This is a genomic window from Tardiphaga sp. (assembly GCF_028290785.1).
Taxonomy (GTDB): Bacteria; Pseudomonadota; Alphaproteobacteria; order Rhizobiales; family Xanthobacteraceae; genus Tardiphaga.
In genome coordinates, this window is record NZ_JAQGJD010000381.1 from 1 (window position 1) to 41,563 (window position 41,563).

General features: G+C 64.1%; 31 protein-coding genes and 1 riboswitch. Of the genes, 19 read left to right on the forward strand and 12 right to left on the reverse strand.

From position 1 onward, the window contains the following. The 8 genes from JWR89_RS24085 to JWR89_RS24120 form a co-directional block, all read left to right on the forward strand. A partial coding sequence (locus JWR89_RS24085) for a circularly permuted type 2 ATP-grasp protein (RefSeq protein WP_299720718.1) occupies positions 1-2,213 on the forward strand: 2,213 nt, incomplete at its 5' end. Further along, entirely contained in the window at positions 2,210-3,088 is an 879-nt protein-coding gene (locus JWR89_RS24090) for a transglutaminase family protein (RefSeq protein WP_299720719.1), read from the forward strand. The genes JWR89_RS24085 and JWR89_RS24090, both read left to right, overlap by 4 nt. After that, positions 3,085-4,278, forward strand: a complete 1,194-nt coding sequence (locus tag JWR89_RS24095) for an NAD(P)/FAD-dependent oxidoreductase (protein WP_299720720.1) — start codon at positions 3,085-3,087, stop codon at positions 4,276-4,278. Before JWR89_RS24090 ends, JWR89_RS24095 begins: the two co-directional genes overlap by 4 nt. A gap of 142 nt (positions 4,279-4,420) precedes the next feature. Next, positions 4,421-5,767: a globin-coupled sensor protein gene (locus JWR89_RS24100; protein WP_299720721.1), complete on the forward strand. Its 1,347-nt coding sequence runs from the start codon at positions 4,421-4,423 to the stop codon at positions 5,765-5,767. A gap of 69 nt (positions 5,768-5,836) precedes the next feature. Beyond that, positions 5,837-7,219, forward strand: coding sequence for an ethanolamine ammonia-lyase subunit EutB (locus JWR89_RS24105; RefSeq protein ID WP_299720722.1), 1,383 nt, complete (start codon positions 5,837-5,839; stop codon positions 7,217-7,219). Between the two features lie 229 nt (positions 7,220-7,448). Next, complete coding sequence (locus JWR89_RS24110) at positions 7,449-9,029, forward strand: DUF4070 domain-containing protein (RefSeq protein WP_299720723.1); 1,581 nt, start codon at positions 7,449-7,451, stop codon at positions 9,027-9,029. 19 nt (positions 9,030-9,048) lie between these two features. Continuing rightward, positions 9,049-9,822: an ethanolamine ammonia-lyase subunit EutC gene (gene eutC, locus JWR89_RS24115; RefSeq protein ID WP_299720724.1), complete on the forward strand. Its 774-nt coding sequence runs from the start codon at positions 9,049-9,051 to the stop codon at positions 9,820-9,822. Positions 9,823-10,159: 337 nt separating this feature from the next. Next, on the forward strand, positions 10,160-12,529 hold the full coding sequence (locus JWR89_RS24120) for an MMPL family transporter (protein ID WP_299720725.1): 2,370 nt from the start codon (positions 10,160-10,162) through the stop codon (positions 12,527-12,529). Between the two features lie 36 nt (positions 12,530-12,565). On the opposite strand, the gene JWR89_RS24125 is transcribed toward JWR89_RS24120, so the two are convergent. Beyond that, positions 12,566-13,063: a hypothetical protein gene (locus JWR89_RS24125; RefSeq protein WP_299720726.1), complete on the reverse strand. Its 498-nt coding sequence runs from the start codon at positions 13,061-13,063 to the stop codon at positions 12,566-12,568. 445 nt (positions 13,064-13,508) lie between these two features. Between JWR89_RS24125 and JWR89_RS24130 the strand changes: the two genes are divergently transcribed. The 6 genes from JWR89_RS24130 to JWR89_RS24155 all read left to right on the forward strand — a co-directional run bounded on the left by JWR89_RS24130 (position 13,509) and on the right by JWR89_RS24155 (position 19,661). Beyond that, a complete protein-coding gene (locus JWR89_RS24130; protein WP_299720727.1) occupies positions 13,509-13,742 on the forward strand; it encodes a hypothetical protein in 234 nt (77 codons plus the stop codon). Positions 13,743-13,949: 207 nt separating this feature from the next. Continuing rightward, positions 13,950-14,828 (forward strand): squalene synthase HpnC, encoded by an 879-nt coding sequence (gene hpnC, locus JWR89_RS24135; protein WP_299720728.1) that lies wholly within the window; start codon positions 13,950-13,952, stop codon positions 14,826-14,828. Continuing rightward, the gene (gene hpnD / locus JWR89_RS24140) at positions 14,825-15,667 is read left to right on the forward strand and encodes a presqualene diphosphate synthase HpnD (protein ID WP_299720729.1); all 843 of its coding nucleotides are present in this window, start codon (positions 14,825-14,827) and stop codon (positions 15,665-15,667) included. The genes hpnC and hpnD overlap by 4 nt, the downstream gene beginning before the upstream one ends. Next, positions 15,667-16,923, forward strand: coding sequence for a hydroxysqualene dehydroxylase HpnE (gene hpnE, locus JWR89_RS24145; protein ID WP_299720730.1), 1,257 nt, complete (start codon positions 15,667-15,669; stop codon positions 16,921-16,923). The genes hpnD and hpnE overlap by 1 nt, the downstream gene beginning before the upstream one ends. 33 nt (positions 16,924-16,956) lie before the next feature. Next, a complete protein-coding gene (gene shc, locus JWR89_RS24150) occupies positions 16,957-18,930 on the forward strand; it encodes a squalene--hopene cyclase (RefSeq protein ID WP_299720731.1) in 1,974 nt (657 codons plus the stop codon). A gap of 38 nt (positions 18,931-18,968) precedes the next feature. Next, a complete protein-coding gene (locus tag JWR89_RS24155; RefSeq protein ID WP_299720746.1) occupies positions 18,969-19,661 on the forward strand; it encodes a phosphorylase in 693 nt (230 codons plus the stop codon). A gap of 137 nt (positions 19,662-19,798) precedes the next feature. Here the strand turns inward: JWR89_RS24155 and hpnH are convergent, their stop codons facing one another. Together hpnH and ispH are read right to left on the reverse strand one after the other, a co-directional pair. Further along, positions 19,799-20,959, reverse strand: coding sequence for an adenosyl-hopene transferase HpnH (gene hpnH / locus JWR89_RS24160; protein WP_299720732.1), 1,161 nt, complete (start codon positions 20,957-20,959; stop codon positions 19,799-19,801). 39 nt (positions 20,960-20,998) lie between these two features. Beyond that, positions 20,999-21,952 carry a 4-hydroxy-3-methylbut-2-enyl diphosphate reductase gene (gene ispH, locus JWR89_RS24165; protein WP_299720747.1) on the reverse strand — a complete coding sequence of 318 codons (954 nt, stop codon included), beginning with the start codon at positions 21,950-21,952 and terminating at the stop codon, positions 20,999-21,001. A gap of 389 nt (positions 21,953-22,341) precedes the next feature. On the opposite strand from ispH, the gene JWR89_RS24170 reads away from it, so the two are divergent. After that, positions 22,342-24,930, forward strand: a complete 2,589-nt coding sequence (locus JWR89_RS24170; RefSeq protein ID WP_299720733.1) for an MMPL family transporter — start codon at positions 22,342-22,344, stop codon at positions 24,928-24,930. 33 nt (positions 24,931-24,963) lie between these two features. On the opposite strand, the gene JWR89_RS24175 is transcribed toward JWR89_RS24170, so the two are convergent. Then, positions 24,964-25,722 carry a DUF2147 domain-containing protein gene (locus JWR89_RS24175; RefSeq protein WP_299720734.1) on the reverse strand — a complete coding sequence of 253 codons (759 nt, stop codon included), beginning with the start codon at positions 25,720-25,722 and terminating at the stop codon, positions 24,964-24,966. Between the two features lie 100 nt (positions 25,723-25,822). Between JWR89_RS24175 and hpnO the strand changes: the two genes are divergently transcribed. Beyond that, entirely contained in the window at positions 25,823-27,214 is a 1,392-nt protein-coding gene (gene hpnO, locus JWR89_RS24180) for an aminobacteriohopanetriol synthase HpnO (protein WP_299720735.1), read from the forward strand. Between the two features lie 4 nt (positions 27,215-27,218). Here the strand turns inward: hpnO and JWR89_RS24185 are convergent, their stop codons facing one another. From JWR89_RS24185 to JWR89_RS24205, 5 genes are all read right to left on the reverse strand, one after another. Beyond that, positions 27,219-27,971, reverse strand: a complete 753-nt coding sequence (locus JWR89_RS24185) for an anti-sigma factor (protein ID WP_299720736.1) — start codon at positions 27,969-27,971, stop codon at positions 27,219-27,221. Further along, entirely contained in the window at positions 27,968-28,531 is a 564-nt protein-coding gene (locus JWR89_RS24190; protein ID WP_299720748.1) for a sigma-70 family RNA polymerase sigma factor, read from the reverse strand. The genes JWR89_RS24185 and JWR89_RS24190 overlap by 4 nt, the downstream gene beginning before the upstream one ends. A gap of 79 nt (positions 28,532-28,610) precedes the next feature. Further along, a complete protein-coding gene (locus JWR89_RS24195) occupies positions 28,611-28,940 on the reverse strand; it encodes a cupredoxin family copper-binding protein (RefSeq protein ID WP_299720737.1) in 330 nt (109 codons plus the stop codon). An 11-nt stretch (positions 28,941-28,951) separates the two neighbouring features. Continuing rightward, on the reverse strand, positions 28,952-29,902 hold the full coding sequence (locus JWR89_RS24200; protein ID WP_299720738.1) for a metallophosphoesterase: 951 nt from the start codon (positions 29,900-29,902) through the stop codon (positions 28,952-28,954). Positions 29,903-29,979: 77 nt separating this feature from the next. Continuing rightward, entirely contained in the window at positions 29,980-31,599 is a 1,620-nt protein-coding gene (locus tag JWR89_RS24205; RefSeq protein ID WP_299720739.1) for a GMC family oxidoreductase N-terminal domain-containing protein, read from the reverse strand. A 161-nt stretch (positions 31,600-31,760) separates the two neighbouring features. On the opposite strand from JWR89_RS24205, the gene JWR89_RS24210 reads away from it, so the two are divergent. Both JWR89_RS24210 and JWR89_RS24215 read left to right on the forward strand, forming a co-directional pair. Next, a complete protein-coding gene (locus JWR89_RS24210) occupies positions 31,761-32,930 on the forward strand; it encodes a M20 aminoacylase family protein (protein ID WP_299720740.1) in 1,170 nt (389 codons plus the stop codon). Positions 32,931-33,063: 133 nt separating this feature from the next. Continuing rightward, on the forward strand, positions 33,064-33,561 hold the full coding sequence (locus tag JWR89_RS24215) for a ferritin-like domain-containing protein (protein ID WP_299720741.1): 498 nt from the start codon (positions 33,064-33,066) through the stop codon (positions 33,559-33,561). A 201-nt stretch (positions 33,562-33,762) separates the two neighbouring features. Here the strand turns inward: JWR89_RS24215 and gcvP are convergent, their stop codons facing one another. From gcvP to gcvT, 3 genes are all read right to left on the reverse strand, one after another. Further along, the gene (gene gcvP, locus JWR89_RS24220; protein WP_299720742.1) at positions 33,763-36,630 is read right to left on the reverse strand and encodes an aminomethyl-transferring glycine dehydrogenase; all 2,868 of its coding nucleotides are present in this window, start codon (positions 36,628-36,630) and stop codon (positions 33,763-33,765) included. Positions 36,631-36,747: 117 nt separating this feature from the next. Further along, positions 36,748-37,113, reverse strand: a complete 366-nt coding sequence (gene gcvH / locus JWR89_RS24225) for a glycine cleavage system protein GcvH (protein WP_299720743.1) — start codon at positions 37,111-37,113, stop codon at positions 36,748-36,750. Positions 37,114-37,122: 9 nt separating this feature from the next. Next, complete coding sequence (gene gcvT / locus JWR89_RS24230) at positions 37,123-38,268, reverse strand: glycine cleavage system aminomethyltransferase GcvT (RefSeq protein WP_299720744.1); 1,146 nt, start codon at positions 38,266-38,268, stop codon at positions 37,123-37,125. A 138-nt stretch (positions 38,269-38,406) separates the two neighbouring features. Next, positions 38,407-38,511: riboswitch (glycine riboswitch) on the reverse strand. A 227-nt stretch (positions 38,512-38,738) separates the two neighbouring features. Between gcvT and alaS the strand changes: the two genes are divergently transcribed. After that, positions 38,739-41,414: an alanine--tRNA ligase gene (gene alaS, locus JWR89_RS24235; RefSeq protein ID WP_299720745.1), complete on the forward strand. Its 2,676-nt coding sequence runs from the start codon at positions 38,739-38,741 to the stop codon at positions 41,412-41,414. Positions 41,415-41,563 lie beyond the last annotated feature (149 nt).

Sequence of the window (41,563 nt, forward strand, 5' to 3'; positions counted from 1 at the left end):
TGATCGACGAGACCGAGTGGAAGCAGATCTCCGTCGCGATAACCCAGCGCGCGCAATTGCTCGAACGGGTGCTGGGCGATCTCTATGGCGACGGCAAGCTGGTCGCATCGGGCGCGGTGCCTGCTGCGGCGATTGCCGGCAGCCCGGAATATCTGCGCTCGGTGTGCGGCATCAAGCCGCCCGGCGGCAACTATCTGAATGTCTACGCCGCCGATCTCGGCCGCGGTCCTGACGGGCGCTGGTGGCTGCTGGGCGATCGTACCCAGGCGCCGTCCGGCATGGGCTACGCGCTGGAAAACCGCCTGGTGCTGTCGCGCGCCTTCACCGATCTCTACAAGTCGATGAACGTCGAGCGCGTCGCGCCGTTCTTCGAAGCGTTTCGCGATTCGCTGCGCGCCTCCGCCGATCGCGACGAGCCGCGGATCGGACTGCTGACGCCGGGGCCGTTCAGCGAGACCTATTTCGAACACGCCACGCTGGCGCGCTATCTCGGCTTCCTGCTGGTCGAAGGCGATGATCTCACGGTGTCCGGCGATCGCATTCACATCCGCACCGTGGCCGGCCTGAAACGGCTCGACGTGCTGCTGCGCCGCGTCGATTCCAACTCCCTGGATCCGCTCGAACTCGACGCCTCGTCGCAACTCGGCGTGCCCGGTTTGATCGACGTGCTCAGAAAAAACGGCGTCGTCGTCGCCAACATGCCGGGCACCGGGGTGATGGAAGCCCGCGCGTTGCTCGGCTTCCTGCCCAGCCTGTGCGAGCGGCTGCTCGGCGAAAAACTCAAGATGCCGCACATCGCCACCTGGTGGTGCGGCCAGAAGGATGCGCGCGAGGAAGTGCTGGATAGGCTCGATCATTTCGTCATCGAAGGCGCCTATGGCCCGACGGTGCCGGGCTTTCCCGGCGGGCCAGTGCTGCCGTCGCAATTGTCGCCCGCCGAGCGCGAGCGGCTGAAGAAGGCGATCTGCAACCGCGGCATCGATTTTGTCGGCCAGGAACAGGTCAAGCTCTCCACCACGCCGGTGTGGGACAATGGCCGGCTCGCGCCGCGCCCTTTCGTGCTGCGTGTGTTCGCCGCCGCCACGCCGGACGGCTGGACCGTGATGCCCGGCGGCTTCTGCCGCATCGCCGATCAGCCCGACGCCCGCGCGGTGTCGATGGGCGCCGGCGCGCGGGCGGCCGATGTGTGGGTCGTCGCCGACAAGGCGGTGCCGGCCACCACGCTGTTGCCGGCGGTCGAAACCGTTCGGATCCGTCGCATTGCCGGCTGGGTGCCGAGCCGCGCCGCCGACAACCTGTTCTGGCTCGGGCGCTATCTCGAACGTGCGGAGTCGACGCTGCGGCTGGTGCGCGCGCTCAGCGTGCCGCAACGCGATCCCGGCAAGGGCGGCGCGACGGCGCAGCAGTCGGTCGAACGCATCCAGCGGCTGCTCGTGACCTGGGGCGCGACCTCGCTGACTGCGCGCTCACAGCCGGCGAAAATCGCCGCGCAGGCGCTGCAGGGCGAGGACAAGTTCGGCTCAGCGCTGTCTCTGGTGCGCGCGGCGCAGCGCACCGCGACCTCGTTGCGCGAACGGCTGTCGCCGGACGCCTGGCAGGTGATCAACGAGATGACCGAGCGTCTCGCGCACGAGGTCGAGGACGACGACGGCGTCGTCAGCGCCGCCGAACTGACATTGCAGGAACTGGCGAGCTTCGCCGGACTGGCGCAGGAAAACATGAACCGCGCCGCCGGCTGGCGCTTCCTCGAAATGGGCCGCCGCGCCGAACGCGCCATCAACACCACGCGCTTTGCGCGGCAGTTCGCCTATGACGAAGCTTCGAGCGACGACCTCGACATCCTCTTGACGCTGGTGGATTGCCAGATCACCTATCGCTCGCGTTATCTGGTCGGACCGTTGCTGGCGCCGGTGCGCGACCTCGTGGTGCTCGATCCCTACAACCCGCGCTCGGTGGCGTTCCAGGTCTCGGCGCTGAACGATCACATCGCCAACCTGCCGACGCTGAAAGAGAACGGCCTGATGGAGCGCCCGCAACGGCTGGCCATTGCGCTGCAGTCATCCTTGACCACCGGCGAGGCCTCGGAGTTGCATACCAAGTCGCTGTTCGCGCTGGAGCAGGACCTGCTCGATCTCTCCGGTTCGATCGGCTCGCATTATTTTCCGCACGGCAGCAGCGCGACGCGGCCGGAAAAACTGACGGGGCTGGCGTGATCTACGATATTCGCCATGTCACGACCTACACTTACGAGAGCGCGGTGAGCTTCGCGCGCTGCTCGCTGCGGCTTGAGCCCGTGAGCAGCCCGGGCCAGCAACTGGTGTCGCACAGTGTCGAGATCAGGCCGAGCCCGGCGAGCCGCACGACGCGGACGGACTTCTTCGGGACACCGACCGAAAGCGTGCTGATCGAGAATCCGCACCGCCTGCTGCGCATCGACAGCAAATCGCGCGTCTATGTGGAGCGCAGCGCACCCGGCCGTGGCGACGACAGCCCGGCGTGGGAGAGCGTCCGCGAGGCCTCGTTCGATTCCAGCGATCTCAGTTCGGCGTCGCCGATCGGCTACGTCTTTGCGAGTCCGCTGGTGCCGATCCTCGATTCCGTCACGGCCTACGCGGCGACGAGTTTTTCCGACGGCCGCGGCATTCTCGAAGGCGCCGTCGACCTGATGCATCGCATCCGCACCGAGTTCAAATACGATCCGAAGGCCACGGTGATCTCGACGCCGCTTCAGGAAGTCCTGGAAAAACGTCACGGCGTCTGCCAGGACTTTGCCCACATCATGATTTCCGGCATGCGCGGGCTCGGGCTTCCGGCTGCCTATGTCAGCGGTTATCTGCGCACCATTCCGCCGCCCGGCAAGGCGCGTTTGCAGGGCGCCGACGCGACCCATGCCTGGGTCTCCGTCTGGTGCGGCAAGCGACTGGGCTGGATCGGCTTCGATCCCACCAACGATATTCTCGTGGAGAACGACCATATCATCCTCGCCGTCGGTCGCGACTTTTCCGATGTCTCGCCGGTGGACGGCGTGATCGTCGGTTCGCGCAAGCAGAAGCTGGCGGTCGCCGTCGATGTATTGCTGGTCGAATGAGCGTCCGCCCGCATAACAGCTATGACGTCATCATTCTCGGCGCAGGTGCGGCCGGCCTGATGTGCGCCGGCGTCGCCGGCCAGCGCGGCCGTTCGGTGCTGCTGCTCGAGCAGGCGAGGGCGCCCGGCGAGAAAATTCGCATCTCCGGCGGCGGGCGCTGCAACTTCACCAACCTGCACACCACGCCGGCGAATTTCCTGTCGGAGAATCCGCAGTTCTGCAAATCGGCGCTGAAGAGCTTCACGCAGCAGGACTTCATCGCGCTGGTCGATAAATATCGCATCGACTATCACGAGAAGACCCGCGGGCAATTGTTCTGCGACGGTTCCTCGCAGCAGATCATCGACATGCTGCTGGCGGAAACCCGTAAGGGCGACGCGCAGATGCGGCTAGGCGTCAGCATCCTCAGCGTGAACAAAAACGAATCCGGTTTCGTCGTCGCCACCGACCAGGGCGAGTATCGCGGCCAGTCGCTGGTGGTCGCCACCGGCGGGCCGTCGATCCCGAAAATGGGCGCCAGCGCGTTCGGCTACAAGACCGCGCAGCATTTCGGACTGAAGATGGTCGCGCCGCGCGCCGGCCTGGTGCCGTTGACCTTCGATGTCGGCATGCTCGCGCAGTTCAAGGATCTCGCCGGCCTCGCCGTCGATGTTGCAGTCAGCGTCGGCAAGACGAAGTTCGAGGAGGCGCTGCTGTTCACCCATCGCGGCCTGAGCGGGCCCGCGGTGCTGCAGATCTCGTCCTATTGGCGTGATGGCCAGGACGTCGTCATCGACATGGCGCCGGATGTCGATGTGCTCGCCGGCCTGAAACAGGCGCGCCGCGAACGTCCGCGCCAGGAACTCGCGACCGTCCTGACCGAACTGCTGCCGAAGCGGCTGGCCCACATGGCGGCTGACCGCGTCGCCGGCCCGCCGCGGCTGGCGGATTTTTCCGACAAGGTGCTGGCGACGGCGGTCGCCGCCGTGAAGGAATGGCGGGTCCGTCCGAACGGCACCGAAGGCTACCGCACGGCCGAAGTTACGCTGGGCGGCGTCGATACCACCGAACTGTCATCGAAGACATTTGAAGCGAAATCGGTGCCGGGGCTGTATTTCATCGGCGAAGTCGTCGATGTCACCGGCCATCTCGGCGGCTTCAATTTCCAGTGGGCGTGGTCGTCGGGCGTGGCGGCGGGACGTTTTGCATAATCCGTCGCAGCGCCAATCAGGGATTTGTTGCATCCGCTGCGACGTTGAGAGGTAAGATCGTAGGCTTAGGATGTTGCGCCAGGTCAATGTGCGGTATCCCATCGCGTGTTAGAATCGCTCAGGTCTCGCACTGGGGGTTTTTATGACTAACGCGAATATTTCTGAACGATTGAAGTTCAATCTGATTGATCAAGAAGCCGTTGCGACTCTGCGTGCCGGAAAATCGTTCGTGCTGGGCGAACTGCCGCAGATCATGGATCAATTTTACAGCCACATCTCCAAATTTGCAGAGACCAACGCGTTCTTCAAAAGCCGCGATCAGATGATGCATGCCAAGAAGATGCAGATCCAGCATTGGACGGTGATCCTCGACGGGCGTTTCGATGACACCTATCAGGCGTCGGTCACGAAGATCGGCCAGGTGCACAACAAGCTAGGCCTGGAGCCGCGCTGGTACATCGGCGGCTACAACGCCTTGGTTTCCGGGCTGGTCGAAGCGGTCGCGCATCGGATGCCGTTCGGCCGATTCGATTTCAGTGCAAAGAAGAAGCGTGCCGAGTTGCAGACGGCCATCATCAAGGTGGCGCTGCTCGACATGGATCTAGCGATCTCGGTCTATATTGAAGAAGGCCGCCGCGATCGCCGTGCGACGCTGGACAAACTGGCCGCAGATTTCGAGAGGACCGTCGGCGGCGTGGTCCGAATCGTCGCTTCGGCTTCCAATGAACTGCAGACTGCGGCGCAGAACATGACGGCGTCGGCATGCAGCTCCGTGTCCCAATCGCAGATCGTCGATAAGGCCGCCCGCGACGCAACGCAGGGTGTTCAGTCTGTCGCCGTGGCCACCGAGCAACTCACCAGTTCCATCAGCGAGATATCCCGACAGGTCAACGAGTCTTCGCGGATCGCCGGCAATGCCGTGCGGGACGCCGACGAGACCGCGGTGAAAATGAACCGCTTGGCCGAGGGCGCTCAGAAAATCGGAACGGTGGTCGAGTTGATCAACAACATTGCCGCGCAGACCAACCTTCTGGCCCTTAATGCCACCATCGAGGCGGCACGTGCTGGCGAGGCCGGCCGCGGCTTTGCGGTGGTGGCGCAGGAGGTCAAGTCGCTGGCCGAACAAACCGCCAAAGCAACCGCTGAGATTGCCGAGCAGATTGGCGACATCCAGAGCTCGACTACCGAATCTGTGGCGGCGATCGGTACCATCACCAAGGTTATCAATTCGCTCAACGAGATCGCGACGGCAATTTCCGCCGCGGTCGAGGAGCAAGGGGCGGCGACCAACGAGATCTCCCGCAGCGTCCAGGAGGTTGCCAGGGGCACCGGCGAAGTGTCCTCCAATATCTCCGGCATTACGGCGTCCGCGGGCGAAACCGGGGCCGCAGCGGCCCAGGTGCTGTCGTCGGCGTCGGAACTGTCGCGTCAGTCAGAGCAACTGCGAAACGAAGTCGATAAATTCCTCGCCACGGTCAAGGCTGCGTAACCGTCGCTTCGGTGCTAGCCTGGTCCAAAGCAGGGCGCAGAATCGTTCGGCGCCGGCTTTGGGGCTGTCATGATCTATCGCCACGCCATTGGAACGCAAACCCACGTCTTTGCCGACCTGCGCGACCTCATGGCCAAGGCGACGCCGCCGCGCTCCGGCGACCGGTTGGCGGGTCTCGCCGCCGAGACCGCCGAGCAGATGATTGCCGCACGGATGGCGCTGGCCGACGTGCCGCTGAAGCAATTTTTGTCGGAAACCGTGATTCCCTATGAGGATGACGAAGTCACCCGCCTGATCGTCGATAGCCATGATGCCGCGGCCTTCGCCACCATCTCGTCGCTCACCGTCGGCGGCTTCCGCGACTGGCTGCTGTCCGATGCCGCCACGCCGGCCGTGCTGCACGAACTCGCCTCGGGCATCACGCCGGAAATGGCCGCCGCGGTGTCGAAGCTGATGCGCAATCAGGACCTGATCCTGGTGGCCAAGAAGTGCGAGATCATCACGCGCTTCCGCAACACCATCGGGCTGCGCGGCCGCATGAGCGTACGGCTGCAGCCCAACCATCCGTTCGACGACGTCAGGGGCATCACTGCCTCGGTGCTCGACGGGCTGATGCTCGGCGCCGGCGACGCCTGCATCGGCATCAACCCGGCGAGCGACGATCCCGCCGTGCTGGGCGGGCTGGTGCGGCTGCTCGACGAGGTGATCACCAAACTGCAGATTCCCACGCAAAGCTGCGTGCTGACCCATGTCACCACCACCCTCGACCTGATCAACCAGGGATTTCCGGTCGATCTCGTATTCCAGTCGATCGCCGGCACCGAGGAAGCCAACCGCAGCTTCGGCATCGATCTCGTGATCTTGGAGGAGGCCTATGAAGCCGGGTTGTCGCTGAAGCGGGGGACGGTCGGCAAGAACGTGATGTATTTCGAAACCGGCCAGGGTTCTGCGCTGTCGGCCAATGCCCACCATGGCGTCGATCAGCAGACGGTGGAGGCGCGGGCCTATGGGGTCGCGCGGGCCTTTGCGCCGCTGCTGGTCAACAGCGTGGTCGGTTTCATCGGCCCGGAATATCTCTACGACGGCAAGGAAATCATCCGCGCCGGGCTGGAGGATCACTTCTGCGGCAAACTGCTCGGCCTGCCGCTCGGCGTGGACGTCTGTTACACCAACCACGCCGAGGCCGACCAGGACGACATGGACAACCTGCTGACGCTGCTGGCTGCGGCCGGCGTCAATTTCATCATGGGCGTGCCGGGCGCCGACGACGTGATGCTGAACTACCAGTCCACCTCGTTTCACGACGCGCTGTATGTCCGCGACCTGTTCGGCCTGAAGCGGGCGCCGGAATTTGACGACTGGCTGCTGCGAGCGGGGCTGGCCGGGCCGGATTTCCGGGTTAAAGCTCACGACGGCTGGCTGCCGGAGCTGGCATCGCGCCTGATCGCCTGACGCAAGCCCCGTGTCACATGGTGATGACGACCGACATGTTATGGTCGAGGGCCGTTCACGTGATCGTCACCGTCGCCACAATCTTGAAGAATTTGTAGCCCAGCCTTGAACGCCATGATTAGATTGCGTGTCACATCAAGGGAGTGGAACCGCTTTATCGCCAGCACGTTAGCCCGAGCGTCGAGATTCACCCACACGGGTCTTCCGGCGAATCCACAGAGGAAAATTGATGAGAGCTGAGGGCAGGCAGACGGCACGGCGCATCTTGTGCGTGTTTCCGCGATACACGTCTTCGTTTGGCACGTTCGAATACGCCTATCCTCTCACCGACGGCGTGCAGGCCTTCATGCCGCCGCAAGGGTTGCTGCTGATCGCGGCGTACATGCCGGCGGACTGGGAAGTGCGTTTCATCGACGAGAATATCCGCGCCGCCACGGCGGAAGATTTCCTGTGGGCCGAGGCCGTGTTCGTTAGCGGCATGCACATCCAGCGCACCCAGATGAACGACATCTGCCACCGCGCCCACGCCTACGACCTGGCGGTGGCGATCGGCGGTCCGTCGGTCAGTTCGTGCCCGGAATACTATCCCGCGTTCGACTATCTGCACTGCGGCGAACTCGGCGACGCCACCGACCGGCTGATCGACATTTTGGCCGCGAATACGGCGCGGCCGGAGCGGCAGGTGGTGCTGAAGACCGCCGATCGTCTCGACATGACCAAGTTTCCGATTCCCGCCTATGAGCTGGCGGAAATTCCGCGCTATTTCCTGGGCTCGATCCAGTATTCCTCAGGCTGTCCGTATCAGTGCGAGTTCTGCGACATCCCCGGCCTGTACGGCCGCAATCCGCGCCTGAAGTCGCCGGAGCAGATCACCGCCGAACTCGACAAGCTGCTCGAATGCGGCATCATGGGCTCGGTGTATTTCGTCGATGACAATTTCATCGGTAACCGCAAGGCCGCGCTCGACCTGCTGCCGCATCTGGTGGAATGGCAGAAGAAGACCGGCTACGTGCTGCGGCTGTCCTGCGAGGCTACGCTGAACATCGCCAAGCGCCCGGAAATCCTGGCCTTGATGCGCGATTCGCTGTTCGGCACGATCTTCTGCGGCATCGAGACCCCCGATCCCGTCGCGCTCAAGGCGATGAAAAAGGACCACAACATGGTCCTGCCGATCATGGAGTCGATCGAGGTGCTGAACTCGTTCGGCATGGAGGTGGTGTCCGGGATTATTCTGGGCCTCGACACCGACAGGCCGGAGACCGGGCAGGCGCTGCTCGATTTCGTCGATGCGTCGAAGATCCCGCTGCTCACGATCAACCTGCTACAGGCGCTGCCGCAGACGCCGCTGTGGGACCGCCTGAAGAAGGCCGACCGTCTCAACGAGGAGGAGGGCCGCGATTCCAACGTCGATTTCCTGCTGCCCTACGACGACGTGGTGCGATCGTGGCGGGCCTGCATGGGCAGTGCCTACCAGCCGCAAAAACTGCTCGACCGCTACGAGTACCAGATTACGCACACCTATCCGAACCGCATCATGCCGCGGACCAAGGAGCAGATGTCCTGGAAGAACATCCGGATGGGCCTGATCATGCTGCGCAACATCTTCTGGAAGGTCGGCGTGCTCGGCGATTACAAGGCCGCATTCTGGAAGTTCGCGCTGCGCCGCCTGATGCGCGGCGAGATCGAATATCTGATCTCGTCGATCATGGTCGCGCAGCACCTGATCATGTTCTCGCGCGACGCCTCGCAGGGCACCACCAGCGCGTCGTACTATTCGATGAAGATGCCGGACGCCGTTCCGGCGGAATAGCGCGGGCAAAGGCGCCGTCATGACCGACCATAACGACATGACGGCGCCGCGCCGATCCATAGCCGAATTGCGCGCGCTGACGCCGGCGCGCGTCGGGCTCGGCCGCAGCGGCGCCAGCCTGACCACGGGAGCGTTGCTAGATTTCACCCTCGACCATGCCCGGGCGCGGGACGCCGTGCATTCGCCGTTCGACGCAGCGCTGGTCGCGGCCGGACTTGCAGGACTTGGGCTGGAAACCATCGTGGTATCGAGTCAGGCACATGATCGAAGCGAATATCTGAAACGGCCCGATCTCGGCCGCAAGCTCGATCCCGAATCGCAACATCTGCTGGCGCGTGCGGACGTCGCCCCGTGCGACGTTGCCATCGTGATTGGCGACGGCCTGTCGCCCGCCGCGGTCAATGCCCATGCCGCCGACCTCGTCCAGGCGCTGCTGCCGAAACTCGCAGGTCTCACCATCGGTCCTGCCGTGATCGCCTGCGGCGCACGGGTGGCGCTCGGCGACGAGATCGGCGCGCTGCTGCAGGCGCGAATGACCATCCTGTTGATCGGCGAACGGCCCGGCCTGTCCGCGCCGCACAGCCTCGGCGCCTACATCACCGCCGATCCGAAGCCGGGCCTGACCGACGCCGACCGCAACTGCGTCTCCAACATTCAGGCTGCCGGGCTCAGCTATGAGGAGGGCGCCGTCAAGATCGCCTGGCTGGCGCGCGAGGGCCTGTCCCGCGGGATCACTGGCGTGGCGCTGAAGGACGAGAGCGGGTTGAAGCCGGCAGTCATTGCTCCGCTTTAGGGTTCGTCATTGCGAGGAGCCCTTGCGACGAAGCAATCCAGTTCTTCTACGTATGCGGCTTTCTGGATTGCTTCGCTCAGCGAAATTCGCCTTCGGCGATTTTCGCTGGCTCGCAATGACGGCTGCGAGGGCACTGTTCCCAGCGGATTTATGGCGCCAAAGCAGCCTGTACCCGGCACCCCCGGCTTGCGAGGGGTCATACAGACCTGTTAAACATACCCGCCAAATTTACTGCATGTTTTCAAGGGTTAGTGCTGTTCGGTCCGGCCGATTCCAGCCTCATTGATGCCCCGGATGCTTGCTAGGCGACGATGCCTTCGACAGGACTGGATAGCTGATGCACGATATCAATTCGCACGACGCCGACCTCAGGAAATTGGGGAAACGGCCCGTCAGCATCGCGTTCGGTCTGGAGCGTATCGGCCTGATCGCCGTCAAGGCGCCGGTAGTGTCGTGCCTGATCCTGCTGGCGCTGGTGATCGCCGCGATCTTCGGCATCCAGCGCATCAAGATCGACGATTCCCTCAGCCAGCTGTTCCGCTCAAATTCCAAGGAATACCGCCAGTACGAGGAGGTCACCAAACGCTTCCCGTCGAGCGAGTTCGACGTGCTGGTGGTGGTCGAAGGCAAGACGCTGCTGGAACGCCAGAACCTCGAAAAGGTCCGCGACCTCGTCACCGACCTGCAACTGGTGGATGGCGTGCGCGGCCTGATCTCGCTGTTTTCGGCGCGCCAGGCGCCGGCGCCCGGCAAGTTGCCGGCGGCGTTGTTTCCCTCCGAACTGCCGGAAGGCGCGGCCTATGACAGCTTCATCCAGACGGTAAAGAGCAACGAGATCATCCGCGGCAAGCTTCTGTCCGACGACGGCACGCTGGCGCTGATCGTGCTGTCGCTCGATCCCGCCGTGGTCAGCAACAACAAGCTGACCAAGGCGGTCGGCGATATCCGCAAGATCATGAACGACGATCTCGCCGACTCCAACCTGACCAAGCAGTTGTCCGGCGTGCCGGTGATGCAGCTCGAGATCCGCAACGCGGTGGAAAGGGACGGGCTGATCTACAACGTGGCGGGCATTCTCGCCGGCTGCCTGATCGCGATCATCTTCTTCCGCAAGGTCTCGTTCATGATCGTCGCGGCGTTTCCGCCGCTGCTGGCGATCCTGTTGGCGCTCGGCGCGCTCGGCTGGGCCGGCTTCAGCCTCAACATGTTCCTCAACGTGATGACGCCGCTGATCATGGTGATCAGCTTCTCGGACTCGATGCAGCTCACCTTCGCCGCGCGCGACCGGCTGATCGCCGGGGAGGACAAGTACTCGGCATTCAAGAATGCCGTCCTGGTTGTCGGCCCGGCCTGCGTGCTGACTCACGCGACCGCGGGCATTTCGTTCCTGGCGCTGCAGTTCTCCGACTCCGACCTGATCCGCGCCTTCGGCGAGGCCGGTCTCGCTGCGACCGCCATTGCGCTAGTTGCGGTGTTGTCGCTGGTACCGGTGTTCGGCGTGCTGCTGGTGCGCAACGAGAAGGCATTCTCCGCCAAATTCCAGGCGGCCGACTCCGGCGTCACCGCGCTGCGCGCGTTCTGCTACTGGATCGCCGTGCGCATGGTCGGCCGTCCCGGGCTGTTCAGCCTGATCTCTGTCATTCTCGTCGGCGGCCTTGCGGTGGTCTACGCCAACCTGGAGCCGCGCTATCGTCTGGCCGATCAGGTGCCGGACAAGGAGCAGGCGGTGGCCGCCTCGGGTCGCCTTGACGCCAAGCTGACCGGTGCCAATCCGATCGACGTGCTGATCGAATTCCCCAAGGGGCAGGACCTGTATTCGCCGGAAACGCTCGCGACTATCGCCGACGTGCATTCGCTGGTCGAGAAGTCGGCCGGCGTCGGCAATGTCTGGTCGCTGGAGACGCTGCGCCGCTGGCTCGCCGAGAAGGCGGGCAGTAACGACGTCGCGACGCTGAAGGAATATGTCAGCGTGATCCCCGAACATCTGGTGCGCCGCTTCATATCGGCCGACCAGATGGCGGTGGTGGTGTCCGGTCGCGTGCCGGATCTCGATTCCAGCGCGATCCTGCCGGTGGTCGACAAGCTCGATGGCCTGCTCAACGAAGTCCGCACCAAGCATCCCGGCTATGAAATCGCGGTGACCGGCCTGTCGGCCATCGCTGCGCGTAACTCCGCCGGCATGATCGAAAAGCTCAACCACGGCCTGACCATCGAATTCGGCCTGGTGGCGATCTTCATCGGCCTCGCCTTCCGCTCCTGGGTGGTGATGTTGGCCTGCATTCTGCCGGGCATCTTTCCGGTGGTGCTGTCAGGCTTCGTGCTGTGGCTGCTCGGCGAGGGCCTGCAATTCGCCAGCGTGGTCGCGCTGACGGTGTCGTTCGGCCTCGGCCTCAGCGCCACCATTCACTTCCTCAACCGCCTGCGGCTGGAAGATACGCCGGGCACCGATCCCGCCATCGCGGTGGAACGCGCCACGGTGCTGGTCGGTCCGGCGCTGATCCTGACCACGGTGGTGCTGGCCTGCGGTCTCGTCGTGACCGTATTCTCCGACCTGCCGTCGCTGCGGCTGTTCGGATGGCTCAGCGCCTTCGCCATGGTGGCGGCGCTGTTCGCCGATCTGTTCATCCTGCGCCCGACCGCGATGTGGCTGATCAACCTGCAGCAGAAGATCAGCGGCAGCTCGGTGCTGGCCAAGCCGGCTGAGTAGGGCTCGTTGCCCCGGGGAAACGAGGACGCAAGGCTCTCAGCCCCTGACCATGCTGATCTGCACGGCGCGGATTTCGCCCTTGGAATTGATCGACACCGACTGCTTGTTGCCGCGGGTCGTCAGGGAGATGGTGGCGGCGAAGCCGGCGGCTTCGACGAAGACGTCGATCTGGCCGCCCCCGGCGCGGCCGTTCAGGTTGCCGTAAATGCCGCGGCTGGCTTCGCTCCAGCTACCGGAGACGTTGTTGCCATTGCTGGTGACGTTGCTGCTGAGATCGAATTTGTAGCTGTCGCTGGCGCAGCGCAGCGTCTGCGCCAGGGCATTGCTGCCATCCACCTTGTAGGTGGCGCGGCAACGGATGCGCTCGGACGAGCCGTCCGACAGCGAGACCGTTCCGGTGCCGTTCCACGAGCCGTCAAATCCCGCGAACGGGCCGGATTGGGCGTGGCTGGCGGATACCGAAAGCATCAAAATTGCGCCCACGCCGGCGGCTTTGATCGCGTGACCCAATACATTCGCACCGAGCAAATTCATGTGACTTTTCCCGCAAATGGCGCCGTTAGATCGGTGCGCCGCATCGAAGTTTAAGTGTCGCTGCATGACTTTAGGTTCATCAGAATTAAGCATCTCCCGGCGGATTTGAAGTACCCCGCAACCGGCGCCGGCCAGTAAAGTTCCATGATCACCCGGCGGCCCTTCGAAGCAATGCGAATTCGGCGGGGGCAGGTGCACTGACCGGCATAGCTATTTAAAATCAGCATCTTCCCGGAACGCTTTGAGCTCTCGGGGATTTTCCGACTGGCGCGATCTGGCCGAATATGGGTGCTCTTGAAGCCGGTGAATTGCTGTGTCTGGTTTGCATCCCTCGACGCTAATCCGCTGAATACCCTCAAGATAACGGCTGATCGGCGATGCGAACGTTTCTGTTTATGCTATGCAGCATCCGGGCTGAACTCTGTCACCACACTGAAGGAAGACAATGCGTAAATTTTTCTTGGTACTGTCCGTGCTCTCCGTTTCGGCCTCCACGGGCGCGTTGGCCCAGCAGCGCGGCGGCACCGATGCGGAGCAGAAGGCCTGCACCCGCGACGTTCAGAAGTTTTGCCGGCCGCTGATGGACCAGGGCGATCTCGTCATCCTGTCCTGCCTCAAGGAAAATCGCCCCAAGCTGTCGAAGCCCTGCAACGAAGTGCTGGTCAGCCACGGTCAGTAAGCTTCGTCCGAAGCAATACGGATTGCCCGTTGGGGTGCGCCAAACGGCGATCCGGCCTGATTTGGCCGGACCGATAAATCGACATATTGGCATTGGTTTAGCGCGAGGATTTCCCCTATATGGGGGCTCGCGACCGACCCGCCGCCGGTATTCCGGCACATGGCGAGGTTCGGACCCATATGTTCCAACCCAACGTAGCCAGTCCTGATGACCCCTGCGAGCGACTTGCGATCTGGCAAGACCCACAAGGACGAGAACTTCCCGGTTGCGTCGTGGGTCATTCACCCACGCCACCGGGCGTTGATCCTTGCCTTCTATAATTTCGTCCGTACCGCCGACGACATCGCCGACCATGCCTCGCTGGATGACGCCGCGAAACTTGCACTGCTCGACGAGCTGGAGGCCGATCTGCTGGGGCAGGGCAACGGCCAGCCCGAGGCGGTGGCGCTGCGTTCCGCGCTCGCCGCGCGCGCGATGCCGCCGCGCCATGCGCTCGATGTGCTCACCGCGTTCCGCATGGACGTCACCAAGCGGCGCTATGCGGACTGGGACGAACTCATCCATTACTGTTCATTCTCCGCGATGCCGGTGGGACGCTTCATGCTTGACGTGCACGGCGAGAGCCAAGCCACCTGGCCGGCCTCGGACGCACTCTGCGCGGCGCTGCAGATCAACAACCACCTGCAGGATTGCGGCGACGACTACCGCGCCCTCGACCGCGTCTACATCCCCAGCGAAACGCTGGCGCGGCACGGCGCCTCCATCGAGGACATCAAACTGTCCACGTCCACGCCTGCGCTGCGCGCCTGTTTCCGCGAGTTGGCTGCCAAAACCGAGACGCTGATGGTCGAAAGTGAATCCCTGGTGGGCCATGTCGCCGACGTCCGGCTCGGCTGCGAGATTTCGGTGATCCAGACCTTTTCCTGGCAGATCCTCAAGCTGTTGAAAGCCCGCGATCCACTCAGTGAAAACGTGCATCTGTCGAAGCCGGCAATGGCTGGCTTTGCACTGGTCGGCCTGGCCGGCGGCCTGTGGCGTCGTGCCACCGGCAGCGCGCCGCTGTCCCGTTCGACGCCGGGCGCATGAACCAGATGAACACCGAACCGCACACCAGCGAGGCTCAGGGCATCGCAGTCGGCAGCTCGTTCTACGCGGCGATGCGGATCCTGCCGCGCGCCCAGCGCGACGCCATGTTCCAGATCTATAGCTTCTGCCGCCAAGTCGATGACATCGCCGATTCCGACGGCCCGCGTGACGTCAGGCTCGCCGCGTTGCAGCAGTGGCGCGTGGACATCGACGCGCTCTATGCCGGCCATCCGCCGGCGCGGGTGCGCGACTATGTGGCGCCGATCGCGCAGTTCGGCATGCGCCGCGAGGATTTCATCGCCGTTATCGATGGCATGGAAATGGATGTGCCCGCCGACATCCGCGCGCCCGACGACGCGACGCTTGATCTGTATTGCGATCGCGTCGCCAGCGCCGTGGGCCGGCTGTCAGTAAAAGTGTTCGGCCTGCCGGACGACGACGGCATCCTGCTGGCGCATCATCTCGGCCGCGCGCTGCAGCTCACCAACATCCTGCGCGATATCGACGAAGACGCCGGCATCGGCCGTCTCTATCTGCCGCGCGAAATGCTGTTTCATGCCGGCATCACCTCCAGCGATCCGGACGTGGTGATCGCCAGCCCGGCGCTGCCGAAGGTCTGCGCGCCGCTGGTGCTGCGGGCGCGGGCGCATTTCAAGAAGTCCGACGAGATCATGAAGCGCAACAAGCGTCGCAACGTGCGCGCGCCGCGCATCATGTCGAAATACTACGGCAGGATTCTCGAACTGCTGGTCAAGCGCGGCTTTGCGCTGCCGCGCGATCCGGTTCGTCTCGGCAAGGCGTCGAAGATGGCCATCCTGCTGCGATACGCGATCATCTGATGCAGAACACAGCCCACATCATCGGTGCCGGAATTTCCGGCCTCGCCGCCGCGGTACGGCTCGCCAATGCCGGTTTCCAGGTCCACGTCCACGAGGCCACGCAGCAGGCCGGCGGCCGCTGCAGGTCCTATTTCGACGCGCAGACTCAACTGGTCATCGACAACGGCAACCATCTGCTGCTGTCCGGCAATCGCCACGCGATCGCCTACGCCAAATCGATCGGCACCGAAGCCGGCCTCGTCGGTCCGGCGCGCGCGCAGTTTCCGTTCGTTGATATCAAGACCGGCAAGCGCTGGCAGCTCGATCTCGGCAACGGCCGCATTCCGACCTGGCTGTTCGACAAGAATCGCCGCGTCCCCGACACGTCCGTCAGCGACTACCTCGCGCTGGCGCCGCTGATCTGGTCGTCGCCCAACCGGCTGGTCGGCGATGCCATCCCCTGCGAGGGCGTACTCTACGACCGGCTGGTGCAGCCGCTGCTGCTGGCCGCTCTCAACGTCGATCCGCCGGAAGGCTCCGCGGGCCTCGCCGGCGCGATCGTGCGCGAGACTCTGCTCGCCGGCGGCCATGCCTGCCGCCCGCTGATCGCGCGCGACGGCCTCAGCGCCGTGCTGGTCGAGCCCGCCATCGAGCTGTTGCGCGCGAAGGGCGCCGGCATTCATTTCGGCCACGAACTGCGCAGCTACACCATGGCCGGCGATCGCGTCGGCACGCTGCACTTCGGCGCCGAGGACACCATTGCGCTTGGCGCGGAAGACGTAGTGGTGATGGCGGTGCCGCCGCGCGCGGCCACGTCGATGCTGCCCGGCCTGAAAGCACCGACGAAATTCCGTGCCATCGTCAATGCGCATTTTCGTTTCGATCCGCCTGCGGGTTTGCCCGACCTGACGGGCGTGGTCGGCGGTTTGATCGAATGGCTGTTTGCGTTTCCGCAGCGACTCTCGATCACCATCAGCGGCGCCGATCGCCTGATCGACGTGCCGCGCGAACAATTGGCGCAGCAGATCTGGGACGACATTTGCAAAGTCGCTGATATCACTGCCGAGTTGCCGCCGTGGCAGATCGTGCGCGAACGCCGCGCCACCTTCGAGGCTACGCCGGGACAGAACGCGCTGCGGCCTGGCCCGGTCACCAAGTTCAAGAACCTGTTCCTGGCCGGCGACTGGACGGATACCGGATTGCCCGCCACCATCGAAGGCTCGGTGCGCTCCGGCGACCGCGCCGCGGATCTCGTGCTGGCGATGCGGCCGGCGTGACGGCGAGATGTTTTTGACGACGAGTACATCAACATGTCCAACGCGACGCTACTAGACACTGCCGAGGCCACCGTCGACAAAGCGGCGCTCGAAAAGAGCATCGGCTCGGCGCGCAACAGCTTGCTCGGATTCCGGCAGTCGGACGGCCACTGGGTGTTCGAACTTGAGGCCGATGGCACCATTCCGTCCGAATATGTCCTGCTGCGGCACTACCTCGGCGAGCCCGTCGATGCGGTGTTGGAAGGCAAGATCACCGCCTATCTGCTGCGCACCCAGGGCAGCCATGGCGGCTGGGCGCTGGTCCAGGATGGTGCGTTCGACATGAGCGCCAGCGTGAAGGCGTATTTTGCGCTGAAGATGATGGGCGCCTCTGTCGATGCTCCGCACATGGTGCGCGCCCGCGAGGCGATCCGCTCGCGCGGTGGCGCCATCCACAGCAACGTCTTCACGCGGTTCATGCTGTCGATGTTTGGCGTGCTGACCTGGAACAGCGTGCCGGTGCTGCCGGTCGAGATCATGCTGCTGCCGCTGTGGTTTCCGTTCCATCTCAACAAGATGTCGTATTGGGCGCGCACCACCATCGTGCCACTGATGGTACTGGCGGCGCTCAAGCCGCGCGCGCAGAATCCAAGCGGCGTCGGCATCGACGAACTGTTCCTGCAGGATCCGCGCAGCATCGGCCGCACCGCCCGCGCGCCGCATCAGAGCCGCGCGATGTTTGCGTTCTTCACCGGCATCGACATGCTGCTGCGCGTCGCCGAGCCGTATTTTCCGAAGCGCCTGCGGGCGCACGCGATCGCCAAGGCGGTGGCCTTTGTCGAGGAGCGCCTGAACGGCGAAGATGGTCTCGGCGCGATCTATCCGCCAATGGCCAATACCGTGATGATGTACGAGGTGCTCGGGTTTCCCGCCGACTACCCGCCGCGCGCGATCACCCGCCGGGGAATCGACAAGCTTCTGGTGATCGGCGAGGTCGAAGCCTACTGCCAGCCTTGCGTGTCGCCGGTGTGGGACACCGCGCTGACGGCGCATGCGCTGCTCGAGACCGGCGGCGACGAGGCGTTCGGTCCGGCCAAGCAGGGGCTGGACTGGCTGCTGACCAAGCAGGTGCTGGACGTCAAGGGCGACTGGGCGGTGAAGCGGCCCGACCTGCGGCCCGGCGGCTGGGCGTTCCAATACAACAACGCGTACTATCCCGATCTCGACGACACCGCGGTGGTGGTGATGGCGATGGACCGGGCGCGGCGCCAGACCGGCGGCAAGGAATACGACGTCGCCATCGACCGCGGCCGCGAGTGGATCGAGGGCATGCAAAGCCGCGACGGCGGCTTCGCGGCGTTCGACGTCGATAATCTCGAATATTACCTCAACAACATCCCGTTCTCGGACCACGGTGCGCTGCTCGATCCGCCGACCGAGGATGTCACGGCGCGCTGTGTGTCGATGCTGGCGCAGCTTGGCGAGACCATCCAGACCAGCAAGCCGATGGCCGACGGCGTCGAATACCTGCGCCGCACTCAGCTTGCCGAAGGCTCCTGGTACGGCCGCTGGGGCCTGAATTACATCTACGGCACATGGTCGGTGCTCTGCGCCCTCAACGCCGCCGGGATCGATCACCAGGACCCGATGATGCGCAAGGCCGTGGCCTGGCTGGAATCGGTGCAGAATGCCGACGGCGGCTGGGGCGAGGATGCGGTCAGCTACCGACTCGATTACAAGGGTTATCAGGCAGCTCCCACCACGGCCTCGCAAACGGCATGGGCCTTGCTTGCCTTGATGGCGGCGGGCGAGGTCGATAATCCCGCTGTCGCTCGCGGAATGCGGTACCTGATGGACACACAGACCGAAAAAGGGTTGTGGGATGAGGCCCGTTACACGGCCACCGGCTTTCCCCGGGTGTTTTATTTGCGTTATCATGGCTATGCGAAGTTCTTCCCGCTCTGGGCGATGGCCCGGTTCCGCAATTTGAAGAGCACGAACAGCAAGACGGTAGGGGTCGGGATGTGATTTTGGGGGCTGGTGGGATTGAGACCGTGGGCGCTTCGATGGACCCGCGGCCGGTACTGATCGTGACCGGATTGGTTCAGGAAGCAAAGATTGCCGCCGGACCCGGAATGACCGTCATCTGCAGCTCCAGCGATCCCGCGCAACTGCGCGTGCTGCTGGCCAGCTTCGATCCCTCTACCATCCGCGGCGTCGTCAGCTTCGGCGTCGCCGGCGGCCTCGATCCCCAGTTGAAATCAGGCGACGTCGTGGTCGCCACCGAAGTGATGTCCGGCGACACCTGCTGGCGGGCTGCCGAAGCCCTGAGCGAAGAGCTGATCGCCGGCGCGGGCGTCGGGCGCCGCCAGGTGTTTCGCGGCGGCATCGCCGGCGTGGAGAAGGTCGTCACCGGGCAAGTCGGCAAGGCCGCGCTGCGCTCCGGGACGGGTGCTGCCGCCGTCGATATGGAAAGCCACATCGCCGCTGCGTTTGCTGCCGAGGCCGGCCTTCCGTTCGCCGCGCTGCGCGTGGTCAGCGATCCGGCCAGCCGTGCGCTGCCGGAACTGGCAACCTCCGCCATCAAGCCGAACGGCGATATCGATTTGCGCAAGGTGATGCGCGGCATCGCCCGCAATCCGCTGGTGATCCGCGCGTTGGTGTCCACCGGCCGCGACTTCAACCGCGCGCTGCGCAGCCTGCGCGACTGCCGCAGCTTCTTTCTCGGCCAGACCAGCATCGTCGCCGCGGAAGTCTGAGTCGGAGCCGGCGAGCTCCCGTTTCTCACAACACACGACGTTCTTGTCCCGGACGCCGGGGCAAATTCTGAGGGCGCCATCTAATAAAAAAGGGCGCGACTTGCATCGCGCCCTTTCGCATTCGTATCCGACGCAGCTTAGGCCGCGGTCGAGGCCTTCTGTGCCAGCTTGGCCTTGGCGGCTTCGGCTTCGTCCTTGCGGATGTCGGACAGGCGCTTCTGGACTTCCGCCGAGAAGATGTACTGAGCCGGGCGCTGCTGGGTGAGGTCGATTTCCGGCGCCATCGGACCGGTCGTCTTGACGCCGCGCATCGCGACCCACATCGCCTTGAACGGGTTGCTGATCGCGGCATCCGCCGCAGTCGGCTCGTAACCGCAATGCGCCATGCAGTCGGCGCACTTCTCGTACTTGCCGGTGCCGTAGGTCTCCCAATCGGTGGTGTCCATCAACTCCTTGAAGGTCTTGGTGTAGCCTTCCCCGAGCAGGTAGCAGGGCTTCTGCCAGCCGAAGATGTTGCGCGCCGGCATGCCCCACGGCTTGCACTCGTATTCCTGGTTGCCGGCGAGGAAGTCCAGGAACAGGCCGGAATGCATGATGTTCCACTTCTTGCCCTTGCCGAGGGCGAAGACGTCGCGGAACAGCTTCTTGGTCTTGGTGCGGTTCAGGAAGTGCTCCTGATCGGGCGCGCGCTCATAGGCATAGCCGGGCGACATCGAGACACCGACGCCGAGCTCCACGGTGTAATCCAGGAACTTGGCGATGTCCTCGGCGGCATGGCCGTCGAAGATCGTCGCGTTGACGTTGACGGCAAAGCCCTTGGCCTTGGCAGCCTTGATGGCGGAGATGGCGCGGTCGAACACGCCTTCCTGCGACACCGCTTTGTCGTGGTGCTCCTTGAGGCCGTCGAGATGCACCGAGAAGAACAGGTAGGGCGACGGGGTGAACAGATCGAGCTTCTTCTCCAGCAGCAGCGCGTTGGTGCAGAGTGAGACGAACTTCTTGCGCTCGACCAGGCCGCGCACGATCTCGCCGATCTCCTTGTGGATCAGCGGCTCGCCGCCGGGGATCGCCACCATCGGCGCGCCGCACTCGTCGGCCGCATCCCAGCACTCCTGCGCCGACATGCGGCGGTTGAGGATGGCGTTGGGGTAATCGATCTTGCCGCAGCCGACGCAGGCCAGGTTGCAGCGAAACAGCGGTTCCAGCATGAGCACCAGCGGATAACGCTTCCGGCCCAGCAGCTTCTGCTTCACCAGGTATCCGCCGATCTTCATCTCTTTAAAAAACGGAATTGCCATTTCAAGTTTCTTTCTGCGTATTGTCGTCAAGAAGTTGGATCAAACCGCGGACAGTTCTGTCAGTTCGGCGGGTAGCCTGAATTCAATATTCTCTTCGCGCCCGGGCAAAACCGAAACCGCAACCGGTCCGATCCGCCGCAAGGCCTCAATGACGTCGTCAACGAGCACTTCCGGCGCGGATGCACCAGCCGTGACCCCGACCGCTCTGGCATCCTTCAGCCATTCCGGATTTAGCTCGCTGCCGTCGGCGATCAGGTAACTGGGAACACCGACCTCGGTGCCGATCTCGCGCAACCTATTGGAGTTCGAACTGTTGGTCGCTCCGACCACCAGGATGACATCCACGAGCTTGCTCATGTCTCTTACCGCAGATTGGCGGTTTTGTGTCGCATAGCAGATATCCCGGATGTCCGGACCCTGAATATCGTTAAATCGCCGTTCCAGGGCCAGAATGATGTCCCGTGTGTCATCCACGCTCAGGGTCGTCTGGGTGATGTAGGCGACCGGTACGTCGGCGGACAGGGTCAGCCGGGCCACATCGGCCACGTTCTGGACCAGATGCACCGGTCCCGGCACCTGTCCCATGGTACCGACCACCTCGGGATGGCCGGCGTGGCCGATCAGGATCAGGGTGCGGCCCCGGGCCATGTAGCGCTTGCCCTGGTTATGCACCTTGGTGACCAGCGGGCAGGTGGCGTTGAGCACCGGCAGGCCGCGGCCGGCGGCCTCGTCCTCGATGATTTTGGCGACGCCATGGGCGCTGAAGACCGTGATGGCATCGGGCGGCACTTCGGAAAGTTCCTCGACGAAAATCGCGCCCTTGGCTTTCAGGGTTTCGACAACGTACTTGTTGTGCACGATCTCGTGCCGCACATAGACCGGCGCGCCGTATTTATCGAGCGCGCGCTCAACGATCTCGATGGCGCGGACCACGCCGGCGCAGAAGCCGCGCGGCTGGGCCAGAAGCACTTCCAGGGGACGCTGACTAGGCACGGTGCACTGAGTCCTGTTCAATAAGTCCTCTACGATTCCGACTAGTCATTAAATCTGTACCATTGTCAGGGACATATCCAGCCCGCTGCGGTATTTGGCCGGTTCTGTGTGACAAAAATCACTCAGTGTGCAATCAAGCGCGTATGAGCGCTTTGCGACGTGGAATGCCAAGGTCAATACAATTTACGGTATATTGAAACTGGGCCAAACAACGCCGAGAAACCTCACCTGTTCGTCACTTTAACGCCCCTCGAACCACGTATATCAGGCTCTACGGAGCATGTTTTATGCCATTTCTTCGCAGTTTTGAAGAAGACATGATTCGACTGAAATAGAATGGGTGGGGAACCACCGTCTTCGCGCGCCCCGTCTGAATAGAAAGAAAAAGTGTGCTGACCAGTTTCGTCGTTTCCATTGTGAAAGCTTGCACCCGGTTTCCGTATCAGACGGTCGTGATTGCGCTGCTGCTGGCGATCGGATCGGGCTATTACACCGCCAAGAATTTCGGCATCAACACCGACATCAACAAGCTGATCTCGCCGGATCTGGACTGGCGCAAGCGCGACATCGCCTTTGACAAGGCGTTCGACCAGGAACGCTTGATCCTGGCCGTGGTGGAGGCGCCGACGCCGGAATTCGCGAATGCCGCGGCCAACGCGCTGGAAGCCAAATTGGCGCCCAACAAGAAGGACTTCGACTCGGTTCGCCGGCTTGGCGCGGGCGAGTTCTTCGAGAAGAACGGCCTGCTGTTCCTGCCGACTGCCGAAGTCGCGCAGATGACCGGCCAGTTCCAGGCGGGAGCGCCCCTGATTGAGATCATGGCCGGCGATCCCAGCCTGCGCGGCCTGACCGGCGCGCTCGAAACCGGCCTGACCGGCGTCCGCCGCGGCCAGTTGCCGCTCGACAGCACCGCCAAGACCTTCGGCACGGTCGCCGAGACCATCGAAAACGTGCTCAAGACCGGCACCGGAACATTCTCCTGGCGCGGGCTGGTTGGCGACACCCCGCTGACCGATACCGACCGACGCGGCTTCCTCGAGATCAAGCCGATCCTCGACTTCCAGGCGCTGGAACCCGGCAAGACCGCCACCGACGCGATCCGCCAGGCGGCCGTCGATCTGAACATCGCCGGCGAATATGGCGCCCGGGTCCGGCTCACCGGACCGGTGCCGATCGCCAACGAGGAGTTCGCCACGGTAGCGGATGGGGCAGCGGTCAACGGCATCGTGACGGTCCTGATCGTGCTGCTGATCCTGTGGATGGCGCTGCACTCCGCCAAGATCATCTTCGCGGTCTTCGTCACCCTGTTCGTAGGTCTGATCATCACGACGGCGGTCGGCCTGATGATGGTGGGGTCGATGAACCTGCTGTCGATCGCCTTCGCGGTACTGTTCGTCGGCCTCGGCGTCGATTTCGGCATTCAGTTCAGCGTGCGTTATCGCTCGGAGCGCTACAAGAGCGGCGACCTGCGGGCCTCGCTGATCAAGGCCGCCGAATATTCGGCAATCCCGCTGTCGCTGGCCGCGCTGGCCACCGCAGCCGGCTTCTTGTCGTTCTTGCCCACCGATTACAAGGGGGTCTCCGAACTGGGCAAGATCGCCGGCGCCGGCATGATGATCGCGTTCTTCACCAGCATCACCGTGCTGCCGGCGCTGCTCGACCTGCTCAATCCCGCCGGCGAGAAGGAAGCACTGGGCTATGCCTTCCTGGCACCGCTGGATCACTTCCTCGAGGATCAGCGCTACTGGATCATCGGCGGAACGTTGGCGCTGACCATCGCCGGTCTGCCGCTGCTGTATTTCCTCAAATTCGATTTCAATCCGATCAACCTGCGCAATCCGAAGGTGGAGTCGATCGCGACCTTCCTGGATCTGCGCAAGGATCCCAACACCGGCGCCAACGCCGTCAATGTGATGGCGCCCAACGAAGCCGCCGCCAAACAGGTCGAAGAGCGCCTGGCCAAGGTTCCGGAAGTCGCGCGCACGATCTCGCTCGACAGCTTCGTGCCCGAGGATCAGCCGGCCAAATTGAAGCTGATCCAGGATGGCGCGAAAATTCTCGGACCCGCGCTCAACCCCGATTCGGTCGATCAGGCACCGACCGATGCGGAGAACGTGACCTCGTTGAAGGACTCCGCTGCGAGCCTGCGCAAGATCGCCGGGACTCAGACGGGGCCAGGCGCGGTCTCTGCCAAGCGTCTCGCCGACGCGCTGCAGAAGACCGCCGAGGCCAGTCAGCCGGTACGCGACAAGGTGCAGGCGACCTTCGTGGTGCCGCTGCAGATCGCCTTTGCCCAGCTGCGTAACCTGCTGCAGGCGGCGCCGGTCAGCCTGCAGACGTTGCCGCCGGATATGGTCAATTCGTGGAAGACCAAGGACGGCCAGATTCGCGTCGAAGTGCAGCCGAAGGGCGACCCGAACGACAACGATACGCTGCGCAAGTTCGCCGGCGCCGTGCTGGCGTCGGAGCCGCTGGCGGTGGGTGGGCCGATCTCGATCCTGAAGTCGGGCGACACCATCGTCACCGCCTTCATCCATGCCGGAATCTGGGCACTGCTGTCGATCTCGCTGCTGCTGTGGCTGGCCTTGCGCCGCGTCAGCGACGTGCTGCTGACCATCGTCCCCTTGCTGGTTGCGGGCACGGTGACGCTGGAGATCTGCGTGCTGATCGGTCTGCCGCTGAACTTTGCCAACATCATCGCGCTGCCGCTGCTGCTCGGCGTCGGCGTGGCGTTCAAGATCTATTATGTGACGGCGTGGCGCGCCGGCCATACCAACCTGCTGCAGTCGGCGCTGACCCGGGCGATCTTCTTCAGCGCGCTGACCACCGCCACCGCCTTCGGCAGCCTGTGGCTGTCGAACCACCCGGGCACCGCGAGCATGGGCAAGTTGCTCGCGTTGTCCTTCGTGGTGACGCTGGCGGCGGTGCTGCTGTTCCAGCCCGCTTTGATGGGCAAACCGCGCGAGGCCGGGGAGTAGACCGGCGTCGCGTTGCCGAGGGCGTCCTTCGATTTAGTGCGCGGGGACGGGGCGCGCGATCTCAGGGAGCAGGCAGATATCGCCGACCGGATCGGCGGCGGGCTGTGCGCCGGCTGCCATCTTCTGACCGCCCGGGGCGGGCGCCTTGGGAGCTGCGGCAGCCTTAGGCGCGCCTGCAGGAGGGGCGGGCGCCGGGGCAGCAACCGGAGCCGACGTCTGCGTCGGAGCGCTGCCGGGAGCGGTCTTCGGCGCTGTCCCGGTGAGGCGTGCGACAATACCGGGTTTTGCCGGTACCGCCGCAGGGCCCTTGGCGAGGCTGTTGGACGGGCTTGATGGAATCGGCGGCCCGACCCGGGTCCAGGTCTCGCCGCCGCACAGGAAGCCGAGCACGCAGCCCTGGATTTCCAACTCGTCCGGCGTATCGCCAAGCGCGATGGTCGATTTGTACATCTTGCCGTCCTTGGCGTTGTAGACCTGACCGGCCCACTTCTCGCCCTTGGCATCCTTCTTCATATCGATCAGAATCGGCATGCCCAGGGTGGGCCGGGTCCGCTTCGAGACGTCGGGATTGTTCTTGTCGAGGCCGCCCGGGGTCTTCTCCCACACCACGGCACCCCACATGCTGCCGTTGCATTCGGCGACGCGGATATTAGCTACTGCATCGGCGACCTTCCAGTCGCCCGTCGGGTCTGCCGCAAAAGCGGGCGTCGCGCCTCCCAAAATTGCTCCTGCCGAAACGACAATTCCGCAATAAATAAGATTTCGCGTGGTAATGCTTGCGCGCTGCAACATGCTTAGGACCTATGCTCAAGTAGTGATATGCGGCAATGTCAAATCGCCGCATTGAAGGTTTCCAGTTGACGAAGCGACCATCAACCGACGTAAGTATCTCATGCTATATCCGAATCTAGACGTTTCCGAGATGTTTGTTGAACGGCAGGCGCAGCGCGGTGCGATGCATACCCGTCATCTCAACGAACAACTCGTTCGAGTTCTCAAGACCATTGGTTACGACGTGGGCTTCCAGCGCGGTGTCGGACAGTATCTGTTCGACCGCGACGGCGCCCGCTACCTCGATCTACTAAGCGGATTTGGCGTTTTTGCGATTGGCCGGAACCATCCGGTATTGCGGACCGCGCTGAAGAGCGTCCTCGACGCCGACATGGCCAATCTGGTGCAGATGGATGTGTCCACGCTCGCCGGCATTTTGGCCGAGCGGCTGTTGGAGCACGTTCCCTATCTGGACAAGGTGTTTTTTGCCAATTCCGGTGCCGAAACCGTCGAAGCGGCGATGAAATTTGCCCGCAATGCCACCGGGCGCAACGAGATCCTGTATTGCGACCACGCCTATCATGGCCTGTCGTACGGCGCGCTGTCGCTGACCGACGATTCGAATTTCCGCGGCGGCTTCGGCTCGCTGCTGCCGGGCTGCAACTCGGTTCCGTTCGACGACCTCGCGGCGCTCGAAAAGGCGCTTTCCACCCGGCAGGTCGCCGCCTTCATCGTCGAGCCGATCCAGGGCAAGGGCGTCAATATTCCCTCCGACGACTTCCTGCCGGGCGCGGCGGCGTTGTGCCGCAAATACGGCACGCTGTTCATTGCCGACGAAATCCAGACCGGCCTTGGCCGCACCGGGAAGTTCCTGGCGGTTGAACACTGGAATGTCGAGCCGGACATGGTGCTGATCGCCAAGGCGCTGTCCGGCGGCCACGTGCCGGTCGGCGCGCTGCTGACCCGCAAGAGCATCTTCGACAAGATTTTCAACCGCATGGATCGCTCGCTGGTGCATGGATCGACGTTCGGCAAGAACGATCTGGCCATGGCCGCGGGAATCGCCACGCTCGAGGTAATGAAGCACGAGAAGCTGGTGGAGAATTCCGCCAGGCGCGGCGCGGAGATTCAGCTTGCGCTGAAGAGCATGATTCCCGGCTTCGAGCTGCTCAAGGAAGTCCGCGGCAAGGGCCTGATGATCGGCATCGAATTCGGCCCGCCGAAATCGCTGCGCCTGAAGGCCTCCTGGAACATTCTGGAATCGGCCAACAAGGGTCTGTTCTGCCAGCTGATCACCGTGCCGCTGTTCAAGGAACAGAAGATCCTGACCCAGGTTTCGGGCCACGGCAGCCACACCATCAAGCTGCTGCCGCCGCTGACGATCACCGAAGAAGACGGCAAGTGGATCGAGAACTCGTTCCGCACCGTGATCGCCGACAGCCACCGCGTCCCCGGCGCGATCTGGTCGCTCGGCAAGACGCTGGTCGATAACGCCGTTCGGAAATCGGCCTGAGGCGTCAGCCCACCCGCATCGCGGTCTCGAATTTGTTGCCGAAGTCGGCGAGCTCGTCCGCGCTGAGATCGCTGACCGCCCAGTAGCTCAGCCCGCGCGCGCTCCAGCGCCGGATGTTGAAGCCCTGCACCGTCTCGATGGTGGCTGTACGTGGCTCGACATTGGCCGTCTGGGCGACGAACAGATTGATCACGTGGGTGCGGCGCCGGTAGACGATGGCGCCGATGGCGCGCCCATCGATGGTGTCGAGCCGCCCGCCGATCAGCGTGAAGCCCTGCGCCGTCAGATCGACCACCGGCGGCGCCACGTCGAGCCGGCCGTTGAACCACGGCTTTACCGTGTGCTGATCGGTCGACAGCACGTCGGTCAGGTGTCCCGCCTGCAGCGAGCGCAGGTGCGCCGAGACGACGTCAGACATGATGCGCTGCTCATCGGCACGACGCAGCACGATCGCGACAACGCCAGTGGCGGCCAGCGCCGAAACCGCCGACCCCATCGCGAAACCTTTCAACACGGCACGCCGGCTGGGCGTATGGGTGGACGGCAAAGCCGCCTCGACACGCTGCCGCAGATGCGCCGGCGCGGTGAAGTGAAGGTCGCTGTCGGCCATCGCCTGGCCCATTGCGCGATAGTCCTTCAGCAGCGCGGCGCAGCGCGGGCAGCCCGCGATATGCTCCTCGACCTCGCGGGCATGGCCGGCGTCGAGTTCGCCGTCGAGCAACGCGTGCAGCAGGATTTCCGCCTCGTCGCAGGTCATTTCGAATGCTCCTCTTCGGCCATCCACGCGGCCCGCAGCATGGCCCGCGCCCGCGCCAGGCGCGACATCACGGTGCCTACGGGCGCACCGACGATCTCGGCGATCTCGCGGTAGGACAGGTTCTGGATTTCACGCAGCACGAGGGTTTCCCGGAACGGCTCGGCGAGGGCATCGACCAGGCGCCGGATCGCCGTGGCATCGCGTCGCTGCAGCAACTGGGCCTCGGGCGACGCCTGGGTCTCGTGCCAGATCGGAGCAACGTCATCCGCCTGGCCTGCGGAATCGTCGATTGTTGAAACGGGTGAATTCACACGACGTGCAAACTCGGCGTGGCAGACATTGCGCAGAATCGAAAACAGCCATGGCTTCATCGCCGCGCCGCGGTAGCTGTCGAAATGCTTCAGCGCGCGCAGGTAGCATTCCTGTACGGCGTCCTCGGCATCGCTTTGGTCGCGCAGCAGGTAGCGCGCCAGCGTGTAGACGTCATCGAGATAGGGCAGCGCGGCGTCGCGAAACCGCCGCGTCCTCTCGGGATCTTCGTCTGGCGCATGCGACGGCATCGACGAGCCTCTGGTGACCGACGTCCGGCGGCTGGCGGGCCAACTGCCGGACATCGCTGTGATGCCTTGGTTTCGGTCGCTACTCAACCTTGATCATCCCCGTCATGTGCGGATGCAGCGAGCAAAAATATTTGTAGTCGCCCGCTGCCGTGAAGGTGAACGCAAAGCTGTCGTCGGTATCGAGCGCCTTTGACTTGAACTTGCCGGCCGAGACCACGGTATGCGGGATGTCGTCCTGGTTTTTCCAGGTCACGGTGGTGCCCACCTTGACCTTCAGTTCGGCCGGCGAGAACGTGAAATTGTCGATCGTCACGGTGACGTCTTCGCAGCGCGCCGCCGTGATCTGTGACGCCATCACTGCCGCCATGGCGAGCCGGACGCCGATCGTGCGCAGGGAGTTCAACATCATGAGTGGTGTCCTCAGCCCTGCAACGGGGTGTCGATGATGGCGAGGCTCTCGGTACCTGGCTTGAACACGATGCTGGCGGTGCCGAGCAGCGTGCGCAACTTGTCGTCCGCGACCTTCATCGGGCCGGGTGAGGGCGCGGTGCCCGGCGCTGGCTGCGGAAACGCGGTGGAGCGCGCGGTGTGAAAGGTGACGTTGCCCTCGACCTTCTGCATCACCTGGTGGATATGACCGTTCAGCACGGTGACCGAACCAAATCCCTTCATCATATCCAGTGCGCGGGCGCCATCTTCGGTGCCCCAGCCCCAGGTCGGATACACCGACCACAGCGGGATATGCGCGAACACCACGATCGGCATCGATTTCGAGCGGCCGCGCAGATCGTCCTCCAGCCAGGCCAACTGTTCGGCGCCGAGATTGCCGAGTCCACCGGCCTTGAGGTCGACCACGTTGACGAGGCCGATGAAGTGCACGCCGCTGGCGTCGAAGGAGTACCAGCCGGCGCCCTTGCTGCCGCGGCCGTAGCGCTCCCTGTAGAGCTTCACTTCCTCGTCGATCATGTCGTGTTCGCCGGGCACATAATGCACGTCGAGCCGGGCCTGCGAGATGATGCGGTCGGCATCGTCGAATTCGGAGGCCTTCGAGAGATGGCTGATATCGCCGGTATGGATCATGAAGGACGGCTTGACCGGGATCGCCTTGATGCGGCCGATCGCCTCTTCCAGCGTCCCCAGCGCATTGGGATTGGCGGGCTTGTCGAAGCCGACATGGCTGTCGCTGATCTGCAGGAAGGTCAGCCCGGCGGGCTCTGCCGCCTGGGCCGAACCGACCAGGCCCAGCGAACGCGGCACGCCGCCGGAAATGGTCCACAGCACGCCGGTGCCGGCCCAGGTCATGCACTCCAGCACCTTGCGGCGGCTCAGGCGGGGGTCGTCGTCATGATGGTCGTGATCGAATGCACTCATCGCAATCTCCCTGCACCCTGCATTGGGTGACGGGGACTGGATCGGGCCAAGCGGCGGTTTATTCCCGGATTTGGCGCTTATCGCGAATCCGTGATGATCATCGATGCGCCCTTTTCCGCGATCATCGCGGTGGGCGTGTTGGTATTGCCCGACGTGATGGTCGGCATCACCGAGGCATCGACGACGCGTAGCCCGGCAATTCCGTAAAATCGCAGCCGCTCATCGACCACCGCCATCGGGTCGGAGGCCGTGCCCATCTTGGCCGTACCGACCGGATGGAAAATCGTGGTGCCGATATCGCCGGCCGCCTTCGCGAGCGACACCGCGTCGTCGCCGACCGATGGCCCCGGCAAATATTCCTCCGGGTGATAGGCGGCCAGCGCCTGCTGCTGCATCAGTTTTCGCGTGGTGCGGATCGCATCGGCGGCAACCTGGCGGTCCTCATCGGTGGATAGATAATGCGGCGCGATTTCGGGGGCTTCCTCCGGCTTTCCTGAGCGTGTGCGGATCGTGCCGCGCGAGGTCGGCTGCAGGTTGCAGGCGCTGACGGTGATGGCCGGGAAGCGGTGCAGCGGATCGCCGAACTTGTCGAGCGACAGCGGCTGCACGTGAAACTGGATGTTGGCGCGTTCGCGATGCGGGTCCGAGCGGGTGAAGATGCCCAGTTGCGACGGCGCCATGGTCAGCGGCCCCCTGCGGCGCAATGCGTAGTCGATTCCCATCCAGCCCCGCCGCAGTAGCGAGTGATAGGTCTCGTTCAGCGTGCGCACGCCGGACACCTTATAGATCGCGCGCTGCTGCAGGTGGTCCTGCAGGTTGCGGCCGACGCCCGGGCGGTCCAGCGTGACGTCGATGCCGGCCTGCGCCAGCCACTCCGCCGGACCGATGCCGGAACGCTGCAGCAGATGCGGCGAGCCGATGGCGCCGGCGCACAGCACGACTTCCCCCCTAGCGCGCGCTTCGACAACCTCACCGTTCTGCGAAAAGCGCACGCCGACGGCGCGGCCTTGCTCGATGATCAGGCGATCGACCATCACGTTGGTTTCGAGCCGCAGGTTGGCGCGGTGCAGCACCGGCTTCAGAAAGCCGCGCGCGGACGACCAGCGCCGGCCGCGCTTCTGGTTGACGTGGAAATAGCCGATGCCCTCGTTGTCGCCGGTGTTGAAATCATCGGTCCGGCGGATGCCCATTTCGGCGGCGGCATCGCCGACCGCGTCGAGCACCGGCCACGACAGCCGTGGCGCCTCGATGCGCCAGCCGCCGCTGCTGCCGTGATGCTCGCTGGCGCCGAGGAAATGATCTTCCAGGTTCTTGAAGGCCGGCAGCACGTCGTCATAGCCCCAGCCGGCTAGGCCGAGCTGGCGCCAGTGGTCGTAGTCGGCGGCCTGGCCGCGCATCGAGATCATGGCGTTGATGGCCGAGGAGCCGCCGATCACCTTGCCGCGCGGGTAGGCCAGTGAACGACCGTTGAGGCCGGGCTCCGGTTCGGTGCGGAACATCCAGTCGGAACGCGGATTGCCGATCGCGAACAGGTAGCCGACCGGGATGTGAAACCAGATCCAGTTGTCATTGCCGCCGGCTTCCAGCAGCAGTACGCGCTTGCCGGAATCGGCAGACAACCGGTTGGCGACGATGCAGCCCGCAGTGCCGGCGCCCACCACGATATAGTCGAAATCCCCCTCGAGCCGTGTCGCCATCGTTCCACCGCCTTATTCGCGGTCTCAACGCCGCGCCGCAACGCTCTAGCGGCGCGGCGGCGCGCTGTACAGCCATGGCCGCCCGGTTGGGCGGCTGGCACGCGGCGTGCTAGACAGAAGCCACCATCCATCCACCATTCCCCACCATTCGAGACTGATCCATGCCCATCATCAATCGCGTCGCCGATCTGCAACCGGACATTCAGGCCTGGCGCCGGGACCTGCATGCCCATCCGGAGGTGATGTATGACGTGCACCGCACCGCGGCCTTCGTGGCGGAACAGTTGCGCGCGTTCGGTTGCGACGAGGTTGCGACAGGGCTGGGGCAGACCGGCGTGGTCGGCGTCATCAAGGGCCGCAAGCCGGGCGGCAACGGCGGCGTGATCGGCCTGCGCGCCGACATGGACGCGCTGCCCATCGAAGAGGCGACCAACCTGCCATATGCCTCGAAAACCCCCGGTAAGATGCACGCCTGCGGCCATGACGGCCACACCGCGATGCTGCTCGGCGCCGCGCAATATCTCGCCGAGACCCGCAATTTCGCTGGCGACGCCGTGGTGATTTTCCAGCCGGCCGAGGAGGGCGGCGCCGGCGCGCTCGCCATGATCAATGACGGCCTGATGGATCGCTTCAAGATCGAGCAGGTCTACGGCATGCACAACGGCCCCGGCATCCCGGTCGGCTCGTTCGCGATCCGGCAGGGCCCGATCATGGCGGCGATGGACCGCATCAGCATCCAGATCGAAGGCGTCGGCGGCCACGCCGCTTATCCGCACAAAACCATCGATCCGGTCCTGGCCGGGTCGCAACTGGTGGTGGCGCTGCAGGGAATCGTGTCGCGCTCCGTCAATCCGCTGGAATCCGCGGTGCTGTCGATGTGCGAGTTCCATGCCGGCCACGCCAGCAATGTCATCCCGGCCTCCGCCGAATTGAAGGGCACCGTACGCTCGCTGAAGGCCGAGGTGCGCGACCTGATGGAGAAGCGCATGAACGAGGTCTGCGCCGGTGTCGCCCAGCAGACCGGCGCCAAGATCACGCTCGATTACGACCGCGGCTACCCGGTCGTGGTCAACCACCCCGCGCAGACCGAACTGGCGGTACGCGTCGCCGGCGAGATCGCAGGCGCGACCAACGTCAACACCGACATGATCCCGATCATGGGGGCCGAGGATTTTGCCTATATGCTGGAAGCGCGTCCCGGCGCTTTCATTTTCTGCGGCAACGGCGACAGCGCCGGACTGCATCACCCCGCCTATAACTTCAACGACGACGCCATCGTGTTCGGCACGTCCTACTGGGTGAAGCTCGTGGAGACCACGCTGGCGGCCTGAGAACCAGCGCATCTGTCCGTGCGGCGACTCTGCGGAGTCGATATTTCCGGTTGCTATCACAAGACCGGGAACAAGGTTTGGCACATCACGTTGGAGGAGCGGGAAACAACCCCTACCTTCAACGGAGTGTGTCATGGCTACCAAGGATAAAGACCTCAACGACCTCTTTCTCGATACGCTCAAGGACATCTACTTCGCCGAGAAGCAGATCCTGAAGGCGCTGCCGAAGATGGCGAAGGCCGCCACTTCCGACAAGCTGCGCGCCGCGTTCGAGAAGCATGGAGGCGAAACCGAAGGTCAGGTCGAACGCCTCGAGCAGATTTTCGAATTGCTCGGCAAGCCGGCGCGCGGCAAGACCTGCGATGCCATCATGGGCATCCTCGACGAGGGCAAGGAAATCATGGACGAGTACAAGGGCACCAACGCGCTGGACGCCGGACTGCTCGCCGCGGCGCAGGCCGTGGAACACTATGAGATCTCGCGCTACGGCACGCTGAAGACCTGGGCCAACGAACTCGGCATGAAGGACGCGGTGCGCTTGCTTGACGAGACGCTGAAGCAGGAAAAGACCACCGACGAGTCGCTGACGAAACTGGCGGAGACCGCCGTTAATCTGGCCGCGGCGGCCTAAGGCTGAAGTCGGGATATGGCGTCGCTGATTCGAAGTCAGCGGCACGGCTCCGATCTCTCCGCGTCGTCCCCGCGAAAGCGGGGACCCATAACCGCTGTAGATTCTAAAAGAACGCTGTGGATTCCACAGCGTTCTTTCCTCTGAGACGGAGGGTATGGGTCCCCGCGTTCGCGGGGATGACTCGGGGAGAGGCCTGCGCTACTACTCCGCAGCCTCCGCGTAATCTTCCATCGGCGGACACGAGCACACCAGGTTGCGGTCACCGTAAACGTTATCGACGCGGCCGACCGGGCACCAGTACTTGTCGGTGCGCGATGTCCCGGCCGGGAAACAGCCTTCCGCGCGGGTGTATGCCCGCGCCCAACTGTCATCCGCGATGTCGTGTACCGTATGCGGCGCGTGGCGCAGCGGCGAGGCTTCCACCTTCCACCGGCCGCTCTCGATCTCCGCGATCTCTTTCCGGATCGCGATCATCGCATCGCAGAAGCGATCGATCTCGTCTTTGGATTCCGATTCCGTCGGCTCGATCATCAGCGTGCCCACCACCGGGAAACTCATGGTCGGCGCGTGGAAGCCATAGTCGATCAGCCGCTTGGCGATATCATCCACCGTCACGCCCGCAGACGTCTTCAGCGCGCGGGGATCGACGATGCACTCATGGGCGACGCGGCCCTTTTCATTGCGATACAGCACCGGGAAATGCGGATGCAGCCGCGTGGCAATGTAATTCGCATTGAGGATCGCGATCTCGGTGGCCGAAGTCAGGCCGGCGCCGCCCATCATCAGGATGTAGATGTAGGAGATCGTCAGGATCGACGCCGAGCCATAGGGCGCTGCCGATACCGGACCGACCGCCGCGTGGCCATCGGCCGCAGGATGGCCGGGCAGGAAGGAGGCGAGATGCGCCTTGACGCCGATCGGTCCCATGCCCGGTCCGCCGCCGCCATGCGGAATGCAGAACGTCTTGTGCAGGTTGAGATGGCTGACATCGGCGCCGTAGTCGCCGGGGCGCGACAGCCCGACCTGCGCATTCATGTTGGCGCCGTCGAGATAGACCTGGCCGCCATGGCCATGGACGATCTCGCAGATATCGCGAATGTGCTCCTCGAACACGCCATGGGTCGAGGGATAGGTGATCATGATGGCGGCGAGGTTGGCCGAATGCTTCTCGGCCTTGGCGCGAAGGTCGTTCACATCGACGTCGCCGCGCTTGTCGCAGGCGACCACCACCACATCCATGCCGACCATGCTGGCCGAGGCCGGATTGGTGCCGTGCGCGGAAGAGGGGATCAGGCAGATGGTGCGGTGGCTTTCACCGCGCGCGGCGTGATAGCCGCGGATCGCCAGGAGACCGGCATATTCGCCCTGCGCGCCGGAATTCGGCTGCAGCGACACCGCATCATAGCCGGTGATGTCGCACAGCCATTTTTCCAGCGTCTTGAATAGCTGATGATAGCCGGCGGCCTGTTCAGCAGGCACGAACGGGTGCAGGCTGCCGAAGCCCGGCCAGGTCAGCGGGATCATCTCGGTGGTGGCATTAAGCTTCATGGTGCAGGAGCCCAGCGGAATCATCGCGCGGTCGAGCGCCAGATCGCGGTCGCTGAGCTTGCGCATGTAGCGCAGCAGTTCGGTTTCGGAGCGGTGGGCGTGGAACACCGCGTTGGTGAGAAACGGCGTCTTGCGTTTCAGCGCCGCGGGCAGGGCGTCATTCACGCCGTGCGCGATGTCAGCGTAAGCGAGCGTGCCGCCGAAGGCGCGCCACAGCGCTTCCACCGTCGCATCCGTGGTGGTCTCGTCGAGGGCGATCCCCAATTCGCCATTACCGATCCGCAGGTTAATCTTCTCGTTCAGCGCGCGGGCGACAATGTCGTTCTGCTTGTCGCCGACGTTCAGCGTGATGGTATCGAAGAACGTGTCGCTGGTGGGCGCGAAGCCGAGCTTCTTCAGGCCGGCTGCCAGCACCAGCGCGCGCCGATGCGTGGTGCGCGCGATGTGCGTGAGGCCTTCGGGGCCGTGATACACCGCATACATCGAGGCGATCACTGCCAGCAGCACCTGCGCGGTGCAGATGTTCGAGGTCGCCTTTTCGCGGCGGATGTGCTGTTCGCGGGTCTGCAGCGCCAGGCGATAGGCGGGCTCGCCGCGGGAATCGATGGAGAGGCCGACGAGCCGGCCGGGCATCAGGCGCTTCACCGCATCGCGCACCGCCATGTAGGCGGCGTGCGGGCCGCCATAGCCCATCGGCACGCCAAAGCGCTGGGCCGAACCGATGGCGATATCGGCGCCGAGTTCGCCGGGCGAGGCCAGCAGCGTCAGCGCCAGCAGGTCGGCGGCGACGATCGCCAGCCCGCCCTTGGCATGCAGCGAGGCGGCAGCCGCGCGGAAATCGCGCACCACGCCGGTCGTGCCGGGATATTGCAGCAGCGCACCGAACACGTCGGCGCCTTCGAGTTCGGTGAGCGGGTCACCGACCACCAGCGTCCAGCCCAGCGGCTCGCCGCGGGTGCGCAGCACCGCCAGCGTCTGCGGATGCACTTCATGATCGACGAAGAAGGATTTGGTTTTCGCTGTCGAGGCGCGCTCGGCCAGCGCCATCGCTTCCGCGGCGGCGGTGGCCTCATCGAGCAACGAGGCATTGGCGACGTCGAGCCCGGTGAGATCGCAGATCATGGTCTGGAAGTTGAACAAGGCCTCCAGCCGGCCCTGGCTGATCTCGGGCTGGTACGGCGTGTAGGCCGTGTACCACGCCGGATTCTCCAGGATGTTGCGCTGGATCACCGCGGGCAGGATGGTGCCGGAATAGCCCTGGCCGATCAGCGAGGTGAACACCTGGTTCTGCGCCGCCATCTCGGTCATGTGCGCCAGCGCTTCGGTCTCGCTCAGCGGGCGGCCGAGATCGAGCGGCGCGCTCTGCCGGATCGAGGCGGGCAGCGTCTCGCCCATCAGTGCCGACAGCGATTTTGCGCCCACGGTCTCCAGCATCGCGGCGATGTCGGACGGCGAGGGCCCGATGTGGCGGCGGACGAAATCGGTGGCGACGTCGGCGGCGGGCTTGCTGCTCAGGGTCATTTGTTGTTCCTCGAACGATAATTTAGAAGCTCGTCATGGCCGGCCCTGTGCCGGGCCATCCACGTTCTCGCGCGCCATCGTGGATGGCCGGGACAAGCCCGGCCATGACGGCGAGAACTACGCCGTATGGGTCTTGTACGCTTCAGCATCCATCAACCCGTCGAGCTCGCTCTTGTCGGCTATCTTGATCTTGAAGAACCAGGCTTTGCTTTCGGCATCGGAATTCACCAGCGCCGGCTCGGCGGCCAGCGCCTCGTTGATCTCCACGACTTCGCCGGTGATGGGCGCGTAGACGTCGGACGCCGCCTTGACGGATTCCACCACGGCGGCGGCTTCGGCCTTCTTCAGCGCGCGGCCGACCTTCGGCAGTTCGACGAACACGACGTCGCCGAGCTGCGACTGCGCGTAGTCGGTGATCCCCACGGTGACGACGTCGCCGTCGATATCAAGCCATTCGTGGTCTTCGGTGAACAAGGTGGTCATATCAATTCCTCAACGCTTGTAGCTGTGGGGGACGAAGGGCATGGGCGAGACGCGCATCGGCAGGCGCTGGCCGCGCAATTCGGCGAAAACGATGGTGCCATCGGCGGCGTGATCAGTGGGCAGGTAGCCCATCGCCAGCGGTCCGCCGAGGCTGGGACCGAACCCGCCGGAGGTGACGCTGCCGATCGAGTTGGTGGAGGTGGTGTCCGTAAACAGCAACGCGCCTTCGCGCACCGGCGCGCGGCCTTCCGGCTGCAGTCCGATGCGCTTGCGCGGCGCGCCATGATCGAGCTGCGCGAGGATTTTCTCGGCACCGAGGAAGCCACCGGCGCGGGCCCCGCCGCTGCGGCGGCTCTTCTGGATCGACCAGCTCAGCCCGGCTTCCACCGGCGTGGTGGTGGTGTCGATATCGTGGCCGTAGAGACAAAGTCCGGCTTCGAGCCGCAGGCTATCGCGCGCGCCGAGCCCGATAGCGCCGACGCCGGCTTCGAGCAGCGCACCGGCCAGTGCCTCGGCCCGATCGGCCGGCACCGAAATCTCATAGCCGTCCTCGCCGGTATAGCCGGAGCGCGACACGAAGCAGGCGATGCCATGCACCTGATGCGATCCGGCATCCATGAAGCGCATCTCGGGCGCCTCGGGGCAGAACGCCGCCAGGATTTCGGCCGCCTTCGGCCCCTGCAGCGCGATCAGCGCGCGGTCGGGCAGGGTCTCGATAACGCAGGTGTCGGACAGATACGCGCGCAGATGCGCCTCGTCGGCGTCCTTGCAGGCGGCGTTGACCACCAGGAACAAATGGTCGCCGAAATTTGCCACCATCAGGTCGTCGAGAATGCCGCCGGCCGCGCTGGTGAACTGGGCGTAGCGCTGCCGGCCCGGCGGCAACGCGAGGATGTCCTGCGGCACCAGTCTCTCAAGCGCCAGCGCGGCGTCCTCGACCTTGCCGGACTTTGCCCGCAACGTCATCTGGCCCATATGCGAGACGTCGAACAGGCCGGCACCGGTGCGGGTCTGCAGGTGCTCCTTGAGCACACCGGCGGCGTATTGCACCGGCATGTCGTAGCCGGCGAATGGCACCATCTTGCCACCTCGGGCAAGGTGCAGGGCATGCAGCGGGGTTTTTTTCAAAGTTGAAGCGATATCGGGCGCAAGCATGCTGACGGGTCCTCGCGGTTCCCCGGGACCATCCCGAAAAACCAGCCAAAGCCCCATCTGTCGCTGTGCCTGAGAGTATTATCCCGTCGGCGGACGCCACGGCCCGTTCGGGCTCAGCGCGTCTCTTTCCAGATGCTAACGCGTCACGCGGTCCGTTTGCCTGAGAGTTTCCGGGGCGGTTGCTCCTTCGGCGCCGGCCTCGCTCAAAGATGAACTTGGCCGATCTCTCCCGACGTGACGTCACTCAACGAGCCAGAGGAAACCACGCCCGCCCCAAATCTGTCAACGTGGCCACGACCGCCATCCACGGCCCTGTGCTGCCGCGGCAAGCCCATGATCTGGCTACATGTTCTCCCTGCACGCTTTCTGGACAGCGCCAGCCCCCTTGTCTAAAAGCGTTCGGCTGGGAAATGGCGTTCCGGGCGCGCTTTGGGGCGCTGGTGGACGATTTTGGTGCGATTGGGACTGATATGAGCGGCGTCAACGAGATCAGGTCGGCATTTCTGAATTACTTTGCGGCCAACGGCCACGAGATCGTGTCGTCGTCGCCGCTGGTGCCGCGCAACGACCCGACGCTGATGTTTACCAACGCCGGCATGGTGCAGTTCAAGAACGTTTTCACCGGACTGGAAAAGCGTCCCTACCAGCGCGCCACCACCTCGCAAAAATGCGTCCGCGCCGGCGGCAAGCACAACGACCTCGACAACGTCGGCTACACCGCGCGGCACCACACCTTCTTCGAGATGCTCGGCAATTTTTCGTTCGGCGATTACTTCAAGGAACGCGCCATCGAGCTGGCCTGGAACCTGATCACCAAGGAATACGGCCTCGCCAAGGACCGCCTGCTGGTCACCGTCTATTCCGAGGACGACGAAGCGTTCAACCTGTGGAAGAAGATCGGCCTGCCGGATTCCAAGATTATTCGGATCCCGACCTCCGACAATTTCTGGCAGATGGGCGACACCGGCCCGTGCGGCCCGTGTTCGGAAATCTTCTTCGACCATGGCGACAAGATTCCCGGCGGCCCTCCCGGCTCGCTTGATGAAGACGGCGACCGCTTCATCGAGATCTGGAATCTCGTTTTCATGCAGTTCGACCAGCTCGCGCCGGGCAACCGCATCTCGCTGCCGAAGCCGTCGATCGACACCGGCATGGGGTTGGAACGCGTCGCCGCGGTGCTGCAGGGCAAGCACGACAATTACGACATCGACCTGTTCGTCTCGCTGATCCGCGCCATCGCCGAACTGACCGGCGCCGACCCGCACGGCCCGATGAAGGCGTCGCTGCGCGTCATCGCCGACCACCTGCGCGCATCCTCATTCCTGATTGCGGACGGCGTGCTGCCGTCGAATGAAGGCCGCGGCTACGTGCTGCGCCGGATCATGCGCCGCGCCATGCGCCACGGGCAGTTGCTCGGCGCCAAGGAGCCGCTGATGTGGCGGCTGGTTTGGGCTCTGGTCCGCGAGATGGGCCAGGCCTATCCCGAACTGGTGCGCGCGGAATCGCTCATCGAAGAGACGCTGCGTCTGGAAGAAACCCGCTTCCGCAAGACGCTGGACCGCGGCCTCGGCATTCTCGACGACAAGAGCGCGACCCTTAAAAAGGGCGACATGTTCGACGGTGAGACGGCGTTCACGCTGTATGATACTTTCGGCTTCCCGCTTGATCTGACGCAGGATGCGCTGCGCAACCGCGGCATCTCGGTGGACATCGCGTCGTTCACCGACGCGATGGAGAAGCAGAAGGCCAAGGCGCGCGCGGCGCGCTTCTCGTCCGGCGAGACCGCGACTGAGGCGGTCTGGTTCGAGCTGCGCGAAAAGCTCGGTGCCACGGAATTCCTCGGCTACGAGACCGAGACCGCCGAAGGCGTGGTCGGCGCGCTGGTCAAGGACGGCGCCGAAGTATCCGTGCTGAAGACCGGCGAGTCCGGCGCTATCGTCTTCAACCAGACGCCGTTCTATGCGGAGTCCGGTGGCCAGGTCGGCGATACCGGCGTGATCACCGGCGACGGCGTGACTTTCCGCGTCACCGAAACCCAGAAGCGCGCCGGCGACCTGTTCGTGCATATCGGCACGGTGGAAGAGGGCACGCTGAAGCTCGGCGCACCGCTGGCGCTGAACGTCGATCACGCCAGGCGCTCGTCGATCCGCGCGCATCACTCTGCGACCCATCTGCTGCACGAGGCGCTGCGCCAGGTGCTCGGCGATCACATCGCCCAACGCGGCTCGTTGGTCGCGCCGGATCGCCTGCGCTTCGACTTCGTGCATCAGAAGCCGATCACCGCGGACGAACTGCGCCGCGTCGAGGACATCGCCAACGACATCGTGCTGGAGAACGACGAAGTCACCACCCGGCTGATGGGCGTCGATGACGCCCGCGATGCCGGTGCGCGTGCGCTGTTCGGCGAGAAGTACGGCGACGAGGTTCGCGTCGTGTCGATGGGCAAGACGGCGCGCGAGAGCGGCAGTAACGCGCTTGGCTGGTCGGTCGAACTGTGCGGCGGCACCCATGTGCGCCGCACCGGCGACATCGGTATGATCTCGGTCACATCGGAAAGCGCGGTGTCGTCCGGCGTGCGCCGTATCGAGGCGCTGACCGGCAACCACGCCCGCCATCATGCCAACGAGACGATGCAGCTCGCCAAGACCGCGGCCGGTGAACTCCGCACCACGCTGGAAGACATGCCGGCGCGCATCGCGGCGTTGATGGAAGAGCGCAAGAAGCTCGAGCGCGATCTCTCGGAAGCGCGCAAGCGTCTCGCGATGGGCGGCGGTGCTGCGGCAGGCGCGGCCGATGCGGGTCCGGTCGGCGTGCGCGAGGTCTCCGGCGTCAAGCTGATGGCGCGCGCGGTGGAGGGGATCGAGATCAAGGATCTCAAGAGCCTGGTCGATCAGGGTAAGAAGGAACTTGGCTCCGGCGTGGTGGCGCTGATCGCCACCAGCGAGGATGGCAAGGCCAGTGTCGTGGTCGGCGTGACGTCGGATCTGGTGACGCGTTTCTCGGCGGTTGACCTCGTGCGAAAAGCCTCCGAAGTGCTCGGCGGCAAGGGCGGCGGCGGCAAGCCCGACATGGCGCAGGCCGGTGGTCCGGACGGCGCGAAGGCGGGCGAGGCGCTGGCGGCGATCGAAGCAGCGATGGGCGGCTGATCGTTCTCCGTCATTGCGAGCGAAGCGAAGCAATCCAGAAATCCCAAGCTCCGAAAAACTGGATTGCTTCGTCGCAACGGCTCCTCGCAATGACGAAGCGTGTACCTTAGCTCTTGCGTAAGAACACGTAGTCCGCCGAGTAGGGCTCG

What these genes read in the sequence shown, in the direction of transcription:
- JWR89_RS24100 (WP_299720721.1), top strand. Translation starts at nt 4,421, where the DNA reads ATGACTAACGCGAATATTTCTGAACGATTGAAGTTCAATCTGATTGAT.
- shc (WP_299720731.1), top strand. Translation starts at nt 16,957, where the DNA reads ATGTCCAACGCGACGCTACTAGACACTGCCGAGGCCACCGTCGACAAA.
- alaS (WP_299720745.1), top strand. Translation starts at nt 38,739, where the DNA reads ATGAGCGGCGTCAACGAGATCAGGTCGGCATTTCTGAATTACTTTGCG.
- JWR89_RS24130 (WP_299720727.1), top strand. Translation starts at nt 13,509, where the DNA reads ATGCGTAAATTTTTCTTGGTACTGTCCGTGCTCTCCGTTTCGGCCTCC.
- gcvP (WP_299720742.1), bottom strand. Translation starts at nt 36,630, where the DNA reads ATGACCCTGAGCAGCAAGCCCGCCGCCGACGTCGCCACCGATTTCGTC.
- JWR89_RS24110 (WP_299720723.1), top strand. Translation starts at nt 7,449, where the DNA reads ATGAGAGCTGAGGGCAGGCAGACGGCACGGCGCATCTTGTGCGTGTTT.
- hpnE (WP_299720730.1), top strand. Translation starts at nt 15,667, where the DNA reads ATGCAGAACACAGCCCACATCATCGGTGCCGGAATTTCCGGCCTCGCC.
- JWR89_RS24210 (WP_299720740.1), top strand. Translation starts at nt 31,761, where the DNA reads ATGCCCATCATCAATCGCGTCGCCGATCTGCAACCGGACATTCAGGCC.
- JWR89_RS24215 (WP_299720741.1), top strand. Translation starts at nt 33,064, where the DNA reads ATGGCTACCAAGGATAAAGACCTCAACGACCTCTTTCTCGATACGCTC.
- JWR89_RS24120 (WP_299720725.1), top strand. Translation starts at nt 10,160, where the DNA reads ATGCACGATATCAATTCGCACGACGCCGACCTCAGGAAATTGGGGAAA.
- JWR89_RS24175 (WP_299720734.1), bottom strand. Translation starts at nt 25,722, where the DNA reads ATGTTGCAGCGCGCAAGCATTACCACGCGAAATCTTATTTATTGCGGA.
- JWR89_RS24185 (WP_299720736.1), bottom strand. Translation starts at nt 27,971, where the DNA reads ATGACCTGCGACGAGGCGGAAATCCTGCTGCACGCGTTGCTCGACGGC.
- JWR89_RS24105 (WP_299720722.1), top strand. Translation starts at nt 5,837, where the DNA reads ATGATCTATCGCCACGCCATTGGAACGCAAACCCACGTCTTTGCCGAC.
- eutC (WP_299720724.1), top strand. Translation starts at nt 9,049, where the DNA reads ATGACCGACCATAACGACATGACGGCGCCGCGCCGATCCATAGCCGAA.
- hpnH (WP_299720732.1), bottom strand. Translation starts at nt 20,959, where the DNA reads ATGGCAATTCCGTTTTTTAAAGAGATGAAGATCGGCGGATACCTGGTG.
- JWR89_RS24200 (WP_299720738.1), bottom strand. Translation starts at nt 29,902, where the DNA reads ATGAGTGCATTCGATCACGACCATCATGACGACGACCCCCGCCTGAGC.
- JWR89_RS24195 (WP_299720737.1), bottom strand. Translation starts at nt 28,940, where the DNA reads ATGATGTTGAACTCCCTGCGCACGATCGGCGTCCGGCTCGCCATGGCG.
- hpnC (WP_299720728.1), top strand. Translation starts at nt 13,950, where the DNA reads ATGACCCCTGCGAGCGACTTGCGATCTGGCAAGACCCACAAGGACGAG.
- hpnO (WP_299720735.1), top strand. Translation starts at nt 25,823, where the DNA reads ATGCTATATCCGAATCTAGACGTTTCCGAGATGTTTGTTGAACGGCAG.
- JWR89_RS24095 (WP_299720720.1), top strand. Translation starts at nt 3,085, where the DNA reads ATGAGCGTCCGCCCGCATAACAGCTATGACGTCATCATTCTCGGCGCA.
- JWR89_RS24125 (WP_299720726.1), bottom strand. Translation starts at nt 13,063, where the DNA reads ATGAATTTGCTCGGTGCGAATGTATTGGGTCACGCGATCAAAGCCGCC.
- JWR89_RS24155 (WP_299720746.1), top strand. Translation starts at nt 18,969, where the DNA reads ATGGACCCGCGGCCGGTACTGATCGTGACCGGATTGGTTCAGGAAGCA.
- gcvT (WP_299720744.1), bottom strand. Translation starts at nt 38,268, where the DNA reads ATGCTTGCGCCCGATATCGCTTCAACTTTGAAAAAAACCCCGCTGCAT.
- JWR89_RS24205 (WP_299720739.1), bottom strand. Translation starts at nt 31,599, where the DNA reads ATGGCGACACGGCTCGAGGGGGATTTCGACTATATCGTGGTGGGCGCC.
- JWR89_RS24190 (WP_299720748.1), bottom strand. Translation starts at nt 28,531, where the DNA reads ATGCCGTCGCATGCGCCAGACGAAGATCCCGAGAGGACGCGGCGGTTT.
- hpnD (WP_299720729.1), top strand. Translation starts at nt 14,825, where the DNA reads ATGAACCAGATGAACACCGAACCGCACACCAGCGAGGCTCAGGGCATC.
- gcvH (WP_299720743.1), bottom strand. Translation starts at nt 37,113, where the DNA reads ATGACCACCTTGTTCACCGAAGACCACGAATGGCTTGATATCGACGGC.